Raw genomic sequence first — 56,844 nt, 5'->3', positions numbered from 1 at the left:
CGGGCGTTGCCGTAGTAGCGCTGCTCGATCGGGGTGGTGCCGCGCTCCAGGAAGCTCTTGCCCTTGACCCCCTGCGGGAAGGCCTTGGACACCGCGCGCAGGCCCTTCTGCACGCCGTCGGGCAGGCTGTTGACCGCGTTGAGCGACAGCGGCTCCCGGTAGATCGTGTAGCCGCCGAAGAACTCGTCCGCGCCCTCGCCGGAGAGCACCACGGTGACGTGCTCGGCGGCCTTCTTCGCCACGAAGTAGAGCGGCACCAGCGCCGGGTCGGCGACCGGGTCGTCCAGGTGCCAGACGATCTTCGGCAGCGCCTCGATCATGTCCTGCGGCCCGATCTTGGTCGGGATCGTGGTCACGTCGAGGTGCCGGGCCGACTCCTGGGCCACGTCGATCTCGGAGTAGCCGGGCACGTCGTAGCCGACGGTGAAGGTGAGGATGTTCGGGTTGAACTCGCGGGCCAGCGCCACCACCGCGGTGGAGTCGATGCCGCTGGACAGGAACGAGCCGACCGGCACGTCCGAGCGCATGTGCATCCGTACGCTCTCGCGCAGCGTCTCCCGGATGTCGTGGTAGAGCCGCTGCTCGTCGGAGACCGGGGCCGGCCGGAACACCGGGCGGTACCAGCGGCGCACCTCGATCCGGCCACCCGGGGTCCAGGTCAGGTACTCCCCCGACCCGATCCGGCTGATCCCCTTGTGCAGCGTGCCCGGCTCCGGCACGTACTGGAGGGTCAGGTAGTGGCTCAGGTTGGCGGTGTCGATGCCCGCGTCGCCCTGGTACGCCGAGTGCGCGAACGGCAGCAGCGCCTTCTTCTCCGAGGCGAGGTAGAGGCCGTCCTGCGTCTGGAGGTAGTGCAGCGGCTTGATGCCGAAGTAGTCCCGCGCGCCGAAGGCCCGCCGCTCCTGCCGGTCCCAGATCACGAACGCGAACATGCCGCGCAGCTTGGTGAGCACCTGCTCACCCCAGTAGTGGTAGCCGGCGACGATCACCTCGCCGTCGCCGTTGGTGGCGAACTGTGCGCCGTAGTCGCGGATCAGCTCCTCACGCAGTTCGATGTAGTTGTAGATCTCGCCGTTGAAGGTGAGCAGGTAACGCCCGCCCGCGTAGGGCAGGGGCTCGTGGCTCAGGGCCACGTCGATGATCGCCAGGCGCTTGTGCGCGAACACGCCGTCCGCGTACCGGCCGGACGCGTCGCCGACCACCTCGACCCCTGTCTCGTCCGGGCCACGGTGGTGCAGGCACTCCAGTGCGCCGGCGATGTTGTCGCGGTGGGCGGCGGCGTCGCCGCGCGCGCTGAAGAAGGCCAGGAGTCCGCACATGGCCGCCATCTTTCCACGCGCCGGAAGCCACCGTCGCGGCACCGCAGGCACCTCCCGCTGCCGTGCGCGCGGTACCGTCGGGACCAGCGACGAGGCTCAGGGAGGGGCGGATCATGGCCGAGGAGCGGACCCGGCAGGGCAAGGCGGCGGACGGCACGGAGTCGCACGACCCGGATTTCCCGGAGGCGTTCCTGTCGTTCATGCGGCAGGGCTGGCGGGACACCGAACTGCCGGTCACCCCGCGCCCGGAGGCGCCCAACCACGCCAAGCGGCGGGCCGCGCTGGCCGAGGCCTTCCCGGGCGAGACGCTGGTCATTCCCACCGGCAACGAGAAGGTACGCGCCAACGACACCGACCACCGGTTCCGGCCGGGCAGCGACTTCGCGTACCTGACCGGCGACCTGGAGCCGGACAGTGTCCTCGTGCTGCGGCCGGGCGGCGAGCCCACGCTGTTCATGCGGCCCCGGTCGTCCCGGGCGACCGACGAGTTCTTCCGCAGCCGCCACGGTGAGCTGTGGGTGGGCCGCCGGCCGACGCTGCGGGAGAAGTCCACCGAGCTGGGCCTGCGGACGGCCGACCTGGGTGAGCTGGACGCGGCGCTGGCCGAGCTGGCGCCGGGGCGTACCCGGGTGCTTCGCGGTTTCGACGCCCGGGTGGACGCGGCCGTGCGTCCCTACGACGGCGCACGCGCCGAGGGGCAGCCCGGCCGCGACCGGGAGCTGGCGATCGCGATCTCCGAGCTGAAGCTGGTCAAGGACGAGTGGGAGATCGCGCAGCTCCAGGAGGCGTGCGACGCCACGGTGCGCGGCTTCGAGGACGTGGCACGGGCCCTGCCCGCCGACCGCGGGGTCTCGGAGCGGCTGCTGGAGGGCGTCTTCGCGCTGCGCGCCCGGCACGACGGCAACGACGTCGGCTACGGCTCGATCGTCGGGGCCGGCGAGCACGCCACGATCCTGCACTGGGTGCACAACCACGGCGCCACCCGTCCGGGTGAGCTGCTGCTGATGGACATGGGCGTGGAGAACCGCAACCTCTACACCGCCGACGTGACCCGGGTGCTCCCGGTCGACGGCCGGTTCACGCCGTTGCAGCGTCAGGTCTACGACGCGGTGTACGCCGCGCAGCAGGCCGGCATCGAGATGTGCCGGCCCGGCGTGGCGTTCCGGGACGTGCACCTGGCCTCGATGCGGGTGCTGGCGGAGGCGCTGAAGGATCTCGGGCTGCTGCCGGTGAGCGTGGACGAGGCGATGGACCCGGCCTCCACCGTCTACCGGCGGTGGACGCTGCACGGCACCAGCCACATGCTCGGCATCGACGTGCACGACTGCGCCAACGCGCGCAAGGAGACCTACCGCGAGGGGCCGCTCGGCGAGGGGTACGTGCTCACCGTCGAGCCGGGGCTCTACTTCCAGCCGGAGGACGAGCTGGTCCCGGAGGAGCTGCGGGGCATCGGCGTGCGGATCGAGGACGACATCCTGGTCACCGCCGGCGGCCCGGTGAACCTGTCGGCCGGGCTGCCGCGCGCCTCCGCCGACGTGGAGACCTGGCTGGCCGAGCAGCGTGAGGCGGGCCCCCGCCTGCCCGGCTGATCCCCGCGGGCCGCAATCTCCGGCGGGCCCCACCACCGCGCCTCCACGGCAGGTGGTGGGGCCCCGCCGCTGTCTGGGCCGTTCCGGTCCGCTCACGTGGTTGGTCACGGACCGCCGATCGTGGGAGGAATGCGGGCTTTTTTCGGATACGTCTCCCTCGCGAGGAACCTTCTCATACGGTGCTGATCAGAGGCTACAACCGGTTTGTAGCTGGTCGCCCGGCCTGGGGCGGAGCGACCCGTTTGGGAAGAACCGAAGGGGCTCTCATGTCGAACGACGTAACCACACCCGACGGCGGCGCGCCGATGGCGCCCCCGCCGCGGACGAGCAGGCGGCGGGCGCTCTGGGTCGCCACCGGCGTGGCCGGGCTGACCGGCGTCGTCGGGCTGGCGGCGCTCGGCGGTCTCGCCGCCCGCGACGACAAGTCCGGCACTGACCCGGTGGCGGAGAACCACGCCGCCGCGCCGCAGAACGCCGGTGACGACTCCCGCGCCGAGGGCGGGAAGGGCGGCGAGAAGGGCGAGGACGGGTACGGCAAGGACGGCAAGGACCGTGGCCAGGAAGGCCGCGACCACGGCGAGTGGGGCAAGGACGACCACGGCAAGACCCGCGAGGTCCCCTGCGACGACGACGCCCTGGTCGACGCCCTCGACCTGGCCAACCGCGACCACGGCGGCACCCTGAAGCTCGCCGAGAACTGCACCTACGACCTCCGCGTCAAGGACCGCAAGTTCGGCTCCGCCCTGCCCGAGATCAAGCAGGACGTCACCATCAAGGGCAACGGCTCCACCATCAAGCGCGACGCCGAAGACACCTTCCGTATCTTCCGCGTCGTCGACGGCGGCGACCTCACCCTCAAGGACCTCACGGTCAAGGGCGGCAACGCCAACGAGTTCAAGTACGGCGGCGGCGCTCCCGGCGGCGGCCAGCCGCCGGCCGCCGCTCCGGCTGTCGCGGCCCCGGCCCCGGCTGTCGCGGCTCCGGCCGCGGCGACCACCGCCACCACCGCCACGCCCGTCGCCGACGGCATGAACGACGGCATGAACGGCGGCAAGGACGACGGCAAGGACGACGACAAGCGAGTCGAGGGTGACGGCGGCGCGCTGCTCGTCGAGCGCGGCGGCAGCGCACACCTGTCCAACGTCAAGCTCGTCAACAACAACGCCGAGGGCGACGGCGGCGCCATCGCCAACTACGGCCGCACCTGGCTCAAGGAGAGCAAGGTCGTCGACAACCACGCCCAGGGCGACGGCGGCGGCATCTACAACGAGGGCACCCTCAAGGTCGAGGAAACCCACGTCGACGACAACACCGCAGCCGGCAACGGCGGCGGCATCGCCAACGGCACCGGTGAGCACCACGACGGGCCGGTCGACCTCGCCTCGGCCGCGAAGGCCGGCAAGGGTGAGCACGGCAAGCACCACGCGGGCACCGTCGAGATCATCGGGGCGCACGAGGGTAAGGACGCCTCGCTGAGCACGCTGAGCCACAACCGGGCGGGTCACAACGGTGGTGGCCTGTTCAGCAGCGGCGGCTGGGTCACCGTCTCGTTCACCGCGATCGGCGGCAACGTCGCCTGCGGCAACGGTGGCGGCGTCTACGCCGAGAACACCGACCTGCTGCTGAAGAAGATCCACGTGGCCGGGAACCACGCCGACGGCGACGGCGGCGGCGTGGTGACGACCGGCGGGCGGGACTGGTCCGGGAACGGGGCCGAGAAGGACGGCCTCAAGGGGAGCGCCACGATCGCCGACAGCGCCGTCGTGGACAACACCGCCAACCGCTTCGGTGGCGGCATCTACAACGGCGAGTGGCTCGTCAAGATCGAGGACGGCTTCATCACCCGCGACCACGACAAGGACGACAACGCCACCCTCACCATCCGCGACACCGACATCAAGGGCAACACCGCCCTCAACGGCGGCGGCATCTTCAACAACAAGGCGAAGATCACCCTGACCAAGACCCACGTCACCAAGAACACCGCCACCGACTCCAGCAAGCTCCACCGGGTCGCCGGCGGCGTCCTCAACAACGAAGGACACGTCAAGCTCGACGACAAGTCCCTCATCAGCAACAACGACCCCACCAACTGCGCCAACACCGTCGAGGACTGCTTCAACTGACGGAACCACCACATAACCGGGGAGCCCTCCCCGCGCCACGGCGCGAGGAGGGCTCCCACCCCGGAGCAGCCCGGCTGGCCGTGGTGTCCCCCGGCGGGGCATCCGGACCGCACTGCGCCTGCCCATCCCACCCGCACCCTTATGCGGGTTTTTTTCGTGTATGGCCACGAGGCGAAGAAGGTTCTCATACGGTCATCTTCAGCAGCTACAACCGATTTGTAGCGAAGGCCGCCTCGCCAGGGCGAAGCGACCTTGTCAGGTACAAGGAGAGGGCAGAGAGCTCCGATGTCCAACTACCTTCGCAATAACGATGACGCCACCAGCAAGACCATCTCCCCGCTCCGGCGTCGCCGGATGTGGCTCGCCACCGGCGTCGTGGGCCTGACCGGAGCGGTCAGCCTCGCCGGTGTGGCCTACGCGACCACCGGGGTCACCGGTCCGCACCGGCTCGCCGACGTCAAGTGGTCGACCACGCAGCAGCTCAGCGACGGCGACCACGGCGACAAGGGCGAGTACGGCAAGGACGGGTACGGCAAGGACGGCGAGGACCGCGGCCAGGAAGGCCGCGACCACGGCGAGTGGGGCCCGGACAAGGGCGAGTGGGACAAGGACGGCAAGGACGACCACGGCAAGACCCGCGAGGTCCCCTGCGACGACGACGCCCTGGTCGACGCCCTCGACCTGGCCAACCGCGACCACGGCGGCACCTTGAAACTCGCCGAGAACTGCACCTACGACCTCCGCGTCAAGGACCGCAAGTTCGGCTCCGCCCTGCCCGAGATCAAGCAGGACGTCACCATCAAGGGCAACGGCTCCACCATCAAGCGCGACGCCGAAGACACCTTCCGTATCTTCCGCGTCGTCGACGGCGGCGACCTCACCCTCAAGGACCTCACGGTCAAGGGCGGCAACGCCAACGAGTTCAAGTACGGCGGTGGCGGCGCTCCCGGCGGCGGCGGGGCTCCCAGCGGCGGCCAGGCGCCGGCCGCCGCCCCGGCCGCCGCCCCGGCGGTAGCGGCCCCGGCCCCGGCCCCGGCTGCCGCCGCCCCGGCCCCGGCTGTCGCGGCTCCGGCCGCGGCGACCACCGCCACCACCGCCACGCCCGTCGCCGACGGCATGAACGGCGGCAAGGACGACGACAAGCGGGTCGAGGGTGACGGCGGCGCGCTCCTGGTCGAGCGCGGCGGCAGCGCGCACCTGTTCAACGTCAAGCTCGTCGACAACAACGCCGAGGGCGACGGCGGCGCCATCGCCAACTACGGCCGCACCTGGCTCAAGGAGAGCAAGGTCGTCGACAACCACGCCCAGGGCGACGGCGGCGGCGTCTACAACGAGGGCACCCTCAAGGTCGAAAAGACTCACGTCGACGACAACACCGCAGCCGGCAACGGCGGCGGCATCGCCAACGGCAGCGGCTTCTCCGGTTCCGGTGGGCACGGCCCGGCGGCGTCCGAAGCCCCGAAGGGCTACGACAAGAAGGACCACGACAAGAAGAAGGACAAGCACCACGACGCCGGCACGGTCGAGATCTACGGTTCCGACCACGGCAAGGACGGCGTCAAGTCCAGCCTGTCGGACAACCGCGCCGGCAAGAACGGTGGCGGCCTGTTCAGCAGCGGCGGCACCGTCACGGTGTCCTTCACCGCGATCACGGGCAACACCGCCTGCGAGAACGGTGGCGGCGTCTACGCCGAGAACACCGACCTGCTGCTCGAGAAGGTCCACGTCGCCAAGAACCACGCCGACGGCAACGGCGGCGGTGTCGTGGTCACCGGCGGCAAGCACTGGGGCTACCCGAACGACAAGGAGCACGCCAGCGCCACCATCGCCGACAGCAAGATCGTCGACAACACCGCCAACCGCTTCGGTGGCGGCATCTACAACGGCGAGTGGCTCGTCAAGATCGAGGACGGCTTCATCACCCGCGACCACGACAAGGACGACAACGCCACCCTCACCATCCGCGACACCGACATCAAGGGCAACACCGCCCTCAACGGCGGCGGCATCTTCAACAACAAGGCGAAGATCACCCTGACCAAGACCCACGTCACCAAGAACACCGCCACCGACTCCAGCAAGCTCCACCGGGTCGCCGGCGGCGTCCTCAACAACGAAGGACACGTCAAGCTCGACGACAAGTCCCTCATCAGCAACAACGACCCCACCAACTGCGCCAACACCGTCGAGGACTGCTTCAACTGACCTGACGGCCCGGGGTACACGACCGGCCCCCTGCCACGTGACGTGGCAGGGGGCCGGTCGGCCGTGTGGTCAGCTCTGGACGAACACCGCCACGCTGCGCGCGGGCACGGTGAACGTGCCCGCGGCCCGGTCGAACGACGCGGTACGCAGCGCCGGGTCGGCCGAGTTCCGCAGCACCGGATGCAGCGCCACGTCCGCCCCGCGCAGCCCGGTGACGGTCTGCTTCGCCGTCTCCGGCGTGGCGTTGAAGACGACTGTCACCGACTTCCACTTCCCGTCCAGCCCTCGCGCGTCGAGGGTCATGGTGAGCACGCCCGGGGTCTCCTTCGTCCCGGACAGCGGGAACGCCACCCGCTTCTGCACCTGCTCGGCGGTGTCGAGCCCGAACACCGGCGAGGACCGGCGGACGCGCAGCAGCTCCGCGTACCGGGCGTCGGCCAGCTCGATCGCCGCGCAGTCCGGCACCAGCGACGGATCGGCCAGCAGCGGCTTCGCGTACGACCACTTGTCCTTGTTGTCGGCCTCCGGCGGCAGGCCGGCACCGAACCCGTTGCCCTGGGCGCAGTCCCACCGGATCTGGTTGAACCAGTCACCGGAGTTGTACGAGTTGCGGTCCAGCGACTTCGAGCGCAGCCGCTCCGAGCCGGTGGTGACGAACCCGGCACCCTGCCCGAGCGCCGTGGTCGCCAGCGCGAGCACCTGCATCCGGGCCCGGTCCTGCGCCGAGGTCCCCTGCGGCAGCTTGTACGCCAGCGCGTCGTACAGGATCTCGTTGTCGTGCGCGTCGACGTAGGTGACCGCCTCGCCCGGCGCGGCGGTGTATCCGGCCGGGGCGCCGTTGTAGTCGACCTGCGCGCCGGTGACCCGCTTGCCGGTGGAGTCGGTGAACCGGTAGCCGCGCAGGTTCCCGGTCAGCCCCACCTTGATCAGGTCGTGCTGGTGCAGCAGCCGGGCCCGCTGCTCAGCGGCCGAACCGTTGACCTCGTCGCCGTTGGGGTCGGTGTAGAGGCCGGAGGCGAAGCCCTGCACCCGCGGGTTGGCGTCGAACGGGCCGCCGCCGCGCACCGCGTCGCGGAGCCGGTCGTTGAACGTGCCGACGCCGGTACCGGCCATGTTGGCCTGGGTGGCCTGCGTGAACCGGGCGTCGTCGGCGACCTCGCCGAAGTTCCAGCCCTCGCCGTACAGCAGGATCTTGCGACCGTCCACGCCGTCGCGGGCGAGCGTGAGCTTGTCCAGCGCGGCCCGTACGGCCAGGATGTTCGCCTTCGGGTGGTGGCCCATCAGGTCGAACCGGAAGCCGTCCACCTTGTACGCCTTGGCCCAGGTGACCAGCGAGTCCACCACGAGCTTGCCCATCATGGCGTGCTCCGGCGCGGTGTTGGCGCAGCAGGTGGAGTTGGCGACGGTCCCGTCCTCCAGGAGCCGGTGGTAGTAGCCCGGCACCACCTGGTCGAGCACCGACTTCGGGTCGGCTCCGGCGGCCGAGGTGTGGTTGTAGACCACGTCCATGACCACCCGCAGGCCGGCCTTGTTCACCCCGGCGACCATCTGGCGGAACTCGGTGGTGCGCTTCGCGCCGTTCGGGTCGACGGCGTACCCGCCCTCGGGCACCGTGTAGTGCAGCGGGTCGTACCCCCAGTTGTAGCCGTCGGTGCCGGCGACCGCCGCGACGCACTTCTGCTGCTCGTCGGAGTCCGGCGGCAGCGCGGCCAGGTCGCAGGCCGGCTGGGCCTGGTCGGCCCGCTTCTCCGGGATGGTGGCGAAGTCGAAGGCCGGCAGCAGGTGCAGGTGGTTGACCCCGGCGCCGCCGAGCGCCCGCAGGTGCTTCATGCCTGCCGTGTCCGGATCGGTGAACGCCAGGTAGGTGCCCCGCCGCTCGGCCGGGACCGTGGTGTCGGCGATGGAGAAGTCCCGCACCGACAGCTCGGAGATCTGGACCTTCGACGCCGGCGGGGCGGCCGGCTTGCGCAGGTTCGCCCAGCCGGCCGGCGCGAGCGCCGGGTCGGCCAGGTCGACGATCTGGCTGTGCGTGGAGTTCGGCGCGAGCGCCACCGAGTACGGGTCGGTCACCGACGCGGTGACCATCTTCTGCGTGGCCGGCTGCCACGCCTGCACCCGGTAGCGGTAGTAGCGGCCGTTCCACGCCTTCGTGCCGCGTACCGACCAGACGCCGGTGCGGTCGTCGCGGCGCATCGCCACGCTGGCCGGCTGGGCCGTGGGCGAGTCGAACAGCTCCAGCGACACGGTCCGCGCGGTCGGCGCCCACACCGCCAGGGTGGGCACCCGGCCGGCGAACGTCGGGCCGAGCTTCGCCCCGGTCGCGGCCGCGTAGACGTCGTCGAGCACGCCGGGGATCTGCACGCTGGTGGCGGCGAGCAGCGCGCCGTCGGCGTCCCGCTCGGTGACCACGAGCTGGCCGCGCAGCGCCGCCGGCACCTTGGCCAGGTCGGCGCGGTCGAGCGTGAAGGCGCGTGCGGCCCAGAGATGGGGGTACGCCTGCCGTTGCGCCTCGGTCAGCCCGTTGCGCTGCGCCCGCAGCCCGATGGTGGTGTACGTGCCGGTCAGCTCACCGTCGGCGAGGCCGATCCCGCCGGCCGGGGCGACGGCGAGCGCGTACCGCCTGCCGTCGGTCGGCCCGGTCGCCCACGCCACCGTGGACCTGTCGATCCACTGCGCCTTCTGCTTGGTCAGGTCGAGATCCTTGGCGGCGCCGGACGTGGTGGCCGGCAGCAGCCGCCCCTTCACGCCGGCCAGGAGCCACACCTCGCGTCCGGCGGTGGCGAAGTCGAGCCGCTGGTCCTCGGGATGATCCTTCTCGTCGCCGGAGTGAAGGATGTAGCTCAGCCCGCTCGCCCCGGCCGCGAGGGGCACCCGGAACACCGCGCCGTACGCGTCGATCTTCTCCGGCTTGAGCGGGGCGGCCCAGTCGGTCGGGGTGGCCGCGCCGTCCCACAGGTGCAGGCCCCAGCCGTCGTAGTTCCCGTCGGCCTTGCGCCAGTGGATCAGCGCCGTGTCCTGGGCGACGGGCGGGTCGGGCTCGCCGGTGGCGGCCTGCCGCGTCGGGTAGACCGCCGGGTCGCCCTGCTTGACCCAGACCTCGCCGGTGGCCGTCACGTCGATGGTGCGGTCGTTCGCGACGTCCTTGTTGCCGTCGCCGTCGATCACGAGGAAGCCGACTGTCTTCGCACCGGGCTTGAGCTTGACCCAGGCGAACCGGCCGTACGAGTCCTCACCGGCGAACGGCTGCCCGGCGGGCCATTCGGTCACGTACGCCGGGTCGATGTCGCCCCAGGCGTAGAGCCGCCAGTCGTCGTACCCGCCGGCCGGGCGCTGGTAGTGCACGATCGCCCAGTCGCGCGAGGCGCCCTGCGCGGGGGTGCCGACGGTGCCGGTGGCGCGGGCGGTGGCGGTGCGGCCCTTGCCGTCGCGGACCACCGCCTTGTACTCCACGCGGGTGCCGCCGGGCAGGCCGGTCAGGTCGTGGTGCACCGTGTACGGCGCGCGCTGCGCGCTGCCCAGCAGCGTCCACTTGCCGCCCGCGACCCGGGCGGCGAACGTGACCGTGGCGAGCGGGTCGCCGGTCACCTGGGCGGTGACGGCGGCCTTGCCGGGGACCGGGGTGTCGCCCGGCTCGGTGATCGTGATCTTCGGTGCCCCGGCCTGCGGGATCGCCCGGTCGGCCTTCAGCACCAGCGCCGACATCGCCGGCACGGTGACGCTCAGCTTGCCGTCCGCGCCGGCCGTCGCGCCCGCGGCGCCGCCGTACACGCCGGTGAAGCGGGCGCCGGCCGACCAGGTGTCCACCGTGACAGTCTGCGGCGTCGCGGCGTTGTTCACCGCCGCCACGTACTCGATCCGGTCGGACGGCAGGACGCGGGAGAACGCGAAGACGCCCGGCCCGTCGGCCGCGTACCGGGTCACCTGCACGCCGTCGCGCAGTGCCGGGTGCGCCGCCCGCAGCTTGCCCAGCTCGGCGACGGTCCGGTAGAGCGGGTGGCGGGTGTCGTACTGGTCGACGGCGTGGGTACGGGTGGTGCCGATCAGGTCGTCGTCGAGGTAGTCGGCGGTCCGCGAGGCGAACATGTCCTGCCGGGCGTCCTTGTCCCCGCCCGGGCCGGTGAAGCCCTGCTCGTCGCCGGAGTAGACGACCGGCTGGCCGCGGGTGAGGAACATGAGCTGGTGGGCGAGCCGGCTGCGGTTCAGCTGGGTGGCGTCGTCACCGCCGGCGGCGGCGACGAACGAGCCGATCCGGCCCATGTCGTGGTTGCCCAGGAACGTGGTGAGCCGGTTGGCGTTCGTGTCCCGCGCGGAGTACAGGTCGTCCTTGGCGTAGACGTCGGCGAGCGCCTTGGCCGAGCCGTCGGCGGCGGCGTAACCGCGTGCCGCCTCCTGGAACGAGAAGTCGAGCGTGGCGGGCAGCCCGCCCTGCCGCACGTAGGTGGACTGGATCTCCTGCTCGGCGCTGTAGACCTCGCCGAACATGAAGAAGTCCTTCTTGCCGGCCTCGGCCGCCGCGGCGTCGATGCCGCGGGCGAACTGCGGCCAGAAGTCGAGGTTGGCGTGCTTGACCGTGTCGAGGCGGAACCCGTCCACGCCGGTCTTGCCGATCCACTGGGCGTAGATGTCGGTCATGCCGCGGACCACCTCGGGACGCTCGGTCCACAGGTCGTCGAGGCCGAAGAAGTCGCCGTACTCGCTGTTCTCGCCGGCGAAGGTGGAGTCACCGCGGTTGTGGTACATGGTCGGGTCGTTGAGCCACGCCGGTACCTTGACCTTCGCGTCGGCCGGGGTCGCGAACACCGGGGTGTACGGGAACGACTTCTCGTTGACCGCGGGGAACTTCCGGGTGCCGTCGGCGTAGTTGCGGTCCTCGAAGGGGCGTCCCTGCGCGTCGCGGTAGGGGGCGGTCTTCTTGTCCACGTAGCCGTACTTGTCCTCGGCGTACCGGATGACGTCGGCGGTGTGGTTGACGATGATGTCGAGGTAGACCTTGATGCCCCGCCGGTGGGCCAGGTCGACCAGCTTCTTCAGCTCGGCGTTCGTGCCGAAGTGCGGGTCGACCTGGGTGAAGTCGGTGATCCAGTAGCCGTGGTAGCCGGCCGAGACGTCCGCGCCGGTGCCCTGCACCGGCCGGTTCTTGAAGATCGGCGCGAGCCAGATGGCGGTGGTGCCGAGACCCTGGATGTAGTCCATCCGGTCGATCAGGCCCTTGAGGTCGCCACCGTGGTAGAAGCCCTTGTCGGCCGGGTCGAGGCCGGTGGTGAGCCGGCCGCCGGTCAGGCCGCCGGTGTCGTTGCGCTTGTCGCCGTTGGCGAACCGGTCCGGCAGGACGAAGTAGAACTGCTCCGCCTTCTTGGTGCTGGTGGCGGCCTTGAGCAGCGCGTCGGGGGACGGCTCGTGGTTCCACTGCGGAGCGTTGCCGGCGGCCAGGACGTCGGGGGTGGCGGCCGGGCCGGTGGTGTCGGCGCCGAGCTGGTGGAGGGCCACCGGCACGCCGACGAGAGTGAGTACGAGGGAGGTGACCAGGGCGAGCAGCGCCTTGGGGGATATCGGCGGCGGTTTCATCGACGGCCTTTCTCTGGTCGCTGATTCGCCCGCACGCTAGCCCTTGCCGAAACATTCTGCAATACCTTGCAAACCATGCCGCAACAAAGCAGTTACCTTGCAAGAGGCGCCGACGTCGGCCCCTACCGGGGGCCGGATCTAGCGTTCGGCGCAGGGCGTGCCGTCGACCGTGCAGCTCACCGGCCGGGTGCCGGCCCGCTCGATGTGGAACCGCACCGGCAGGGACTGCCCGGGGGCCAGGTCGAACCCGCTGCGGTAGGTGAACACACCGTCGTCGAAGCGGAACACACCCTGCTCGGCGCCCTCGACCCAGGCGGTGACCAGCCGGCCACCCGGGAACACCGCGCGCACCGTCCAGCCCCGCGGCGTACGCGCGGTGTTGACGAGCAGCACCTCACCGATGAAGCCGCCGTCGAAGGCGTTCGGCACGCTGTACCGGCCGGTCACCGCCGACGGCGGTGCGGAAGGCGGCGGCGGGGGCGGCACCGGCCGGGCCGCGCCCCGGGGGCTGGGGGTCGGCGCGGCCGGAGTCGGCCGGGCGGGCAGCACCGTGGACCGGGGCGACAGACCCGGCACCACCGCGGCGGTGGCGGAGACCGGCGACGGACCGGTGGCGGTGACCGCCGTGGACGTCAGCGGAACGTTCGGCAGCGACATCACCGGATCCGCCGGACCGGCAGCCGGGAACGTAGTGCGGCCCCGCACCGAACCGAGCGCCACCACCAGCAGGACCACCATCACGACCACGCCCGTGGCGACGAGGATCCAGGGGGACGAGGTCATGGCGGCCCCGGGCTGCGGGCCGGGACGACGCGTGCGGGACATGGTCCTCCTGTCGGGGTCCGGGCCAGCGTAGCCACCCGGAGCAGGTCGCGGCGAGCGCCGGGGATCGGGGCCTGCCGCACGGCGCGGACACCTGATACCTTGCACGCCGATCAATGACCACAATGGCTCGTCGAGCCGGTAGGACGGTTGGCCAGTGACTGAGTGGCAGGGCGACATCCGGCGGGCGTCCACGGCGGACGCCGCCGTCGTGACCGCGATCCTCGCCGAGGCGTTCATGCGTGATCCGGTGAGCGGCTGGGTCTTCCCGGCCGACGACCACCGCGCCCGGGTCCATCCCGCCTTCTTCGGTCCGTTCGTCGCGCTGGCGCTGCGCACCGGTGAGGTGCACGTCGCCGGCGACGGCCTGGGCGCCACGCTCTGGCTGCCCACCGGCGACGGTCACGACGCCGACGAGGGCGACGAGTTCGACGAGATGGAGGCCGCGATCGGCGCGGAGGCCATGAAGCGGTTCGGCGTGCTGGACGAGATGATGAGCGCCCGGCACCCGGGCGAGCCGCACTGGTACCTGCCCTTCATCGGGGTGCACCCGGACCATCACGGCAAGGGCGTCGGCTCGGCGCTGCTGCGTAACAAGCTGGCCGAGCTGGATCAGGCCGGCACCGCGGCGTACCTGGAGGCCAGTTCGCCGCGCAACGCCGCGCTCTACGAGCGGCTCGGATTCCGGCGCCGTCCGGTCACGCTGGACCTCCCGGAGGGCCCCAGCCTCTACCCGATGTGGCGCGACCCGGCCTGACCGGTGCCGTCCCGCCCCGCGTCGGCCCGGGGCGGGACGTCATCGCCGTATCGTCGTGGTGGTGACGTCGAGCGCGCCCACGACGGCGGCGAGCAGCCCTTCGAGCTGAGCCGGCAGGAACCGGCGGCAGTCGCGCATCCGCGTGGCCACCTGCGGGTCGAAGATGTGCGCGGCCAGCCCGACCGCCTCGGCGAGGGTCGCCAGCAGCAGCGTGCCCGGGTCCAGTTCGGCCGGGGACGAGTGCATCAGCATCGCGGTCAGCCGCACCCGCGGTGAGGCCGCCTGGTTCGGGTCGACGGCCGGCCAGCGCACCGCCCGGCCGATCAGCTTGCCCTGCTCACGGCGGAGCACGCCGGCGGTGACCAGCCGGGTGCCCACCCGCTCGTTGATGTTGAGCTGGGTCCGCAGGTAGCGGATCCACAGCCGGGCCGGATGCGCCCCCTCGCGGCGCAGGATCTCGGTGATCAGCAGGTCGGTGAGCGGCTCCTGCCACAGCCGCGGATCGACAGCGGCGATCCCCCCTCCGTCGAGGGCGATCCGGCCCTCGAACATCAGCTCGGCGAGCGCGGCGCCGGCCAGCCCGCACTCCAGCCGGTCGACAGCGACGTGCGGCTTGCCGGTGAACTCGTCGTGTCCGATAAGGAACAGCGCATCCGCAAGCCGGTAAGTGGCCTGCGCCCCGGGGTAGGTCATGGTCCATCCTCGAACGGTGGCCGTGATCGTCGACACGGGACGGTACGGCATGACCACGCACAGCTCAATTCCGGCCGATCACGCGCACCCCGATCGATATCGAAGCGGGGTTGTCACGATCCGTGATCACCAATACCCTGCTTCAGGTTGTTCCGAAGTAGACACATCAATCCCCTCACCCCCTCCCCTGGAGAAGCCTTGTCCTCCGATCCGTTCTTCTCCGACGGTGGGCTGCGCCGCGGTCGTCTCGGCACCGCCCACCTCGTCTTCTTCACCGTCGCCGCGTCCGCCCCGTTGACCGTTCTCGGCGGTGGTGTCACCACCATGTACGCGGTCAGCGGCAACATCGGCGCAGCGCTCGGATACGTGCTCCTCGCCGCCGTGCTCGCCGTCTTCGCCACCGGCTACGCCGCGATGAGCCGGTACGTCGCCAACGCGGGCGCCTTCTACGCGTACATCGCCAACGGCCTCGGCCGGGCCGGCGGGGTGGCCGGCTCGGCGGTCGCGCTCGCGGCGTACAACGCGATCCAGATCGGTCTCTACGGCCTGCTCGGCGCGATCCTGGGCGACTTCATGGCCGCCAAGACCGGCATCGAGCTCGACTGGTGGGTCTGGGCGCTGCTGGCCTGGGTCTTCATCGGCGCGCTCGGCGTCCTGCGCATCGACCTCAACGCCACTGTGCTCGCCGTCCTGCTCATCCTCGAGTGCGTGGCCGTGCTGATCTTCGACCTGGTCGCCTTCGCCAACCCGGACGGCGGCACCGTCACCACCGCCGGCATCAGCCCCGGCCACCTGTTCGGCGCCGGCTTCGGCGCGGTGCTCGCGTTCACCATCGCCTCCTTCACCGGCTTCGAGAGCGGCGCCATCTACAGCGAGGAGGTCAAGGACCCGCGGCGCACGGTGGCCCGGGCCACCTACATCGCGGTGGCGTTCACCGGCCTGTTCTACGCCTTCTCGGCCTGGGCGCTGACCGTGCTCACCGGTCCGGAGAACGCCCCGGCGGCCAGTGCCGAGGCGGGGCCCGGCATCATCTTCGGCGCGCTCGACCAGTACACCGCCGCGGTCGTCGCCGACATCGCCAACGTCCTGTTCATCACCAGCGTGCTGGCCGCCCTGCTGTCGTTCCACAACGGCGTGGCGCGTTACCTGTTCGCGCTGGGCCGGGAGCGGGTGCTGCCGGGCTTCCTCGGCGCCACCTCCAGCCGCAGCGGGGCACCGGTCGCGGGCTCGCTGGTGCAGAGCGTCCTCGCCGTGGTGGTGTTCCTGGCGTTCGCGATGACCGGCCGTGACCCGGTCATCGACCTGTTCACCTGGCTGTCCGGCGCCGCGGCGGTGGGTGTCGTGCTGCTGATGACGCTCACCTCGGCCTCCGTGGTGGGCTTCTTCCGGGGCCGTCCCGGCCCGGAGAGCGCATGGCAGCGGGTGATCGCCCCGGCGCTCGGCACGGTCCTGCTCACCGCCGTGCTGGTGGTGCTGCTGTTCAACTTCGACGCGCTGCTCGCCCCCGACACCGCGAGCTACCTGAAGTGGCTGCTGCCGGCGATCCCGGTGGCGGCGGGCGTGGTCGGCCTGATCTGGGGCGCGATTCTGCGTGCCAGCCGGCCGGATACGTACCGCCGGATCGGCCAGGTCACCGAGGAGGGCCTGCACGAGCCCGGCCTGCACCCGGCCCCCGAGGCCGACCGCTGGGCCGGCGCCCACCACCGCTGACGCCCGTCGGTGCGGCGGCCGGCCCGCGCGGCCGGCCGCCCCACCACCACGATCAGGCGGTACGGATGACGGTGCAGATCACCGGGCCGTCCTCGGTGGTGCGCAGCAGGTAGCGGTAGCGCTCGCCGGGCACCGCGCCGCCCTGGCTGTCCAGGAACTCCCAGCGCACCGCCACCTCGGTGAGCAGTGCCGAGATCTGCTGCACGTCCTCGATCTGCGCGTTCGCGGCGACGAGTTCCCGCTCCTGGTAGTCCGGCGCGGCGCCGACGAAACTGAGCGCCACCGCCGCGGGTGAGGTGAACGAGAAGCTGTAGGTGTCGGCGACCACCAGCCCGGGCAGGGCGTAGCAGCCGGCGATGGCCGGCACGTCGGCCGTGGTCAGCGCCACGCCGTACCGGTCGAAGAAGTCGGTGAGCGTGTCGAGGTCGGTGGAAGCCGTCACGACGCTCCTCATTACCGGCCCGCGCCGGTGGCAAACCTGGTCAACGCGGCGGGATCCGCACCTCGATCTCGGCGCCGAGGTGCGCGCCGCCGCACAGCGCCAGGTCGTCGCCGCTCCAGAACCGCCCCGGGTCGTACCAGTTGGGCCGCCGCCCCTCGGGTAGCAGGCCCATCGCCTCATAGGTCACCGCCACCACCTCGGCGCAGTACGCCGTCTCCAGAGCTGCGGCGTTCTCGCTGCTGGTGCCGCCGGTTCTGCTCGTGTCGCCGGTCTCGCGCCTGTCGCCTCCGTCGCCGGCCTCGCCCCGGTTGCCGATCTCGCCGCTGTCGCCCCTGTCGCCGGCCTCGCCCCGGTTGCCGATCTCGCCCAGGAGGCCGCCGAGGCTCAGGCGGCGCGGGTGCGGCAGCCGGCCCCGGGCCCACCGCCAGGCGAGTTGCGCGGTGGACGGGAACGGCGTCCCGTCCAGGCGAGCCACGGTACGCAGCACCGCCTCCTCCATCGCCGTGTCGGCCGGTGGTTCGAGCTGGCGCAGCCAGCCCCGCTGGCCGTACCGGTTGGCCCAGACGCAGACCGCGTCCCGCAGGTCGTGCAACTGCACGCCGCGCTGGTGGGTGCCGGTCCACATGTCCGGCAGCGAACGGCCCAGCTCGGCGTGCCACATCAGCGGCGGCATGTCGTCGAGCACCACGGCCATGCCGACGTGGTTCACCGGGCTGTTCGTGGTGAGCTGGATGGCCCGGTCGGGCACGCTGCGTCCGTGGAACACCCACAGATCGCCGGTGCGGGTCAGCTCCACGGCCTCGTCCAGGCTGATGCTCATGGAGGACTACCCTATGCGGATGCGGCAACGGATGCGGTGGTGGAAGGTACTCGGTCTCGCGGGTCTCGCCGGCGTCGCGGCGACCGGAGTGGTAGTGGCGCGGGCCGAGCGGCGGCGCCGGGCGTACACCCCGGAGGAGATCCGGGACCGGCTGCGCGAGCGGCACGCCAAGGCCTCGTCGTCGTCCTGACCGGACGGTAGCGGGCGGCGGGTTCTCCTACCATCGCAATGATGGGAACCGTTTTCTGGGAGAGCCCGTTCGTCCTCGATCCCCCGCCGGCCGCCGTGGAGCGGCACGGCGATGTCGACCTGCACGTGCCCACCGGCGACGGCCGGCACCCGGCGGTCGTCGTCGTGCACGGCGTGCCGGGGCCGCCCGAAGCTCCCGACGCGCGGGACTGGCCGCTCTACCGGGGCTACGGCGCGCTGCTCGCCGAGGCGGGTGTGCTGGCCGCGATCCCCCGGCTCACCGTGGCGAGCCCGGACGACCTGTACGGGGTCGCCGCCCGGGTGACCGCCGCCGCCGAACTGCTCCGCGCCGACCCGAGAGTCGACGCCGACCGGCTCGGCCTGTGGTTCTTCTCCGGTGCCGGCCTGCTGCTCGGCGACTGGCTCCGCGAACCGCCCGCTTGGCTGCGCGGCCTGGCCGCGACCTATCCGCTGCTGGCGCCGCTGCCCGGATGGCCCCCGGTGGATCCGCGCTTCCGCCCGGTGGACGCCCTCGACCTGCCCGCTGATCAGGACGCCGCCGCTCCGTCCGGCACGGCCTCCCCCGACGAGGCCGGCGTTGCCCCTACTCGACGGGACGCGACCTCTCCCGACGGCACGAACGTCGACGCCGCGCAGGCGGAGGGCGCGGCGCGGCCGACGCTCGTGCTGACCCGGGCGGGGCGGGAGCGGCCCGAGGTCGCCCCCACCGTCGAGGCGTTCACGGTGGTCGCGCGGCGGCGCGGCATCCCGCTGTGCGTGGTGGACGTGCCGAACGGGCAGCACGGATTCGACGCGCTGGACCACACCGAGGAGTCCCGCGCCGCCGTCCGCACCGCCCGCGACACCCTGCTCACCCTGCTCACCGCTCCCTGACCGCCGGACCACCACCCGCCGGGCTCTCGACGCCCCGCAACGCAGCTCACCAAGACCCCCATCCGCACAGCGCCATCCTCACCGCCCGTCCCACTTCCCAGGATCAATGTCCCGCAAGGCGGAAAGCACACAAGATCTTGGTAGGAAACGGCCCCTATGAGGGCCGTTTCCTACCAAGATCGCGCCCGACCCGGGGTGACCGGCACCGGGTCGCCCCAGGAACACCACAGCACCCCAACCCACCACCCCGCTGCGTCGATCATGAAGTTAGCCGCGACAAATCGGGCACCGACCACCGCCAACTTCATGATCGCCGGGACGGGCAGTGCGCGGCAGCGCGGGCACCCCACCTACCCGGTCCGGCGGTTCACCGCGCCTGCCCTGCCCCGCCGCCGCTTGCCCGCCCGCCGCCCGTCCCGCCCGACCTGCCCCGCCTGCCCGGCCCACTCCGGTCCACCACGCCCTGCCCCGCCCACCCCATCCGCGTCGGTGATCAAGGAGTTTGTGTCACCGCGGGAGCCGCCACAGGACACAAACTCCTTGATCACCGGGCGGGGGCGGGCCGGAGCGGGAGCGGGCCGGAGCGGGAGCGGGCCGGGGCGGGGGCGGGCCAGCGCGGGGGGCGAGCCGGCGCGGGGGAAGGCGCTGTGGGGATCTGGACGGGGATGTCCTGGGTGCGCTGGACTGGGCCGTCCGCCTTCGGGCGGGTGTGGCGTGCGTCGTCAGCGGTCGGCTGCGGGGACCGGGGTGGGCTGGTCGGGGGCCTCCGACGGGTGCAGGCGCTTGGCGCGGCGGCGCAGCCACGCGGTGCTGACCACGCCGGCCAGCACAGCCAGCACCAGCCCGGCCCAGGAGATGTCCTTGAGCCAGTGCTCGGCGGCCTGCCCGAGATAGAACAGCAGGTAGGTGGTGCCGAACGCCCACACCAGCCCGCCCGCGGCGTTCGCGACCAGGAACCGGCGGTACGGCACGCGCAGCGCCCCGGCGAGCGGCCCGGCGAGGATGCGCAGCAGCGCGACGAACCGCCCGAAGAACACCGCCCAGACGCCGTGCCGGGCGAAGCTCAGCTCGGCTCGGGCCAGGTGTGCCGGGCCGAGGTGTTTCGGGAAGCGCCGGCCGAGCCGTTCCAGCAGGGGGCGGCCACCGCGGCGGCCCACGGCGTACCCGATGGAGTCGCCGATGATGGCTCCGGTCGCCGCGGCGGCGGCCACCCACTCGGGCCCGACGGCGCCGGTGGCGGCGAGCAGGGCGGCGCTGACCAGCACGATCTCGCCGGGCAGCGGGATGCCCATGCTCTCCACGCCGATCACCCCGCCCACGAGCAGGCAGATCAGGGCCGGCGGGAGCGCGGCGAGCCAGTGCTGTACGTCGACCACACGACCCTACCCGCGGCCGGTCAGCCCGCGGGGGCCAGGAATTCCAGCCGGTTGCCGTGCGGGTCGTACGTGTGGAACCGCCGCATGCCGGGAATCTCGTCGTCGCCCCAGGTCACGGCGTGTCCGGCGGCGTCCAGGCGGGCGGCCAGCTCATCCAGGTCGGGGCGCAGCAGCGCCGGGTGGGCCTTGCGGGCGGGCCGGAAGTCGTCCTCGACGCCCAGGTGCAGCTCGATGTCGTACCCGGTGAACCAGCAACCACCGCGGGCCGCGAGGGCCGGGGGTTTGGGCTTCTCGGTGAGGCCGAGCAGGCCGGCGTAGAAGGAGCGGGACGCGTCCTCGGAGCCGCGGGGGCAGGCGAGCAGGACGTGATGGATCATGGGGCCACCTCCTCGTCCCGCAGCGTGGCACGAGGTTGCGTGAATAGCAAGACGGACGTACGGTTTTGTAGAGACCGACGCAGGTAAGTGTTGCCTAAGCACGGCAGCGCCCCGGTCGGTGCGACAAACTGCTCAGGACTACTCACGGTCGCTGGTGTGAAGGAGTACGACGTGGCGAGCCTCGACACCTTCGGTGCGAAGACCCAGCTACGCGTCGGAGACGCGAGCTACGAGATTTTCAGGATCGACAAGGTGGAGGGCCACGAGCGGCTGCCCTACAGCTTGAAGATCCTGCTGGAGAACCTGCTGCGGACCGAGGACGGCGCGAACATCACCGCCGACCACATCCAGCAGCTCGGCGCGTGGGACGCCACCGCCGACCCGAGCGTGGAGATCCAGTTCACCCCGGCCCGGGTGCTGATGCAGGACTTCACCGGCGTGCCCTGCGTGGTCGACCTGGCCACCATGCGCGAGGCGGTCCGCGACCTGGGCGGCGACGCCACCAAGGTCAACCCGCTGGCCCCGGCCGAGCTGGTCATCGACCACTCGGTCATCGCCGACCTGTTCGGCCGCGAGGACGCGTTCGAGCGCAACGTCGAGCTGGAGTACGAGCGCAACAAGGAGCGCTACCAGTTCCTGCGCTGGGGCCAGACCGCGTTCAACGAGTTCAAGGTCGTCCCGCCGGGCACCGGCATCGTGCACCAGGTCAACATCGAGTACCTGGCTCGTACGATCATGGAGCGCAACGGCCAGGCCTACCCGGACACGGTCGTCGGCACCGACTCGCACACCACCATGGTCAACGGCCTGGGCGTGCTGGGCTGGGGCGTCGGCGGCATCGAGGCCGAGGCCGCGATGCTCGGCCAGCCGGTCAGCATGCTGATCCCCCGCGTGGTCGGCTTCAAGCTCTCCGGTGAGATGCCGGCCGGCACCACCGCCACCGACCTGGTGCTGACCATCACCGAGATGCTGCGCAAGCACGGCGTGGTCGGCAAGTTCGTCGAGTTCTACGGCCCGGGCGTGAGCGCGGTGCCGCTGGCCAACCGCGCCACCATCGGCAACATGTCGCCGGAGTACGGCTCGACCGTGGCGATCTTCCCGATCGACGCCGAGACCGTCCGCTACCTGGAGCTGACCGGCCGCGACGCGTCCCAGGTGGCGCTGGTCGAGGCGTACGCCAAGGAGCAGGGCCTCTGGCACGACCCGGAGCGCGAGCCGGAGTACTCCGAGCGCCTGGAGCTGGACCTCGGCACCATCGAGCCGTCGCTGGCCGGCCCGAAGCGCCCGCAGGACCGGGTGCCGCTGGGCAGCGCCAAGACGCTGTTCCGCGCGGCGCTGACCGACTACGTCGCCGACAACCAGACCGGCACCGACGCCGACCCCCGCGGCGGCGTCCGCAGCAACCCGCCGTACGGGGTGGAGGGCCGCGCCGACGAGGCGAGCGCCGAGTCCTTCCCGGCCAGCGACTCCCCGGCCAACGGGGTCAGCGACCCGGCGGACGCGCCGCGTGACCTGGAGACCGCCGCCGTGGGCGCGGGCGGCCGGGCCACCAACCCGGTACGCGTGACCGGCGCCGACGGCGTCGAGTACGAGCTGGACCACGGCGCCGTGGTGATCGCGGCGATCACCTCCTGCACCAACACCTCGAACCCGCAGGTCATGATCGGCGCCGCGCTGCTGGCCCGCAACGCGGTGGAGAAGGGCCTGGCCCGCAAGCCGTGGGTGAAGACCACCCTGGCGCCGGGCTCGAAGGTCGTCATGGACTACTACGACCGCGCCGGCCTCACGCCGTACCTGGAGAAGCTCGGCTTCAACCTGGTCGGCTACGGCTGCACCACCTGCATCGGCAACTCCGGCCCGCTGCCGGAGGAGGTCTCCGCGGCCGTCAACGAGGGCGACCTGGCCGTCGTCTCGGTGCTGTCCGGCAACCGCAACTTCGAGGGCCGGATCAACCCGGACGTCAAGATGAACTACCTGGCGTCCCCGCCGCTGGTGGTCGCGTACGCGCTCGCCGGCACCATGGACATCGACCTGGCCAACGAGCCGATCGGTGAGGACGCCCAGGGCAACCCGGTGTACCTGCGGGAGATCTGGCCGAACACCGCCGAGATCCAGGACGTCATCGCCTCCGCGATCGGCGCGACCGGCTTCAGCGCCGCGTACGCCGACGTGTTCGCCGGTGACGAACGCTGGCAGTCGCTGCCGACCCCGACCGGTGACACGTTCTCCTGGGACGGCGAGTCGACCTACGTGCGCAAGCCCCCGTACTTCGAGGGCATGCAGCAGGAGCCGACCCCGGTGCAGGACATCGCCGACGCGCGGGTGCTGGCCAAGCTGGGCGACTCGGTGACCACCGACCACATCTCCCCGGCCGGCTCGATCAAGGCGGACTCCCCCGCCGGAAAGTACCTGGCCGAGCACGGCGTGGCCCGGCACGAGTTCAACTCGTACGGCTCCCGCCGGGGCAACCACGAGGTGATGATCCGGGGCACGTTCGCCAACATCCGGCTGCGCAACCAGCTCGTCCCGGGCGTCGAGGGCGGCTTCACGGTCAACCACCTGACCGGCGAGCAGACCTCGATCTACGACGCCTCGATGGCCTACCAGGAGGCGGGCGTCCCGCTGGTCATCCTGGCCGGCAAGGAGTACGGCTCCGGCTCGTCGCGTGACTGGGCGGCCAAGGGCACCATGCTGCTGGGCGTGAAGGCGGTCATCGCCGAGTCGTACGAGCGGATCCACCGCTCGAACCTGATCGGCATGGGCGTGCTGCCGCTGCAGTTCCCGGGCGGCGAGACCGCCGAGTCGCTGGGCCTGACCGGCACCGAGACGTTCTCGATCAGCGGCGTCACCGCGCTGAACGACGGCGACACCCCGCGCACGGTGAAGGTCACCACCGACACCGGCGTGGAGTTCGACGCCGTGGTCCGCATCGACACCCCGGGTGAGGCGGACTACTACCGGCACGGCGGCATCCTGCAGTACGTGCTGCGCCGCATGATCGCCAGCTGAGGTCGCGTGTAAGGAAGGGCCCCTTTTTAACAGCTCGCTGTTAAAAAGGGGCCCTTCCTCTACCGCAGGCGTTAATAAGGGGCCCTTCCTTACCTGCTCAGCGCAGCCGGAGCCTGAGCGGCGCCCGGTGGCGCAAGAGCACCCGCAGCGGCGGCAACGGCGGTGACTGCGTCGAGGTCGCCGGCAACCTGCCCGGCGTGGTCGGCGTCCGCGACTCGAAGGATCCGGCCGGGCCGGTGCTCACCTTCACCCCGGCCGCGTGGACCCGGTTCCTGGCGTCGACCCGCCACTGAGCCCGGTCACGCGCTCGACGCTCGGCCCGAACCGCTGCGCGCCCCGCCGTGAGGGCGTGTCGTCGGGCTGAAAGGGCGGCCCTTTCGCGCATCCCACTCATTGCGAAAATTGCAATTCGAGGAAATCCCTCCCGATCGCACATCCGACACTGCAAACAATCGACGTCCATCATTCGTTGACATGCGCCGAAGCCCGTCGATACGTTGCCGACATCGCGATGAACCACGGGGGCGCTCCAGTTTCGATCCGGGAATCGAACACTGGGAAGGATTTCATGAAGACGACGATCAGACTTCTGGCCCTGCCGGCCCTGATCCTGCCGGCGATCCTCGCCGGCACTCCGGCGCTGGCCGACACCGGCACCACCGCAGGCACTGCCGCTCCGGCCGCGGTGACGTCGATCGAGCGCAAGGCGGGGTCGTCCTCGCAGGCCAGGGCCTACTGGACGGCCGAGCGCATGGCGGCGGCCACCCCGGCCGACGAGGTGGAGAAGTCCGCCGGCCCGGTCACCCAGAGTCCTGCGGCGGAGCGGGTGCGGCGCTTCGCGGAGGCGGTGGCGCCGAAGGACGGCAGCGGCTTCGGCGCCCAGCTGAACGAGTCGATCACGGTGGGGAAGATCTTCTACACCAGTTCGACCGACGGTCTGGGCCACTACTGCTCCGCGAGCGTGGTGAACAGCCCGGCGCGCAACATGGTCTTCACGGCCGCGCACTGCGTGCACGACGGGCCGGGCCGGACCTGGCACACCGCGAACTGGATGTTCGTGCCGTCGTACCGCAACGGCGCGCAGCCGTACGGCACCTGGGACTGGTCCACGCTCGCGGTGCCGAGCGGCTGGATCAGCACCCGCGAGCGGCAGTACGACGTGGCGGTCGCGCTCGTCTACGGCAGCCGGTCGATCGTGGACGCGGTCGGCGCCAACGGGCTGCTCACCGGCGGTGGCCGCGCCTACCACTACGACATCTTCGGCTACCCGAGCAACAAGGACAGCGGCGAGATCCAGTGGGTCTGCTCGGGCACGTCGCGGGACGCGGGCAGCAACCGGATCGAGATGAACTGCGGCTTCGGGGGCGGTTCGAGCGGCGGTCCGTGGTACTACAGCTACGACAACACCACCAGGCGTGGTGACGTGCACGGGGTGATGAGTTACTCGAGCGGCTCGAACACGAACGGCTCGCCGTACTTCTCCGCCGCTGTGGTGGGGACGCTCTACAACACGTACGCGAACGACACCTGGTGAACGACGGTCCGCCTGGTGTGCCGCCCGGCGCACCAGGCGGACCGGCATCAGGCGGACCGGCACCCGGCCCGCCGGCCCGGAGGAGGCGACATGTCATACCGTGTGCTGCTCGGCGCGGCCGCCGTCGCGGCGCTCGCCGTGGCCGCGGCCGTCGTGGTCGTCGCGGCGCGCGACGGCGGCTCGGCGCGGCCCGCGCCCGGCCCGGTGGTCGCGACGCACAATCCGAGCCCGGGCGCCACCGACCCGTCCGAATACTGGACCAGGGAGCGAATGCGGGACGCGATCGGCGACTGATTCACCGAATTGCGTTTCACCGAATTCGCGCACCGGGCGCAGATATTCTTCCGCGGCGCAATTCCCGTTGCGGTCAGCCGGCGGCGTTCTCCAGCACGGTCTTGAGCCGGGCCAGATCCGCCTCGACGAGCGCGGTGTCCCGGTCGAAGTCCGCGTCGCTCATGCCGGGCATCCGCCGCAGGCTGAACACCACCTCGGTGGCGTCGCCGTCGGCGGTGGCGCGAAGCGGCACGTACACCGTCTCGCCCGACGGCGTCAGCACCTCGTGGTCGAGCACGCCGTACTCGTTGGCCGGGGCGAACGTCAGCCGCGCCCGCCCTTCGGGCGTGTCCACGTACCAGTGGCCGTCGACGAAGACGACCGAGCCGCCGAGGCCCGGGGCCCAGCGGGGCAGGTTCGCCGGGTCGGCGGCGAAGGCGTAGACCTCCGCGACCGGACGGTCGATGTGGACGCTGAGGTGCCGGGACTCCGTGGCCATGCGCCGATGATGGCACGGCTGCCGGACGCTCGGGTTTACGTGCTGCTCGCCGTCACCTGAGCCGCCGGAAACCGGCGCGCGGCGTCGCGCGGGCGCCGGTAGCGTGCCGGCGTGGGACTCGACGCGTTCGTGTACTGCCGGTGCTGGCAGGACGGCCTGGCCACGCCGTGCCCGATCGGGCCGGTCGGCTACGACGAGGACGGCTGGCTCGCGCTGGTGCAGACCGGCGCGTACGACGGCGCTGCCGACAACGCCTTCTACGCCTGGATGACCGGGGACGCCTGCCCGCACCGGCACATGGAGCTGCTCAGCGAGGGCGTGTCCAACTGGGCCGGCGTACGTCTGTTCCAGCAGGCACTGCGGGCGGCCGGCGAGCACCGTTTCCCGGCGCTCGCCGCCGCGCTGCCGGACGTCAACGGCGGCTCGCTGCCGGCCGACCGGGCGGCGGTCGCGCTCGCCGAGCTGGACGCGTTCGCGCAGACCGCCCGGATCACCGACGAGGTGGAGCTGATCGACGAGGCGACCGGCCGGGTGCTGACGCAGTACGTGGAGGTCTACCGCGGCGTGTTCATGTTCGGCCCGGGCTTCCAGGCGGGCGTCGATCCGGACGGCTTCTTCGTCCTCGACCGCGCCGACCCGCCGGTCACGCTGTTCCGGGCCGTCCGGTTCGGCCAGCGGCCGCTGCCCGGCGACCGGGTGGAGTTCACCGCCGGCGGAACACGGACGGTGGTGGCGATGCGGCCGGTGGGCGAGCACGGCGAGCCGCCGCCCGAACGGCTCGCGGTACGGACCCGGAGCCGGTCGGGCGGCGACTTCGCCTACATCGTGGAGCCGCTGCGCCGGCTGTGCGCGGCGTCGGTGGCGACCGGCAACCCGGTCATGTGGTGCTGACGGGCCGGCGTCACCACGGGATCACGCCCGCGTCCTCGAAGTAGCCGCCGGTCGGCCCGTCGCCGGGCAGCGTCGCCAGCCGGATCGCGACCGCCGCGCCCTGCTGCGGGGTCCGCACGCCCCGGAAGCCGTTGAGGTCGGTCGCGGTGAAACCGGGACAGGCGGCGTTGATCAGGATGTCCGTGTCGGCCAGCGCCCGCGCGTACTGGATCGTCACCGCGTTGAGCATGCTCTTCGACGGCGAGTACGCCACGGACAGCGGGCCGGTCTGATCCTCGCCTGTGGAGGCGCTCTGCCGGGTCAGCGAGCCGACGCCGCTGGACATGTTGACGATCCGCGGCGACGCCGAGCGGCGCAGCAACGGCAGCATCGCCTCGGTCACCCGGACCACCCCGATCACGTTCACCTCGACTGCGGCCCGGATGGTCGCGAGGTCCACGTCACCCGGGTGCTGCGGCCCGCCACCGGTCACGCCCGCGTTGTTGACCAGCACGTCCAGGCCGCCGGCCTCCGTCTCCAGCAGCCGGGCGGCGGCGGTCACGCTCGCGTCGTCGGTCACGTCCAGCGGTACGCCGAACGCGTCCACCCCACCCGCGCGCAGCTTCGCGACCGCCTCGGCAAGCCGCTGCTCGTCCCGGGCGCCGACGCCCACCCGCCAGCCCAGCGCGCCCAGGCCCGCCGCGATCTCGTACCCGATGCCCTTGTTCGCGCCGGTCACCAGCGCGATCGTCCGTTCGCTCATGGTCTCGATCCTGTCCGCGCCGCGTGCGGGCCTCCAACACCGCCTCGGTAGCGACCGATACCCGGCAGGTATCGATCCGGCGGTACGGTGGCGGGATGGAGACGCGGGAGCTTCGCTACTTCGTCGCGGTCGCCGAGGAACTGCACTTCGGTCACGCCGCGCGACGCCTGGGCATCGCCCAGCCGCCGCTGTCGCGGGCGATCCGCCAGCTCGAACGGCGCCTCGGCGTGACCCTGCTGGAACGCGACAGCCGCCGCGTCGCGCTCACCGCAGCCGGTGCGGTGCTGCTACGCGAGGGCCGGGCCGCCCTGGACGCCGTGGACGCCGCCGCCCGCCGTACCCACCGCGCCGGTCAGGCCATGAACGGCGGCCCCGGGCTGGTGCTGGCGACGAAGGCGGGCGCGTCGAGCGAGCTGCTGCCGAAACTGCTCGACGCGTACGCGGCCGAACCGGACGCGGTCCCCGTCGAGGTGCTGCTGTGCGGCATCGGGGAACAGGAACGGCTGCTGCGCGACGGGCGGGCCGACGTGGCGCTGCTGCACCTGCCGTTCGACTCGACCACCGGGCTGGACACCGAGGAACTGGTCACCGAGCAGCAGGTGGCGGTCCTGCCGGCCGGACATCCGCTGGCCCGGCGGCCGCACCTGCGGATGGCCGAGGTGGAGACGCTGCCCGGCCTGCCGATACCGCGCTGGCCCCGGGCCGACGGGTCGTATCCGGACGGTCCGGGCCCCGAGGTCCGCGACCACGCCCAGTTGTTCCAGCTCATCGCGCTGGGCCGCACCGCGGTGGTGCTGCCGGAGTCAGTCCGGACGCTGCTGCTCGCCGACTTGACAGCCGTGCCGGTGCCGGACGCGCCGGCGGTGACCACAGTGATCGCGTGGCCGCCGCACAGCCGGTCCCGGGCCCTCGCCGCCCTGATCCGGACCGCCACCCGCCTGTAGGGACCGCCCTACGACAGGTCCTTGCGCATCTGCTGGGTGACCACCCGGTAGCCGGACGTCTCGTACAGCTTGCGCGCCGTCTCGTTGGCGCCGAAGACGTTCAGCTCCAGCGCCTGGGCGCCCCGCTCCCGGGCCGCCCGCTCCCCGGCCGCGAGCAGCGCCCGACCGAGGCCCCGGCCCCGGTGCCCGGTGGCCACCTCGATGTCGTAGAGGAACGCGCAGCCGGCGACTCCGCGCGGGTGGGTCAGGCCGATCCACAGCCAGCCGACCGGTGAGCCGTCGGCAAGCTCGCCGACCAGGAACAGCATGCCGGGCGTGGCCATGCCCTGCGGCAGGAAGCCGGCGGTGGCCTCCCGGGCCCGGTCGAGCGCCTCCTCGGGCGTCCAGTTGCCGGCCGTGACGTGCTCCCGCGCGTACCCGGCGGCCAGCTCGTCCTGCCAGCGGCCGAACTCGTCCGGGGTCATCGCCCGGACGGTCACCTCGGTCATCGCCACTCCCCCGTCGATGTGTGACCGCTCAGTCCTCGGCGGCGCGGCGGCGCGCCTCCCGCAGCTTCATGGCGTGCTCCAGCAGCGTGATCAGCACCTCCTTGGCCGACTCCCGCTTGCGCGCGTCGCACAGCACCACCGGTACGCCCGGGTCCAGGTCGAGCGCGGCCTGCACCTCGTCCAGACGGAACTGCTTGGCCCCCTCGAAGCAGTTCACCGCCACCACGAAGGGCGTGCCGCGCCCCTCGAAGTAGTCGATCGACGGGAAGCAGTCGGCCAGCCGGCGGGTGTCGGCGAGCACCACCGCACCGAGCGCGCCGAGCGCCAGCTCGTCCCAGACGAACCAGAACCGGTCCTGCCCGGGCGTGCCGAACAGGTAGAGCACCAGGTCGTCGCTGATGGTGATGCGGCCGAAGTCCATCGCCACGGTGGTGGTCGACTTCTCCTCGATACCGGACAGGTCGTCGATGCCGATCCCGGTCTCGGTCAGCACCTCCTCGGTGCGCAGCGGCCGGGTCTCGCTGACCGCGCCGACCATCGTGGTCTTGCCGACGCCGAACCCGCCCGCGATCAGGATCTTGATCGCGGTGGGCAGCGGTGCGGCGCCCGCCGGCCGCTCAGAGCGCCCGTAGTCCATTGATAACCGCCTCGAAAACGTGCTCGTCGGGAAGGCCGGCGGTGGTCGCGCGCGGCTCGCGTACCTGTACCAGGCTGCGGGCGGCCAGGTCTCCGAGGAGGACCCGGACCGTGCCCACCGGCAGGTCGAGATGGGCGGCGATCTCGGCCACGGAGAGGATCCGCTGGCAGAGGCCGACGATCGCCACGTGCTCCGGGCCCAGCCCGGACTCCGACCCGACATCTGTGCGGGTCGAGGTGACCAGCGAGATCAGGTCGAACGTGCCGGTGACCGGGCGGGCCCGGCCCCCGGTCACCGCGTATGGGCGCACCACCGGGCCGGCGTGGTCGTCCACCCACTCCTGCTCCGCGGAGTCCCCCCGGCCGGTCATCGTGCCGCGTTCTCGCCGAGGGGCTGTTCCCGGGTCGGTGACGCGACGAACCGGCCGACCCGGGTGACGAGCATGGCCATCTCGTACGCGATCAGGCCGACGTCCGCGTCCTCCGAGGCCAGCACCGCCAGGCAGGCGTTGCGCCCGGCCGCTGTGACGAACAGGAAGGAGGACTGCATCTCGATGATGGTCTGCTGAACGTGCCCGCCACCGAACCGCTTGCCCGCGCCACGGGCCAGGCTCTGGATGCCCGCCGCCATGGCCGCCAGGTGCTCGCCGTCGTCCCGGCTCAATCCGCGGGACGAGGCCATCAACAGTCCGTCGGTGGAGAGCGCCACGGCGTGCTCCGCCTGCTTGACCCGGCCGACCAGGTCATCCAGCAGCCACGTCAGATCCGCGCTCGAAGCCGTCTTCTGCGCCACTCGTCGTCCTCATCTTCCCGGCTGGTGTGCCGTCAACTTCCGGTTTCCGTCGCGTCGACGTCCCGGTCAGGTAACCTGCTCGTCCGCGTCGGCCGGCCCACCGCCGGCCCCCTGCGCTCCGCCGAGCAGGCGCGCGGCATCGGTACGGCCGCGTCGCGTACCGCTCTGGTAGGAACTCATCATCCGGCGCACCTGCTCCGGTGCACGCGCCGTGTCGTCGGCGGCGTCGTCGTCCGCCCCGGTCTGGTCGTGCCGCAGTTCCGGCACGAGGCTGGCCTGGCGTACCCGGACCGGCAGTCCCGCGTCGGTGACCGGCGCGGTCTCCGGCTCCGTCGCCGGCGAAGCCTCTGCTTCGTCCGTCGTGGCGGGCCGACGCTCCACCACTGCCAGCTCCGTGGTGGGCCCCGCCACCGCGGGCTGCCGCCTGCGGGTACGCGCGGGCAGCCCGGAGGGGGTCAGCCGGGTCGCCTGCGTCGCCGGCTCCGGCGCCTGCGGGGCGGGTTCGGCCGGCTGGTCCGGTTCGGCGCCGCCGTCCGGGCCGGACGGGGTCGCCGGCCCGTCGCCGTCGCCGGCCGGCGCGCTCCGCGCCGGGTCCGCCGCGGGCGCCGCCGGCAGGGCCGTCCCGGGGGCGGGCAGGGCGTCGGACGCGTCCGCGCGGTCGGCGGTGATCAGTTCACGCGGGATCAGCACCACTGCCGTCGTCCCGCCGTACGCGGACTCCTTGAGCTGCACCTTGACGCCGTGCCGCTCGGTGAGCCGGCTGACCACGAACAGGCCGAGCCGGGCGGCGTCGGCCAGGTTCAGCTCGGACCGGTCGACGATGCGCGCGTTGGCGGCGGCCAGCTCGTCGGCGCTCATGCCGAGGCCGCGGTCCTCGATCTCGATGGCGAAGCCGTTGGCCACGAGCTGGCCGCGGACCTCCACTGTGGTCTGCGGCGGCGAGAAGGAGAGTCCGTTCTCGATCAGCTCGGCCAGCAGGTGGATCACGTCACCGACGGCGCGGCCGGTGAGCGACACCTCGCCGAGCGGGCGCACGGTGACCCGGGTGTAGTCCTCGACCTCGGCGACCGCGCCGCGGACCACGTCGACCATGGGGACGTTGCGCCGCCAGGCCCGGCCCGGCGTCGAGCCGGAGAGCACGATCAGGTTCTCCGCGTTGCGCCGCATCCGGGTGGCCAGGTGGTCGACCCGGAACAGATCCTCCAGCTCCTCGGCGTCGTGCTCCCGCCGTTCCATCGCGTCCAGCAGCGTCAGCTGCCGGTGCACGAGCGCCTGGGTGCGCCGGGCCAGGCTGAGGAACACGTCGCGTACGCTGCGGCGCAGTTCGGCCTGCTCGACGGCGGTGCGGACGGCGGTCTCCTGGACGACGTTGAACGCCTTGCCCACCTGGCCGATCTCGTCGTCGCCGAACTGCAACGGTGGCGCCTCGCGGGCGACGTCCACCTCCTCGCCACGGCCCAGCCGTTCCACCACGCTCGGCAGCCGTTCGTGGGCCAGCTTGAAGGCGGCCTCGCGCAGCCGTTCGAGCTGGCGGACGAGCGCACGTGCCGTGGTGACCGAGACGACCACGGAGGCGATGACGGCGATCAGGCCGAGACCGGCGGCGAGCACCAGCCGCACGATGACGCCGATCGCGACCGGCATGGCCCGGGAGACGATGTCCTCACCGCCGGCGAGGATCACCTCGCGCAGGTCGGCCATCGCCTTCTCGGCGGCGGCCTGCCACGCCGCGGCGGTCACCGGCGGGCGCACCTCGGCGCCCTTGGCCGCGAGCACCTGGTCCTGGAGCGTGCGGAGCTGCTGGAACGCGTCGCCCTCGACCATCCGGTCGAAGCGGGCGCGGTCGCTCGGGGCGAGCTCCCGGGCGGTGCGGTCGGCGAGGAACCACTGCGCGCCGACAAGACGGGCGAACGCGGTCTGCTCGCCGACGGTGATCCGGTTGGCCGCGATGGCGCCGGTGAGCAGCGCGTCCTGTTGGGACAGCAGTTCCCGGGACCGGTTGAGGTCGATGAGCGCGGCGGTGTCCTTGGCGATCTCGTCGTCGTCGAGGCCGCCGAGGGCGTCGAAGACCGCGAAGATCCCGTCGACCGCCTCGTCGTACGCGATCAGCGTGGTGGTCCGGTCGATGGTCTTGCGGCTGACGTCGGCGCGTACCTGACCGAGCTGGTCCAGCTCGGTCTTCAGCTCGTCGAGCCGGCTCATCAGGTCCTCGCTGGCCGGCACCTCGGTGCGCCAGTCCCGCACCGAGCGCCACAGCGCGCCGGCGGTCTCGTCGGTACGCGCGCGCTGGGCCTCCAGCTCCTGCAACCGGCCCGGGTCGGACTCGCCGAGGTAGCGCAGCGACAGCCGGCGTTCGGCCTGCAACTCCTGCAGCAGCGGGTCGCTCGGCTCGAAGACGCGCGCGTTGAGCGCCTGCACGCCGAGCAGGTTGAATCCGTCCCGTACGGTCACCCACGCGGCGAACGCCCAGAGCGCGGTCAGCGACGCCAGCAGCGCGATGATCTTCGTACGGAGATTCGTACTGCGGGAACCCATCACACCGTCCTGGCCCGGTCTTCGGTCGGTCCGAAATCCGATCGACTCCGGCGCACGCTAGCAGCCGTCGTGAACCTCATTCAAGCGATCCTGATCATGGTAGGTGCGGCCCCGGTCCGGGTCGCCCCGGCGCGGCCGGAGGCCGCCAGCACCGCGGCGCGCACGATCCGCGTCGGGCGGTACAGGTCCTTGTCGTGCCATAGTGCCGGTTCGCCGTCGCATCCGTCCAGCTCGGACAGTCGACGGCGTCCCCGCGCCAGCGCCGGCGTGATCCGGGGGTCGCCGGGCCGGCCCGCGTCGGCCAGGGCGAGCACCGCGTACGCGGTCTCCTCGGCGGTGCCGTCCCACCGTCCCCAGGAGCCGTCCGGGCGCTGCGTGTCCAGCAGCCAGGCCACCCCGCGCTCGACCGCGGCGCGCGCCGCGCCGTCCGGCGCGTGGTCGGCGAGCGCCAGCAGCACCGCGTAGGTGGCGTAGTACGGCGAGGCGTGCCAGCGGTCCTCCCACCGCCCGTCCGGCTCCTGCCGGTCCAGCAGCCACTCGGTGATCCGGCGCCGGGCGCCGGTGACGCCGGGCGCGCTCGGCTGCTCGCCGAGCGCGTCGAGCACGTGCGCGTTCGTGGTCAGCGACGCGCCGTCCTCCCCCGGCCAGGTGCAGAAGTGCGCTCCGGTGTCGAATCCGGCCAGCGGCGCGACGCCCGGCGCGCGGCCCAGCCGGGCCAGCGCGTAGAGCGTGACCGCTGTGGTGTCGGCGTCGGCGGGCAGGCCGGGCGCGGTGGCCGCGCCGGACGGTCCGACCGCGGCGCGCAGCTCGGTCAGCACCGGCTCGGGCGCGCCGACCGGTACGCCGGCCCGGACCAGGATGCCGAGCACCCAGGCGCGTTCGAACACGGTGATCGGGCTCGCGCAGGGCACCGGGCCGGGCCGGGCGACAGCGTTCAGGTAGTCCAGCGCGGGTCCGGGCTCCGGGCCGCCCAGCCAGGCGGCGGTGGCGGCGGGTGAGGCGCCGACCGCGCCGCTGGCCGAGGGACGCACCCCGGGCGCGCGGTACGCCAGCTCGCCCGCCACCTCCAGCGCGTGCGCCAGCTTCTCCGGTACCGGCCTTCCGGTGGCGAGCAGTCCGCGTACCCGGGTCAGCCGGGCCGGGTCGAGACCGGCCGGCAGCGGCAGGCGGGCCCGGCCGGCCCACTCGGCCAGCCCGGGAGGCGGCCCGGCCGGCCCGTCGAGGTGCCGGTCCACCGCCGTCAGCAGCGCCGGCACGATCAGGTCGGTGGCCGGCAGGTCCGGCGGGGCGCCGGCACGCAGCGCGCCGGTCAGGTACGCCAGTCCCCGGTGCGCGGCGGCTGCGGGCGCGGCGGCCGGCCCGTCGCGGTGCAGCACGGCCAGCAGCGCCTCGACCGCGCTCAGCGTCGGCACCAGCGCGTATCCGCCGGCGCCGCCCCAGCCGCCGTCCGGACGCTGCCGGTCCAGCAGCCAGGCCACGCGCCGGTCGTGGCCGTCGAGCCAGGGCGCGAGCGCGACCAGCCGCCCGGTCTCGTAGACCGACGGCGACGTCTGCCCCTCCGGTTCGCCGCCGAGCCCGGTGATCAGGTCGTGCGTGGTCCCGGACCGGGTGGCGGGCACCGGTCGGGCGGTGAGCGTCACCGCACGCCCCAGAAGTCGGTGTTCCGGTAGAAGCCGGTGGTGAAGCCGAGCTGCCGGGACAGGAAGCCGGCCTCCCGCGGCACCTCGCCGGCCAGCTTCGCCAGCAGGACGCGGCAGTGGTCGACCTGCTCGGCGAAACGCCGTTCGACCTCGGCCGGGTCGTCCACCAGCAGCAGCGCGTTGAGGTCGCCGGACTCGGCGTCGCGGCGGTGGGTGCCGAGGTCGTTGACCAGGCGCAGGGCCCGCTGGACCTCGTCGCTGACCTCGATCAGCCGCTCCAGCGTGACGGCGTCGGACACCGATCCGGTGTGGATCCAGTGCGCCACGTTCACCACGGTGGCGGCGAGGTTGTCGGCGTTGGCCAGGTAGACGGCGAGCGTGGGGCGGCCGGTGCGCCGCCAGTCCCACTCGCGGGCCATCGCGTCGAGCGTGCGTGCCATCGCGTCCCGCCAGTGGCCGCGCAGCGCCGGGTAGGCGGGCGCGGCGGCGACGTCGTCGCGCAGCTCGGCGAGGAACCGGCCCAGCGGGTCGCCGGACTCGCCGCCGTCGAGCACGTCCAGGCAGACGCCGGTGATCCGGTCGACCTCGGCCCGGCTGGTGGCCTGATGGTCGACCGCCCAGTCCACGGCGAAGCCCCAGAGCACGGCGCGGTTGGTCACGGCGAGTTCGGCGGCGGTGTGCCAGGGCGCGCTGAACGCCATCGCCTGCGCGATGCTGCTGAACAGCGTCGCGTCGAACGGGTCGCCGGGGAACAGCTCGGGGTGCGCGGCGGCGGCCCTGCGCAGGCCGCGCTGGCCCTGCGCGGCGAGCGCGCAGACCCGGCCCTGCTCCGCGGCGACGGCAAGCGGATCGGGTGCCGGCCCGTCGGTCATGCCCGCTCCGTCCGCCCGGCGGCGACGAGCGTCAGCTCGACCCGCTCGCGCGGCCGCAGCGCCGCGGCCAGCCGCAACCCGGGTACGCCGGGGCGGTGCAGCCGGAACCGGTAGCGGCTGAGCATGGTGGCGAGGATGAGCTGGGCCTCCAGATAGAACAGGTACATGCCGAGGCACTGGTGCGGCCCGCCGCCGAACGGGAAGTGGGCGTACCGGTGCCGGGCGCGGACCCGCTCGGGGCGGAACCGCTCCGGGTCGAACTCGTCCGGGCGGTCCCAGAACTGGCGCATCCGCTGGGTGATCAGCGGGCTGACCGCCATCGTGGCGCCGGGCTCGATCGGCACGCCGTCGATGACGTCCCCGGCGACCGCGCGGCGCGGGATGATCCACCCGATCGGGTAGAGCCTCAGCAGCTCGTCCAGCACCATCCGGGTGTACGTGAGACGGCTCAGGTGCTCGCGGCGTACCGGCTCGCCGCCGACCACCTCGTCGATCTCGGCGTAGAGCCGCCCGGCCACCTCGGGGTGCTGGTCCAGGTGCGGCCAGGCCCAGGTCAGCACGTTGATGGTGGTCTCCGTGGTGGCGGCGAACATCGCCACCGTGTCGTTGCGGACCTGCCGCTCGTCGAGTTGCCGCCCGTCGTCGGTGCGGGCCTGCCAGAGCGTCGAGATGACGTCGTCGCCCTGGTCGGCGGACTCCCGGGTCTCGCGGACGATCGGCACCAGCACGTCGTCGACGACGCGTACGGCGCGGGCGAACGTGCGGTCCCCCGGCATCGGCAGGGACAGCGGCGCGAACGGCACGATGATCCGGGGGATGACGGCGGTGGCGATCCGGTCCTGCGCCTCGATCACGCGCATCGCGTCCGGCACCGAGATCCGGTCGGCGAAGAGCACCTTCATGATCGCCCGGCTGACGATGCGCGCCTGCTCCACGCCGATGTCGACCGGCTGCCCGGCGCGGGCCGGCTCGTCCAGTTCCCCGACGGCGTCGCGGATCGCGTCGGCCATCCCGTCGACCAGCGCCTCCACCCGCTTGGCGGTGAACATCGGCTGGAGCATCCGCCGGCTGGCCGACCAGATCTGCCCCTCGCCGAGGATCCCCTCGCCGAACAGCCGCTTGACGGGGCGCCAGAACAGCCCGTCACCGGCCCGCTCGTAGTTGTCCGCGCGGTCACGCAGGACGTGCTGCACGTGCCTGGGGTGGGTGACCAGGTACGGCCGGAACGAGCCGAGGTTGAGCCGGACCAGTTCGCCTTCGGTACGGTTACCGATGTCGATGAGGGCCCGGGCGGGGTCGCGGAGCACCGCCGGCAGGATCTGCCGCAGCGGCACGGTCCGGGGTCGGCCGGTGGGCCTCGGTGTGTCCGTTGGTTCGGGCACCTGAACGCTCCCTCGGTTGACTCAGGGTCGCGACTCCGTATCGACCCGTGACGTTGCTCGCGAGCATGCCATCCTGAGCGGCAGATCAAAAGGCAGGTCGGAGGATATTTCACGTAACAACAATCTCTTTGTCGAGAATGGAGCCCGTGGGATATGCGTCACGCGCGTACACAGTGGCCGTTGCGGAGCGCGAGCGACGCTCACCTATCCACGGACGGCGGCGGAACGCGGGCGCGGACCCGTCCGCTGTGCCAAGCTTCGGGCATGGACGACAAGACCATCCTCAGCCGGATCTCGGAACTCGTCGACGAGGAGCACCGGCTGCGCGCCGGCGCGCAGCAGAACGAGGCCGGCACCGACGACGAGGCGCGGGAGCGGCTACGCGCGCTGGAGGAGTCCCTGGACCAGTGCTGGGACCTGCTGCGCCGCCGCCGTGCGGCCCGCCAGGCGCACGGCGACCCGGAGGCCCAGGGCGAGCGCCCGGTGCCGGAGGTCGAGCGCTACCTCCAGTGACCCGGACCGGACCGGCGTCCCGGGCGGTCTCCCGCCCGGGACGCCCGCCCGTCGGTCAGCGGATGCCCGCCTCCCGCAGCAGCGCCTCGGTCAGCGCCGCCGGGTCGGTCACCGTCGCGGGCATCCCGCGGGCGGTGAACCAGGCGGCCACCACCCGCACGTCGCGGGCCAGGAAATCGGCCCCCTGCGGGTTGGCCACCACGTCGACCACCTGCGGCAGGTCGATCATCACCAGCCGGCCCGCGTGCACCAGCAGGTTGTACGGGGACAGGTCGCCGTGTGCGTACCCGGCCCGGGCGAGCACTGCCAGTGCCTCGACGAGCTGGTCCCACAGGTCGCGCAGCTCGTCGTCGCCGGGCCGGACCTGGGCCAGCCGCGGCGCGGCCTCCCCCGCCTCGGCGTCGCCGACGAACTCCAGCATCAACTCGGTGCTGAGCAGCTGCACCGGATAGGGCACCGCGATCCGCCCGGAGGCGGCCCCGATCTCCCAGAGCTGGGACAACGCGGCGAACTCGGCCGCCGCCCACTGCCCGGCGATCATCTGCCGGCCGAACGCGGTGCGGCCGGTCATCGCCCGCATCTCCCGGGACCGGCGTACCCGGCGGCCCTCCAGGTAACCGGCGTCGCGGTGGAAGAGCCGGTGCTGGGCGTCGCGGTAGCGCTTGACCGCCAGCAGGCACCCGCGGTCGGTGCCCGGCACGGCCCGGCGGACCAGGTGGACGTCCGCCTCCTTGCCGGTCTTGAGCACCCCGAGCTCGGTGTCCCGGGCGGCCAGTTCGGTGACCAGCCAGTCCGGATGCGGCTCGGGTCCGTGGACGGCCTGGTCCCAGGAGGACCAGGCGTCCTCCGCCTCGGGCTCGGCGTCCGGGTCGGTGAGGGTCGGCGGGGTGTGCCGCCCCCGCTTCAGGAAGTCGGGTTCGTCGTCGTCGAAGCGGCTCTTGCCGCGGCCACGGCGCTGCGGCGCCGGGAAGTCGTGATCGCGCACGGGTGGATCTGTCCTTCGATCGAGGCTGGTGGAGGCAGGTGGAACGACCCTGCGAAAACGGCCATGACCGACCTCCTCTCCTCGACCGGGCACACCCCGGCTGCGCACTCGCGCGGCACCATGCTCGTGCCCCGCCCTGGGCTGGTCAAACGGATTTTCCGAGCGGCCGCCGGGCCGCCGCGTCGCCGGGCCTCCGCAGCCGTGTCGCCGCGCCGTCGCGGCCTTGTCGTTGCGCCGTCGCGGCCTTGTCGTTGCGCTGTCGTCGCGGGCGGTCAGCCGGCCAGTACGGCCGCGACGGCCGCGATCAGACCGTCCTCGATCCGGGTGGGCGCGAACCGCGGGTCGGACCAGCGGCGTCCCCGGTGCAGCCAGACGCTGGGCAGGCCCACCGCTGTCGCGCCGCCGATGTCCGCCTCCGGGCTGTCGCCGACCACCCACGCGCCGCGCAGCGGCATCCGGGCCCGCTGGGCGGCGAGCGCGAAGATCCTCGGGTTGGGCTTGCTGACGCCCGCCTCCTCGGAGATCACCCAGTCGGCGACGTACCGGTCCAGGCCGGTCTTGCGGATCTTGGCGTCCTGTTGACGGGACGCGCCGTTGGTGACCACCACCGGCACCCAGCCGGCGTCGGCCGCGATCCGCAGCGCGCAGGCCACCAGCGGGTCGAGGCGCGTGTGGGCCACGACCCCGTCGTGCAGCTCGTCGACCAGGTCGATCGAGGGGATGCGCAACGCGTACCGGTCGCGGATCGCATCGGCCACGTCCCACCTGTTGGTCAGCCCGTCCGCGTCCACGGACACCAACCAGTCGAGGTCGGCCGGGGGCGCGCCGATGCCGTCCAGGAAGCGTTCTCCCCAGGCGCGGAACGGCCCGTCGCGGTCCAGCAGGGTGTTGTCCAGATCGAGCAGGAGCAACGGCACCTGGGCACCCTACGGGACGGGCCCGAGCACCGACAGGGCCGAGGGCCCCGCCACGGCGATCAGGCGACGAGGACGGCCCGGTCCGCCCCGGCGTCGAGCGGACGGTCCAGCAGCATCGTGTGCGCCGCGCGGGTCGCGGCCAGCGCGTCCGGGTCCAGCGTCGCCACCAGCACGTCCTCGCCGGTGTCGGCGCCCCGGGCCAGCGGCCGGCCCTCCGGGTCGTACACCGCCGCACCGCCGTTGAACCGCCAGGGATCGGTGCCGCCGACCGAGTTGGCGAACACCACGTACATCGTGTTGTCCAGTGCACGCGCGGCGTAGTAGAGGTCGCGGCGGTGCGCCGAGCCGGCCAGGTAGCCGCTCGGGCAGAGGTAGCCGTGCGCGCCGTCGGCGGCGGCGGCCCGCGCGTGCTCCGGGAAACAGCCGTCGTAGCAGACGCCCAGACCCAGCCGCCACGTGTCGACCACGAGTGTTGCGCCCCGGCGGCCGGCGTCGAACAGCTCCCGCTCGCCGCTCCAGAGCTGCTGCTTGTCGTACGCGGCGGTGACCGTGCCGGCCGGGTCCACGACGAGGGAGGAGATGGTGCGCCGCCGGTCGGGGTGGCGGACGGCGGCGCCGATCACCACGGCGGCGCCCGCGTCGGCGGCGGCGGAGCGCAGCGGGTCCAGCCGGGCGTCGGTGACCCGGCCGTCCACGTCGGCGGCCACGTCCGTGGCGTCCGGGTCGGCCCCGAGCGTCGGCGGGTGGTACGCCGGCAGGAACAGCTCGGGCAGCACCACGACGCGGGCGCCCTCGGCCCGCGCGACGAGGCGGGCGGCGGCACCGGCGTTGCCGGCGACGTCGCCGGGGACGGGCTGGGCCTGGACGGCGGCGACGGTGAGCGGGCGCGCGGGAAGGGCGGTCACGCGCCGATCCTAACCACCCGGCGACGAGCAGACGATCATCCGAATTCGCATCTCAAGCCGTACGTACGGTTTGCATCGGCCGGTTCCACCTGCGACGATCCGTTGGTGCCCAGAGTAAGTCAGGACCAGCTCGACGCGCGCCGCCAGGAGATCCTCGCGGCGGCGCGGGCGTGTTTCGCCCGGCACGGCTACGAGGGCGCCACCGTGCGGCGGCTGGAGGAGGCCACCGGCCTGTCCCGTGGCGCGATCTTCCACCACTTCCGGGACAAGGACTCCCTCTTCCTCGCCGTGGCCGAGGACGACGCCGCCGCCATGGTGGAGACGGTCGCCCGCAACGGTCTCGTGCAGGTGATGCGCGACCTGCTGGCCCGGGCCGTCTCGCCGGACACCACCGGCTGGCTCGGCAGCCAGCTGGAGGTCTCCCGCCGGCTGCGCACCGACCCCGCCTTCGCCAAGCGCTGGGCGGAGCGTTCCGAGGCCATCGCCGAGGCCACCCGGGAGCGCCTGCTGCGCCAGCGCGAAGCCGGCGTGCTCCGCGACGACGTGCCGATCGACGTGCTGGCCCAGTTCCTGGAGCTGGCCTACGACGGGCTGGTGCTGCACCTGGCGATGGGCCGGCCGGCCGGCGACCTGGCCCGGGTGCTCGACCTGGTCGAGGAGGCCGTCCGCCGGCACTGAAACCGGCGCCGGTCTCGGTCCGGTAACTACGCCGCTCCAGGAGATCGACTCTGGCGCGCCTGCTCCACAATGAGCCGCGACCCCTCCTCGCGACAGGAGCAGACGATGATCCCCTCCGACACCTGGGGCATCCCCGGCCCCGTCTTCCTGCGCTGGTACCTCCTGATCGCCGTCGTCGTGGTCGTCGGCGCGATCGTCTACCGGCACCGCATGCTGGAGGGCGCGCCGGTGAGCGTTCACGGCCGGCTGGGGCCGCAGCAGGTCGCCTTCCTCAACGGTGGCGACCAGCTCGCCGTCTGGGCCGCGCTCGGCGGGCTGCGCCACGCGGGCGCGGTCGGCGTACGGCCGGACCGGCGGCTCACCACCGGCGGTCCGCTGCCGGCCGGGGCCACCCCGCTGGACCAGGCGGTGCACCACGCGGCGAGCCGGGGCCTGCACACCCGGGAGCTGGCCGCCGACGAGTGGGTCCGGCGGGCGGTCGCAGAGCTGCGCGACGACCTGGTACGCCGGGGCCTGGCCCTGGACCAGGAGCGGCGCCGGACGCTGCGGCGCGGTGCGCTGCTGGTCGGATTCCTGCTCGCCATCGGCATCGTGCGCGCGGTCTCCGGGCTGTTCAACGACCGGCCCATCGGCTGGCTGCTGCTCAGCCTGTTCCCGCTCGGCCTCGCGTTCGTGCTGCTCAACCGCGTGCCCTGGCGTACCCGGGCGGCCACCGCCGCGCTCGACGACATGCGCCGCCGGCACGCCTGGCTGCGACCGGAGGCCGCGCCCGCATACACCACGTACGGCCCGACTGAGGTGGCGCTGGGCGTGGCGCTGTTCGGCACCGCCACGCTCTGGACCATGGATCCGGGCTTCGCGGAGCAGGCCGAGATCCAGCGGCAGGCGCTGGGCAGCACCGGCGCCGCCGGCGGCGGCACCTCGTGCGGCGGCGGAGCAACCGCCGGTGGCGGCAGCTCGTGCGGCGGGGGCGGTGGCTGCGGCGGGGGCGGCGGGTGCGGCGGATGAGCCGCCCGTCCGGCGTCGGCATCGGCTGGCGCCCCGAGATCGCCGGTTTCGTCGCCGGCCTGCCGGGGCTGCGCTTCGTCGAGGTGGTCGCGGAGGCGGTCGCCCCGGCCGGGCCGCTCCCGGACGGGCTCGCCGAACTGCGCGAACGCGGCGTCGACGTCGTACCCCACGGGGTGCGGCTGTCCCTCGGCGGCGCCGAGCCGGTCGACCCGGCCCGGGTGGCGCACCTGGCCGGGGTGGCCGCGGCCCTGGACGCGCCACTGGTGAGCGAGCACATCGCGTTCGTGCGGGCCGGCGGTCTGGAGGCCGGTCACCTGCTGCCGCTGCCGCGCAGCCGCGAGGCGGTCGCCGCGGTGGTGGCGAACGTACGGCGGACGCAGGCGGAGCTGCCGGTGCCGCTGGCCCTGGAACCGATCGCGGCGCTGTTCGACTGGCCCGACGACGACCTGGACGAGGCGGACTTCCTCACCGAGATCCTCGACGCCACCGGCGCGCTGCTGCTGCTCGACGTGGCGAACGTGCACGCCAACGCCCGCAACCGCGGCGGCGACCCGGCCGCGCTGCTGGACCGGCTGCCGCTGGAGCGCATCGCCTACGTGCACGTCGCGGGCGGCGCCGAACACGGCGGCTTCTACCACGACACGCACACCGACCCGGTGCCCGCCGCCGTGCTGGACCTGGTCCGCGAGCTGTGCGCCCGGCGCCGGCCGCCCGCGCTGCTGCTGGAACGCGACGGGCACTACCCGCCCGCCGCCGAGCTGCGCGGCGAACTCGACGCGCTGGCCGCCGCGTCCGGCCACCCGGTGGTCACGTGAGCGGCGACCTGGCGGCCCGGCAGGCCGAGCTGGTCGCCGCGCTCGTCGCCGGTGGCCCGCTTCCGCCCGGCTTCGCCCCGGCCCCGGTCGAGGCGGCCCGCCGGGCGCTGCTGCGCAAACGGGCCGGCGACGTGGCCCGGCACTGGCCGCTGCTCGCCGCCGGCCTCGGGTCCGGCTGGCCGGCCACGTTCACCACGTGGGCCGACGGCCGTCCCGCGAACGGTTCGCTGCGCGACGGCTGGGATCTGGCCCGCGACCTGCGCGACCGGGACGCGCTGCCGCCGCTCGGCGCGGAGGAGCTGGCCGCACGCGAGGCCGCGAGCCGCTACGACGGCCGCCGCCCACCCCGGCCACGCCGGCTGCCGGCCCTCGCCCGGGCCGGCGGCGCCGTCGCGGTTCAGGTCGCCGGCCGGGTACGCCTGCTGCGGCCCGCCCCGCGCTGACAGGCACCCGCAAGTACGGCAGGATCGGTGCATGGATCTCGGACTCGCCGACCGGGTGTACGTGCTCACCGGCGCCTCCGGCGGCCTCGGCTTCGCCACCGCCGAACAACTCGTCGCCGACGGCGCCCGGGTGGTCATCTCCGCGCGTGCCCCGGAACGGGTGGCCGCCGCCATCGAGGCGCTCGGTGACCCGCAGCGGGCGATCGGGCTGACCGCCGACCTCACCGACCCCGCCACGCCGGAGCGGCTCGTCACCGCCGCCCGCGAACACTTCGGTCGCCTCGACGGCGCGCTGATCTCGGTCGGCGGCCCGCCGCCCGGCACCGCCGCCACCGTCACCGACGAGCAGTGGCGCGAGTCGTTCGAGACGGTCTTCCTGGGCAGCGTCCGGCTCGCCCGCACGGTGGCCGGGGCGCTCAGCGACGGCGGCGCGATCGGGCTGGTGCTGTCCACCTCGGTACGCGGACCGCTGCCCGGCCTCGGCATCTCCAACGGCCTGCGTCCGGGCCTGGCCGGCGTGGCGAAGGACATGGCCGACGAGTTCGGCCCGCGCGGCGTACGCGTGGTCAGCCTGCTGCCGGGACGGATCATGACCGACCGCAACCGGGAACTGCTGGCCGGCTCCGGCGACCCCGAGCGGGCCCGCGCGCAGGCCGAGGCGGCGATCCCGCTCGGGCGCATCGGCGACCCGGCGGAGTTCGGCAAGGTGGCCGCGTTCCTGCTCTCCCCCGCCGCCGGGTACGTCACCGGGATCACCGTTCCGGTCGACGGCGGCGCGCTGCGCGGGCTGTGACGGTGGGTGCGGTGGCCGGGCTACCCGCGGCGGCGGCTGCGGTGAGCCGGCTTTCCGCGGCGGCTGCGGTGAACGGGCGTCCCGCGGCGGCGGCTGCGGTGAGCTGGGTGCGGGTGGCCGCGCCCGCGGCGGGCCGGTCACGCGGGACGGTGGGGCGGTGAGCGATCGACGGCGGCCGGGCGGTGGGCGGCCCGAGGCCGCGCCCGGACCGGGCACGCCCGCCCGCCGCCACCCCCGGCCCAGCCGGGAGCAGCTCGCCGCGGCGGCCGACCGGCTGCTGCCCGACGTGATCGCGCCCGGCCTGGACGTGCTGTTCGTCGGCATCAACCCGGGCCTGTGGTCGGCGGCCACCGGCTGGCACTTCGCCCGCCCGGGCAACCGGTTCTGGCCCGCCCTGCACCGGGGCGGCTTCACGCCGCGCCTGCTGCACCCCAGCGAACAGGACACGCTTCCGGCGCTGGGCCTCGGCATCACCAACATGGTGGCCCGGGCCAGCGCCCGCGCCGACGAACTCACCGCCGACGAACTCGTCGCCGGAGCGGCCACGCTCACCGCGAAAATCGAGCGTTACCGGCCGCGCTGGGTGGCGGTGGTCGGGGTGACCGCGTACCGGATCGGGTTCGCCCGGCCGAAGGCCGGTTTCGGGCCGCAGCCGGAGACGCTCGCGGCGGCCCGGCTCTGGGTGCTGCCCAACCCGAGCGGCCTGAACGCCCACTTCACCCCGGAGACGCTCGGTGCCGCGTTCGCCGAGCTGCGCGCCGAGGTCGTCGCGGGTTAGGACTTCGGTCCTCCGGCACCGGCCGGCCCGGCGCCGGTCCGCTAGTTGGCCGCGGCCGGGGGCATCGCCTCGTGGGCGACGTAGGTGCCCAACGGCACCGTGGTCACCACCGGCTCGGGCTGCTCGGCGTCGGCGTGGGGTGCCGGCGAGCCGGTGACCGCGAACTGGGTGCGGTACAGCTCGGCGTACAGGCCGCCGACGGCCACCAGCTCGTCGTGCCGGCCGCGCTCCACGATCCGGCCCTCGTCGAGCACGAGGATCTGGTCGGCGTCGCGCACTGTGGAGAGCCGGTGCGCGATGACCAGCGCGGTACGCCCGGTCAGCGCCACCGACAACGCCCGCTGCACCGCCGCCTCGCTCTCCGAGTCCAGGTGCGCGGTGGCCTCGTCGAGGATCACGATCGACGGGGCCTTGAGCAGCAGCCGGGCGATGGCGATGCGCTGCTTCTCGCCGCCGGAGAAGCGGTAGCCCCGCTCGCCGACCGTCGTGTCGAGCCCGTCCGGCAGCGCCCGGACCAGGTCGGCGACCTGCGCGCCGGCCAGCGCCGCCCAGATCTCGTCGTCGGTGGCGTCCGGCTTGGCGTAGCGCAGGTTCTCCCGGATCGTCTCGTGGAACAGGTGCGAGTCCTGGGTGACCACGCCGATCTCGTCGCGGAGCGAGGCGAGCGTCGCGTCCCGTACGTCGACGCCGCCGACCAGCACCTGACCGTCGCTGACGTCGTAGATCCGGGAGATCAGCATGGACAGCGTCGACTTGCCCGCGCCGGAGGGGCCGACCAGGGCCACCATCTGCCCCGGCTCGACGGCGAACGTGACGCCCTTGAGCACCGGCTCGTTGACCGTCCGGTCGAGGGTCGAGACCTCCTCCAGGGAGGCGAGCGACACCTCGGCGGCGCTCGGGTAGCGGAAGCGCACGTCGCGGAACTCGACCCGGCCGTTGCCGCGCGGCACCGGCACCGCGCCGGGCTTCTCGGCGATGGACGGGCGCAGGTCGAGCACCTCGAAGACGCGGTCGAAGGAGACGAGCGCGCTCATCACGTCGACCCGGACGTTGGACAGCGCGGTCAGCGGGCCGTAGAGGCGGGTCAGCAGCAGCGCCAGCTTGACGACGGTGCCGGCGCTGACCGCCCCGGTGACCGCCAGCCAGCCGCCGACGCCGTACGTCAGCGCCTGGGCCAGCGACGCGACGAGCAGCATCGCGACGAAGAACGTCCGCGAGTACATCGCGGACTGGATGCCGATGTCGCGCACCCGCTCGGCCCGGCGGGCGAACCGGTCGGCCTCCACCTCCGGCGCGCCGAACAGCTTGACCAGGAGCGCGCCCGCGACGCCGAACCGTTCGGTCATCGTCGCGTTCATCTTGGCGTCGAGGTTGTACGACTCGCGGGTGATCTCGGCCAGTCGCCGGCCGACCCGGCGGGCCGGGATGATGAAGATCGGCAGCAGCACCAGCGCCAGCACGGTGATCTGCCAGGACAGCACGAGCATCGCACCGGCGGTGAGCACGAGCTGGATGACGTTGCTGACCACGCCGGACAGCGTCGAGGTGAACGCCCGCTGGGCGCCCAGCACGTCGTTGTTGAGCCGGCTGACCAGGGCGCCGGTCTGGGTGCGGGTGAAGAACTGCAACGGCATCCGCTGGACGTGGTCGTACACCCGGGTGCGCAGGTCGAGGATGATGCCCTCGCCGATGCGGGCCGAATACCACCGCTGGACCAGGGAGAACAGCGCGTCGGCCACGGCGAGCGCGGCGATGATCAGGGCGAGCCGGACCACTGTCGAGCGGGCGTCGGGGCCGCCACCGGCGATCGCGTCGATGACCTCGCCGGCGAGCAGCGGCGTGGCCACGCCGATCACCGCGGCGACGACCACGGTGATCAGGAAGACGACGATGTCGCGCCGGTAGGGCCGGGCGAACGCGACGATCCGCCGGGCGGTGCCGCGCTTGAGCTCGTGGGCGGAGACCTCGTCGCGGTTACGCAGCGACCGGAGCATGCTCCAGCCGCCCATGCCACCGCCGGCCATCGGTTGGGACACTCGTCACCTCCGGGTCGTCGGGGCAGCATGAACCGTCGGAGTCCATTCTCCCGACGCCTGTGACAACCTCGCGAGTAACCCAGATCTTCCCGAACGGTCCTTACGAAATCGCCGTCCCGGCTATTCGCCCCGCCCGGCCAGATCCCGGATCCGCCGGGTCTGCGCCTCCCGCTCGGCGCGCTGCTGCTCGGCGTGCGAGCGCACGGCCGCGCCCGCGAGCAGCGCCTTGATCTCGATGATCGCGTCCCGGTTGTTCGCGAGCAGCCCGGCGGACAGATCACGCACCGCGGCGTCCAGCTCGTCGTTCGGCACCACGAGCGTGGCCAGGCCGATCCGGTCCGCCTCGGTGGCGTCCATCCGCCGGCCGGTGGCGCAGATCTCCAGCGCCCGGGAGTAACCGACCAGCTCGACCAGGCGGCGCGTGCCGGCCAGGTCGGGAACCAGACCGAGGGTCACCTCGGCCATCGAGAGCTTGGCGTCGGCGGCGAGCACCCGCAGGTCGCAGGCCAGCGCGAGCTGGAAGCCGGCGCCGATGGCGTGGCCCTGCACCGCGGCGATCGACACCACGTCCGGCCGGTGCAGCCAGGTGAAGCCGCCCTGGTACCCGGCGATCCGGTCGGCACACTCCGCCTCCGGCAGCGTGGCCAGCTCGGCGAAGGAGCCCGGCCCGGTCGCACCGGCGACCGCCAGGTCCAGGCCCGCGGAGAAGGCGCGCCCCTCTCCGCGTACGACGACGACGCGGACGTCGCCGGGCAGGTCGCGGGAGAAGTCGCTCATCGCCCGCCACATGGCCGGGGTCTGCGCGTTGAGCACGTCGGGCCGGCACAACGTCACCGTCGCGACCGGCCCGTCGCAGTCGAAGCGCACTCCGGTCGTCTCGGCGGTCACCGGACGCCCCGGAACGCGCTGATGGACGACGCTGGGGGGCGGGTCACGCCTTCTTCCGGCGCCGGGCGCCGCCGCGCTGCCGCAGCTGCACCCCGGACTCGGTGAGCACACGGTGGATGAACCCGTAGGAACGGCCCGTCGAGGCCGCCAGAGCACGGATGCTCTCACCCCCGGTGTACCGCTTTACCAGGTCTTTGGCGAGCGTCTGACGCTCGGCCCCGACGATCCGGCGACCCTTCTCAGTGCTGGTGGCTGTGCCGGTGGCTGCCATGCTGATTCCTCACGTCCCAGACTGTGCGGTTCGGATACGGTCCCACCTATTAGACCGCCTCGGACGATCATGCGCCAGATATCAACTATTCGCCAACCGACACGCTACGCAATGTCAACTTCCCGATAGAGTGATCCTTCCGACCGGCTGATCCGTACCGCCCGGCCCGTACCCTGCCCGGGTGACCGAACCGATCACCGCCGTGGCCGCCGCGGCCGGCGTGTTCGCCGCCACCAACCTCGACGACGTCGTCGTGCTCACCGTGCTCTTTGTGGCCGCCCGGCGGACCGGGCGTCCCCGGCCCTGGCAGATCGTCGCCGGGCAGTACGCGGGCATCGGCGCGCTCGTCGCGGTCGCCGTGGTGGCCGCCGCCGGGCTGCTCGTGGTGCCGGACCCGTGGCCCGGCCTGCTCGGGCTGCTACCGATCGCGCTCGGCGTCCGCGCGCTGCTGACCCGGCGCGACGACGGCGAACCGCCGGCGGTGGTCGGCAGCCTGCTCGGCGTCGCCGGGGTGACGATCGCGAACGGCGCGGACAACATCGCCGTCTACGTGCCGGTGTTCCGCGCCCTCGACCCGGCCACCGGCCTGATCTGGCTACTGGTGTTCGCCGTGCTGGTGGCCGTGTGGTGCGCGGTCGCCGCAGCGCTCGGCGGTCACCCCCGGGTGGTGGCGCTGGTCGGCCGCGCCGGCCACTGGCTGGTCCCGGCGATCTTCATCGTCATCGGCGCGACCATCCTGCTCGCCTCCGGCGTCCTCCCCCACCTGGCCGCCCTCCTGACCTGACCGCCCCACCCCCGCCCTCGCCTGGCCCCGGCCCGGCTCACCCCGTCGATCATGAAGTTGGCGGCGGTGTGGATCTCCACAAGTGCCGCCAACTTCATGATCGACGGGGACAGGGCCGACGGGCGGGTCAGGCCAGCTCGACCAGCTCCAGGAGGTCGTCGGACCAGGCGTCCTCGTCGCCGTCGGGCAGCAGGATGGCGCGGTCCGGCTTGAGCGCGGTGACCGCGCCCGGGTCGTGGGTGACCAGCACGATCGCGCCGGGGTAGCGGGCGATGGCGTCGAGCACCTGCTCACGGCTGACCGGGTCGAGGTTGTTCGTCGGCTCGTCGAGCAGCAGCACGTTGGCGCCCGAGCAGACCAGGGTGGCCAGCGCCAGCCGGGTCTTCTCGCCGCCGGAGAGCACACCGGCCGGCTTGTCCACGTCCTCCCCGGAGAACAGGAACGCGCCGAGGATCTTGCGCAGGTCGGTGTCGGTCTGGTCGGACGCGGCGCTGCGCATGTGCTCCAGGATCGTCCGGTCCACGTCGAGCGTCTCGTGCTCCTGGGCGTAGTAGCCCAGCCGCAGCCCGTGCCCGGGGCGCACCTCGCCGGTGTCCGGCTCCAGCAGCCCGCCGAGCATCCGCAGCAGAGTGGTCTTGCCGGCGCCGTTGAGGCCGAGGATGGCCACCCGGGAGCCGCGGTCCACCGCCACGTCGACGTCGGTGAAGATCTCCAGCGACCCGTACGACTTGGACAGGCCAGTCGCGGTCAGCGGCGTCTTGCCGCACGGCGCGGGGCTCGGGAACCGTACCTTGGCGACCTTGTCCGCGACGCGGACCTCGTCCAGGCCGGAGAGCAGGCGCTCGGCGCGCCGGGCCATGTTCTGCGCGGCGACGGTCTTGGTGGCCTTGGCCCGCATCTTGTCCGCCTGCGCCATCAGCGCGCCGGCCTTCTTCTCGGCGTTGGCCCGCTCCCGGCGGCGGCGCCGCTCGTCGGTCTCCCGCGCCTCCAGGTACGCCTTCCAGCCCAGGTTGTACGTGTCGACCACGGACCGGGTGGCGTCCAGGAACCAGACCTTGTTGACCACGGCCTCCAGCAGCGAGGCGTCGTGGGAGATCACGATCAGGCCGCCCTTGTGGTTGGCGAGGAAGCCGCGCAGCCAGGTGATCGAGTCGGCGTCGAGGTGGTTCGTGGGCTCGTCGAGCAGCAGGATGCCGCCGCCGTTCTCGCCGGCGTCGCGGAACAGGATCCGGGCCAGCTCGATGCGGCGGCGCTGACCGCCGGAGAGCGTGCCGATGGTCTGCGCCAGGGCGCGGTCGGGCAGGCCGAGGTTGGCGCAGATCCGGGCCGCCTCGGCCTCGGCCGCGTAGCCGCCGAGCGAGGCGAACTGGTCCTCCAGCGCGCCGTAGCGGCGGACCAGCCGCTCGTCGTCGGCGCCCTCGGCGAGCTTGTTCTCCAGCTCCTTCATCTGCGCCATGAGCACGTCCAGGCCACGGGCGGAGAGCACCCGGTCCCGGCCGGTGACGTCCAGGTCACCGGTACGCGGATCCTGCGGCAGGTAGCCGATGGCGCTGCGCCGGTCGATCTGGCCGCCGTACGGCTGGCCCTCCCCGGCGAGCACCTTGAGTGTGGTGGTCTTGCCGGCGCCGTTGCGGCCGACCAGGCCGATCCGGTCCCCCGGCTGCACCCGCAGGGTGGTGTCGGACAGCAGGATCCGGGAACCGGCGCGCAGTTCCAGGCCGGTGGCAGTGATCATTTCGGAGTACTCGCTCTCGGGTCCGGAAGGGCTGACTCAGGGCACGCGAAAGCGCCGGCGGGTGGTGATTTCCCGTCGGCGCGGGGCCGTTCAGCCTTCGCAGCGCAGCACGGGAGCAAGTGTACCGGGCTCCGCGGACCCCTTCCGCCGGATTACCGCGCAAGATCATCGGGTACGGAAACCGCCGTCCGGACCCGGTCCGGTACCGCAACCACCACAAACGGACACATCGGTGATCGGGGTCAACATGGAGCTGAACGAGAACGCGCGGGTCGACACCAGCCAGGTGGACGACCGGCGAGGGTCCGGCGGAGGCGGCGGGATGGGCATTCCGATCCCGATCGGCGGCGGCCGCGGCGGGATCGTGGGCATCATCATCGCCGTGCTCGTCGCCCTGGTGGGCGGCGGGTTCGGCCTCAACGCCGCCACCAACGGCGGCGGTTCCGAGCAGGGCGACAACACCTCGCTGGAGCAGAAGTGCTCGGCGCAGGACGCGCTGAAGCAGCTCGACTGCCGCAACGCGCTCTACGTCAACTCGATCCAGGCGTACTGGCGTACCGCCATGCCGGAGGCGTTCGGCGAGCAGTACCGGCCGTCGAAGACGGTGTTCTTCAGCCAGAACGTGAGCACCGCCTGCGGCGCGGCCGACTCGGGTGTGGGCCCGTTCTACTGCCCGGCCGACGACCTGGTCTACATCGACCTCAGCTTCTACAAGCTGCTCGCCGACCAGCTCGGCGCCGAGGGCGAGTTCGCGCAGCCGTACGTGCTGGCCCACGAGTACGGCCACCACGTGCAGGACCTGCTCGGCACGGAGGCGCAGATGCGCCGTCAGCAGCAGCGCGACCCGCAGAGCGCGAACGCGCTCTCGGTGAAGCTGGAACTCCAGGCCGACTGCTACGCCGGCGCCTGGGCGAAGAACGCCACCGGCACGGCCGACGACAAGGGCCAGAAGATCTTCACCAGCATCACCGAGCAGGACATCTCGCAGGCCATCGACACCGCCGAGAAGATCGGCGACGACGCGATCCAGCAGCGGTCCGGCCGGCCGGTGAACCCGGACGAGTTCACCCACGGCAGCTCGGAGCAGCGCAAGCAGTGGTTCACCAAGGGCTTCACCACCGGCGACCCGAAGTCGTGCGACACCTTCGGTTCGGGGGCCTGAGCCGCTTGGCGCATCGGCCCGCACCGCTGACCTCGTCGGCGGTGCGGGCCGATGTCGTTCGTCCGGCCGGTCAGGCCGGCAGGGTCACCCGACCCGGGGCGGACCGGTTGACCGTCGTCCCGTCGCCCAGCTGACCACCGCTGTTGTCACCCCAGCACCACAGGCCGCCGTCGGTACGGATCGCGCAGCCGTGGTCGGTGACCGCGAGGCCGCCGGTCCAGGTGGTGGCCGTGCCGGCCTGGGCGGGCGCGGACCGGTGGGTGGTGCTGCCGTCGCCCACCTGTCCGGCCGAGTTCCTGCCCCAGCACCACAGGCTGCCGTCGGTACGCGACGCGCAGGACGTGTCGCTGCTTGCGGCGATCCGGCTCCACGTGGTGACGGTGCCGATCTGCACCGGCGCGGTCCGGTACGTGCCGCTCACGCCGAGCTGCCCGTATCCGTTCTCACCCCAGCACCACAGCGCGCCGGAGCGGACCCCGCAGGTGTGCGCGTACCCGGCCGCGACGCCGGTCCAGCCGGTCGCGGTGCCGACCTGCGCGGGCGCCGTCTGAGGGGCCAGGTTGCCCAGCCCGAGCTGACCGTCCGAGCTGGACCCCCAGCACCAGAGCGTGCCGCCGGTGCGGACGCCGCAGGTGTGCCCGAAGCCGGTCGAGACGCTCACCCAGTCGGTCGCCGTGCCGACCTGCAACGGGGTGTTCGCGACGTAGGGCGAGGCGCCGACGCCCAGCTGTGTGGTCCGGTTGAAGCCCCAGCACCAGAGCGTGCCGTCGGTCCTGATCGCGCAGGTGTGCGAGGGGCCGGCGTCGACCCTGGCCCAGGTGGTCGCGGTGCCGACCTGCACCGGGGCGCTGCGGCTGGTGGTGGTCCCGTCGCCGAGCTGGCCCCGGAAGTTCGAGCCCCAGCACCACAGCGTCCCGTCCGTGCGTACCGCGCAGGTGTGCCCGGAGCCGGCGTCGACACCGGTCCAGGTGGCGGTGCCGACCCGCGCCGGGGCGCTGCGGTTCGTGGTGGTCCCGTCGCCGAGCTGGCCGCCGTAGTTCGAGCCCCAGCACCACAGTCCCCCGTCGGTGCTGATCGCGCAGGTGTGCGCGCCGCCCGCGGTGACGCTGGTGACGGTGGGCACGGCGAGCGCGGCGCGCTCGACCGTCCCGGCGGCCGCATTCGCCGGGCCGGCCGTCAGTGTCGCGGTGAGCACGAGGCTTCCGGCGCTCATCGCCGCCGCCGCGACGAGGAGCCTCGTCGCACGGCGCCACCGGGCCCGCAGCCGGCCGTCCTGATATCCGCTCATGAAGTTGTTCTCTCCCAACGATGTCGGCGCGTGATGGCGGAGGCGAAGCGGGCCCTGCGGGTCGCCCGGAGACCCGCCGCTTCGTGACACCGACCTTATGCATCGAGTCGGTTCGATGCATCATCGAGGAGCGGGATTGAGCCGTCTTGAGGTGATCTTTCCTGTTCAGCGAACCAGGATGTGGACCGCCCGGGCGGCGGCGACGGCGGCCACCAGCACCGCGTGCCGGGGCTCCGGCACGTCGAGCAGGCGCGGTGCGCGCAGCTCCGCGAGCGGGGCCAGCCGCCGGTCGGCCAGCACCGTGTCCACCGCACGCCGGTCGCCGCCGCCCACCAGCGCCGCCAGCGTGCCCGCCTCCGGCAACAGCAGGCGTACGGCCAGCTCGGCCGCGTCGCCCAGCGCGGCCTTCGCCTGGTTGTCGCGCCGCCGGGCGAACCGCTGCTGGGACCAGCCGCCCGCCGCGGTACGCCCCTGCACGTACCGGGTGTCCACCTTGGAGACGACCAGATCGGTGCCGTCGGCGACACCGACCGCGACCGCGCCCTTGCGGGCCAGAAGCAGACCGAGCCGGCGGGCCGCGCCGGCGGCGGCGACGAATCCGGGTACGTCAGCCGACGGGCTCGCGCCGGGCGGGGTGTGCAGCTCGGCGGTGGCGCCGTCCGGGGCGGTGAGCAGCAGCCCGTACTCCTGGACGGTCGTGGCCGGCGGGCCGTGCCGGGCGGTGAAGCCCTCGACCCAGCGGGCGACGCGGCCGGGGTCGACCTCGACCCACCGGCCACCCCCGGCGGCGGGTCGGCTGCTCATGGCCCGACGGTACGCCATCGATGGACCCGCTGACGCAACGCGGGAGGACACCGTGACCGGTGCCCTCCCGCGACTACCGGGTGGATCAGTGGACGGTGAGGTTGCCGCCCTTCAGCTTGACCTCGGCGGTCGCGCCGCCCGTCCAGTCGGACGAGAAGAGTAGGGAGCCGCCCTTCCACAGGGTCACCCCGACCGTGTCGTTCCTGCCGGGGGCGCCCCGGTCGGTCACCGTCACCGCCAGGGTCAGGCCGGAGGCCACCGGCTTGCCCTTGCTGTCGTACAGGGCGGCCTGGTAGCGCACCTGGGCGACCTTGCCCGCCGAGGTGATGCCGAGCGCGTCGACGGCGCCGGCCCTGATCGTGTACGACTTCCCGCCGGAGCGGAACTCGACCTCGGCCTTGCCCGTGGCGGGCTTGTTCGCCTTGCCCGGCTTCGCGTTCAGCTCCACCTCGACCGTGGAGTTCACGTCGGCCGGGTAGGTGCCCGCCGAGCGGGTGGCGGTGAACTCGCCGCCGCCGGTGAGGAACGCGCCGTCGGAGACGGCGACCCTCACCTGGGCGGTGGTGCTGCCCGTGTAGTTGCCGCCCACGGTCGCGGTGACCGTGTGCGTGCCCTTCGGCAGGGTGGCCGTGCACGCCGCGGACGCGGTCGTGGTGGCCGTGCCGAGCAGGTCGAGCACGCCGGTGCAGAGCGTCACGCCACCGGAGGTGAAGGTGACTGTGGCGGTACGGATGTCACCGGCTGTGGTGTCCGTCGCCCCGGGCAGCACCGAGCCGTCCCGGACCACGGCCCGCAGCAGCGCCTGGCCGGACGCGCCGCCGGTCGCGGTGTTCACGAGCGTGTCACCGGCCCAGTTGACGGCCGCGTCCTCGGCGGCGACGGTGACGGTGAACGAGGTGCTGCCGGTCAGCCCGGAGCCGTCGGACACGGTCACGGTGACCGGGTAGTCGCCGGGGGCCGCCGTGGTGGTGCCGGCGACCGTCCAGGTGCGCGACCCGGGCCGGGCGTCGGTCGCGGACGTGCTCGTGACGGCCAGGGACAGGCCGGCGGGGAGCCCGGTGGCGGCCGCGGTCAGGTCCGCGCCGGCGGTGTCGCCGTCGGTCGCGGCGACGGTGACGGCCGGCGAGAGCGCGTCGCTGTACTGGACCTGTACGCCGCCGTCCGGGGCGGTGCTGGTGACGGCCGGGGCGGACCGGATGGTGAAGTCGGCGTCGTTGACGTCGAAGAAGACGTTGCCGACCGCCTCGATCTTGATCCGGGCCTTCCCGGTCGCCACGTTCGGCAGCGTCACCGTCGCGGTGCCGGTGTTGGCGGTCTGCTCGGCCAGCACGTACGGGAAGGTCCGGCCGCCGTCGGCGGACAGCGAGATCTTCACCTGGGCGGCGTTCACCGGCGCCCCGTCGGTGCCGGCGACGTCCCACGTCACGGTCTGGGCCGAGCCGCCGTCCAGGACGGCGGCGGTGGCCTGCGAGGTCACCAGGAACGGACCCGCGTCCGGCGCCAGCACCACGGCGACGTCGGCGCTGCCGACGCCGCCGCCACCCAGCCGCCCGTCCCGGGCGGTGAGCTTGAAGTGCAGGGTCCGGTCACCCGCGATGCCGACCCAGTCGCGGGTGGGCAGGAACTCCGAGTAGCAGTCGACCAGTTCGGCCGGCACGTTCGAGGCGCCACCGGTGGCCGGCGGCGCAGGCGGGGCCGGGCACGCGCCGGTGGCGGCGTTGGTGTTGCCGGCCAGGATCTGCGCCATGTCCGGGAAGACCCGGGTCGAGTCGGTGGTGACCGAGTTCAGACCCGGCGAGTGGTACTTCAGCGTGTCGGTGGGCGACACGATCGCCGCCTCGCCGAACACCCGGAACAGCGGACCGTTGACCTTCGTGTTGTTCGTCAGCGCGGTGCCGGTCGTGGCGCCCCTGTCGTTCTGCTCCCACAGGTACGTCACCGTGTCGCCGTCGGCGTCGGTGGCGCTGCCGGTCAGCGCGAACGGCGTACGCACCGGGATGGTGACGGTGTCCGGGACGGTGACCACCGGGGCGTGGTTGGTGGTCTCCTCGACCAGCCAGCCGCCGTTGTCGATGTCGCCGCCCTTGGCCGTCTCGCCGACGAAACCGGAGGCGTCGGAGGCGCCGGTCAGCTCCAGCGACGCCACGTTGGTGGTGGCCAGCGTGCCGCCGAAGGTCACCTGGAAGCCGTTGTCGTTGAGCGTGCCGCTGCCACCGAAGGCGGCCACTGTGACCGTCGCGCCGGCCGGCCAGCCGGCGATGCCCTCGATGGCGGCCTTGATGCCGGCGGTGGTGTAGTTGACGCCCCGCACGATCGGCGCCGAGTCGCTGCCCGCGTAGCGGACGGTGAACGAGTCACCGTCGGCGTCGAACCCGTACAGCGAGACGTTCTGCACCTCGTTGATCGCCGGGCGGTTCGAGCTGACGTAGTTGGTGATCTCGGTGTAGCTGCGGTGCGACCAGTACGGGTCGCTGTGCGGCTGGAGGTTGTCCTGCTGGCAGATGCCCGCGTACGCCATGATCGATGAACCGCTGCCCGGCTCGTACGAGTTGGCCGCGCTGCGGTTGCCGCCCGAGCAGTTGTACTGCGTGCCGTTGAAGGTGTGGTTGCCGGCGAACTGGTGACCGATCTCGTGCGAGACGTAGTCGACCGCGTAGAAGTCGCCGACCGGCGTCGGCAGGCCGGTGCAGCCCTGCGCCTTGCCGTTGCCGCCGATCACGCCGAGGCTCGCCACGCCGCCGCCGTTGACGCCCAGGCCGACGTGGCCCACGTCGTAGTTGCTCGCGCCGACCAGCTGGCCGAGCACGATCCGGTTACGGCTGAGCGTGCCGCCGCCGCAGGAGGTGAGCTGTGCCGGCGTGAAGCAGGCCGCCGCGCCGCACGGGCCGTTCGGCTCGGTGGCCAGCGCCGGCGTGTTCA

50 protein-coding genes (2 of these 50 only partly in view) are annotated in these 56,844 nt (G+C 72.8%); 22 read left to right on the top strand and 28 right to left on the bottom strand.

Features of this window, described 5'->3' with window-relative positions; translation table 11 throughout:
- Nucleotides 1-1,319: the 5' portion of an asparagine synthase (glutamine-hydrolyzing) gene (asnB, locus tag ABIH81_RS18045; RefSeq protein WP_349876068.1), read on the bottom strand. The gene continues 643 nt to the left of window position 1, outside the view; the window shows 1,319 of its 1,962 coding nt (coding positions 1-1,319); it begins with the start codon at nt 1,317-1,319; its stop codon lies beyond the left edge, outside the window.
- A 113-nt stretch (nt 1,320-1,432) separates the two neighbouring features.
- Here asnB and ABIH81_RS18040 point away from each other — a divergent pair, with 113 nt between their 5' ends.
- The 3 genes from ABIH81_RS18040 to ABIH81_RS18030 all read left to right on the top strand — a co-directional run bounded on the left by ABIH81_RS18040 (nt 1,433) and on the right by ABIH81_RS18030 (nt 7,239).
- On the top strand, nt 1,433-2,908 hold the full coding sequence (locus tag ABIH81_RS18040; RefSeq protein WP_349876067.1) for an aminopeptidase P family protein: 1,476 nt from the start codon (nt 1,433-1,435) through the stop codon (nt 2,906-2,908).
- Nucleotides 2,909-3,174: 266 nt separating this feature from the next.
- Nucleotides 3,175-5,034: a hypothetical protein gene (locus ABIH81_RS18035; protein WP_349876066.1), complete on the top strand. Its 1,860-nt coding sequence runs from the start codon at nt 3,175-3,177 to the stop codon at nt 5,032-5,034.
- A gap of 285 nt (nt 5,035-5,319) precedes the next feature.
- A complete protein-coding gene (locus tag ABIH81_RS18030; RefSeq protein ID WP_349876065.1) occupies nt 5,320-7,239 on the top strand; it encodes a hypothetical protein in 1,920 nt (639 codons plus the stop codon).
- 69 nt (nt 7,240-7,308) lie between these two features.
- On the opposite strand, the gene pulA is transcribed toward ABIH81_RS18030, so the two are convergent.
- Together pulA and ABIH81_RS18020 are read right to left on the bottom strand one after the other, a co-directional pair.
- Nucleotides 7,309-12,804 carry a pullulanase-type alpha-1,6-glucosidase gene (pulA, locus tag ABIH81_RS18025; protein ID WP_349876064.1) on the bottom strand — a complete coding sequence of 1,832 codons (5,496 nt, stop codon included), beginning with the start codon at nt 12,802-12,804 and terminating at the stop codon, nt 7,309-7,311.
- Nucleotides 12,805-12,942: 138 nt separating this feature from the next.
- The gene (locus tag ABIH81_RS18020) at nt 12,943-13,629 is read right to left on the bottom strand and encodes a cellulose binding domain-containing protein (protein WP_349876063.1); all 687 of its coding nucleotides are present in this window, start codon (nt 13,627-13,629) and stop codon (nt 12,943-12,945) included.
- Between the two features lie 154 nt (nt 13,630-13,783).
- Between ABIH81_RS18020 and ABIH81_RS18015 the strand changes: the two genes are divergently transcribed.
- A complete protein-coding gene (locus ABIH81_RS18015) occupies nt 13,784-14,383 on the top strand; it encodes a GNAT family N-acetyltransferase (RefSeq protein ID WP_349876062.1) in 600 nt (199 codons plus the stop codon).
- 39 nt (nt 14,384-14,422) lie between these two features.
- On the opposite strand, the gene ABIH81_RS18010 is transcribed toward ABIH81_RS18015, so the two are convergent.
- Complete coding sequence (locus tag ABIH81_RS18010) at nt 14,423-15,076, bottom strand: GPP34 family phosphoprotein (protein ID WP_349876061.1); 654 nt, start codon at nt 15,074-15,076, stop codon at nt 14,423-14,425.
- A gap of 198 nt (nt 15,077-15,274) precedes the next feature.
- Between ABIH81_RS18010 and ABIH81_RS18005 the strand changes: the two genes are divergently transcribed.
- Entirely contained in the window at nt 15,275-16,786 is a 1,512-nt protein-coding gene (locus ABIH81_RS18005) for an APC family permease (RefSeq protein ID WP_349876060.1), read from the top strand.
- A gap of 52 nt (nt 16,787-16,838) precedes the next feature.
- Here the strand turns inward: ABIH81_RS18005 and ABIH81_RS18000 are convergent, their stop codons facing one another.
- On the bottom strand, nt 16,839-17,228 hold the full coding sequence (locus ABIH81_RS18000; protein WP_030274248.1) for a hypothetical protein: 390 nt from the start codon (nt 17,226-17,228) through the stop codon (nt 16,839-16,841).
- Between the two features lie 40 nt (nt 17,229-17,268).
- Nucleotides 17,269-18,048 carry a hypothetical protein gene (locus ABIH81_RS17995; RefSeq protein WP_349876059.1) on the bottom strand — a complete coding sequence of 260 codons (780 nt, stop codon included), beginning with the start codon at nt 18,046-18,048 and terminating at the stop codon, nt 17,269-17,271.
- Here ABIH81_RS17995 and ABIH81_RS17990 point away from each other — a divergent pair.
- Both ABIH81_RS17990 and ABIH81_RS17985 read left to right on the top strand, forming a co-directional pair.
- Nucleotides 18,047-18,238: a hypothetical protein gene (locus ABIH81_RS17990; RefSeq protein ID WP_139135452.1), complete on the top strand. Its 192-nt coding sequence runs from the start codon at nt 18,047-18,049 to the stop codon at nt 18,236-18,238. The genes ABIH81_RS17995 and ABIH81_RS17990 overlap by 2 nt on opposite strands.
- Before the next feature lie 41 nt (nt 18,239-18,279).
- Nucleotides 18,280-19,131 carry a hypothetical protein gene (locus ABIH81_RS17985; RefSeq protein WP_349876058.1) on the top strand — a complete coding sequence of 284 codons (852 nt, stop codon included), beginning with the start codon at nt 18,280-18,282 and terminating at the stop codon, nt 19,129-19,131.
- A 722-nt stretch (nt 19,132-19,853) separates the two neighbouring features.
- Here ABIH81_RS17985 and ABIH81_RS17980 read toward each other — a convergent pair.
- Nucleotides 19,854-20,507, bottom strand: coding sequence for a DedA family protein (locus ABIH81_RS17980; RefSeq protein WP_349876057.1), 654 nt, complete (start codon nt 20,505-20,507; stop codon nt 19,854-19,856).
- 20 nt (nt 20,508-20,527) lie between these two features.
- The gene (locus tag ABIH81_RS17975) at nt 20,528-20,884 is read right to left on the bottom strand and encodes a VOC family protein (RefSeq protein WP_349876056.1); all 357 of its coding nucleotides are present in this window, start codon (nt 20,882-20,884) and stop codon (nt 20,528-20,530) included.
- Nucleotides 20,885-21,040: 156 nt separating this feature from the next.
- Here ABIH81_RS17975 and ABIH81_RS17970 point away from each other — a divergent pair, with 156 nt between their 5' ends.
- The 4 genes from ABIH81_RS17970 to ABIH81_RS17955 all read left to right on the top strand — a co-directional run bounded on the left by ABIH81_RS17970 (nt 21,041) and on the right by ABIH81_RS17955 (nt 25,721).
- Nucleotides 21,041-23,893, top strand: coding sequence for an aconitate hydratase (locus tag ABIH81_RS17970; protein ID WP_349876055.1), 2,853 nt, complete (start codon nt 21,041-21,043; stop codon nt 23,891-23,893).
- A 113-nt stretch (nt 23,894-24,006) separates the two neighbouring features.
- On the top strand, nt 24,007-24,186 hold the full coding sequence (locus ABIH81_RS17965) for a DUF397 domain-containing protein (protein WP_349881143.1): 180 nt from the start codon (nt 24,007-24,009) through the stop codon (nt 24,184-24,186).
- Nucleotides 24,187-24,461: 275 nt separating this feature from the next.
- Nucleotides 24,462-25,427: a hypothetical protein gene (locus ABIH81_RS17960; RefSeq protein WP_349876054.1), complete on the top strand. Its 966-nt coding sequence runs from the start codon at nt 24,462-24,464 to the stop codon at nt 25,425-25,427.
- A gap of 90 nt (nt 25,428-25,517) precedes the next feature.
- Nucleotides 25,518-25,721: a hypothetical protein gene (locus tag ABIH81_RS17955; protein WP_349876053.1), complete on the top strand. Its 204-nt coding sequence runs from the start codon at nt 25,518-25,520 to the stop codon at nt 25,719-25,721.
- Between the two features lie 73 nt (nt 25,722-25,794).
- Here the strand turns inward: ABIH81_RS17955 and ABIH81_RS17950 are convergent, their stop codons facing one another.
- A complete protein-coding gene (locus ABIH81_RS17950; protein WP_349876052.1) occupies nt 25,795-26,199 on the bottom strand; it encodes an SRPBCC family protein in 405 nt (134 codons plus the stop codon).
- A 111-nt stretch (nt 26,200-26,310) separates the two neighbouring features.
- On the opposite strand from ABIH81_RS17950, the gene ABIH81_RS17945 reads away from it, so the two are divergent.
- Nucleotides 26,311-27,090 carry a hypothetical protein gene (locus tag ABIH81_RS17945; RefSeq protein WP_349876051.1) on the top strand — a complete coding sequence of 260 codons (780 nt, stop codon included), beginning with the start codon at nt 26,311-26,313 and terminating at the stop codon, nt 27,088-27,090.
- 10 nt (nt 27,091-27,100) lie between these two features.
- On the opposite strand, the gene ABIH81_RS17940 is transcribed toward ABIH81_RS17945, so the two are convergent.
- The gene (locus ABIH81_RS17940) at nt 27,101-27,832 is read right to left on the bottom strand and encodes an SDR family oxidoreductase (protein ID WP_349876050.1); all 732 of its coding nucleotides are present in this window, start codon (nt 27,830-27,832) and stop codon (nt 27,101-27,103) included.
- Between the two features lie 95 nt (nt 27,833-27,927).
- On the opposite strand from ABIH81_RS17940, the gene ABIH81_RS17935 reads away from it, so the two are divergent.
- Nucleotides 27,928-28,776 carry a LysR family transcriptional regulator gene (locus ABIH81_RS17935; protein ID WP_349876049.1) on the top strand — a complete coding sequence of 283 codons (849 nt, stop codon included), beginning with the start codon at nt 27,928-27,930 and terminating at the stop codon, nt 28,774-28,776.
- 8 nt (nt 28,777-28,784) lie between these two features.
- Here ABIH81_RS17935 and ABIH81_RS17930 read toward each other — a convergent pair whose 3' ends face one another.
- From ABIH81_RS17930 to ABIH81_RS17895, 8 genes are all read right to left on the bottom strand, one after another.
- Nucleotides 28,785-29,264 carry a GNAT family N-acetyltransferase gene (locus ABIH81_RS17930; protein WP_349876048.1) on the bottom strand — a complete coding sequence of 160 codons (480 nt, stop codon included), beginning with the start codon at nt 29,262-29,264 and terminating at the stop codon, nt 28,785-28,787.
- Between the two features lie 28 nt (nt 29,265-29,292).
- Nucleotides 29,293-29,901, bottom strand: coding sequence for an ATP/GTP-binding protein (locus ABIH81_RS17925; RefSeq protein ID WP_302907856.1), 609 nt, complete (start codon nt 29,899-29,901; stop codon nt 29,293-29,295).
- Nucleotides 29,882-30,271, bottom strand: a complete 390-nt coding sequence (locus ABIH81_RS17920; protein WP_013287416.1) for a DUF742 domain-containing protein — start codon at nt 30,269-30,271, stop codon at nt 29,882-29,884. Before ABIH81_RS17920 ends, ABIH81_RS17925 begins: the two co-directional genes overlap by 20 nt.
- The gene (locus ABIH81_RS17915) at nt 30,268-30,693 is read right to left on the bottom strand and encodes a roadblock/LC7 domain-containing protein (RefSeq protein ID WP_013287417.1); all 426 of its coding nucleotides are present in this window, start codon (nt 30,691-30,693) and stop codon (nt 30,268-30,270) included. Before ABIH81_RS17915 ends, ABIH81_RS17920 begins: the two co-directional genes overlap by 4 nt.
- Before the next feature lie 66 nt (nt 30,694-30,759).
- Nucleotides 30,760-33,228 carry a nitrate- and nitrite sensing domain-containing protein gene (locus tag ABIH81_RS17910; protein ID WP_349876047.1) on the bottom strand — a complete coding sequence of 823 codons (2,469 nt, stop codon included), beginning with the start codon at nt 33,226-33,228 and terminating at the stop codon, nt 30,760-30,762.
- Between the two features lie 80 nt (nt 33,229-33,308).
- Nucleotides 33,309-34,868, bottom strand: a complete 1,560-nt coding sequence (locus tag ABIH81_RS17905) for a prenyltransferase/squalene oxidase repeat-containing protein (RefSeq protein ID WP_349876046.1) — start codon at nt 34,866-34,868, stop codon at nt 33,309-33,311.
- Nucleotides 34,865-35,740 (bottom strand): terpene synthase family protein, encoded by an 876-nt coding sequence (locus tag ABIH81_RS17900; RefSeq protein ID WP_349876045.1) that lies wholly within the window; start codon nt 35,738-35,740, stop codon nt 34,865-34,867. The genes ABIH81_RS17905 and ABIH81_RS17900 overlap by 4 nt, the downstream gene beginning before the upstream one ends.
- Nucleotides 35,737-37,074: a cytochrome P450 gene (locus ABIH81_RS17895; RefSeq protein ID WP_349881142.1), complete on the bottom strand. Its 1,338-nt coding sequence runs from the start codon at nt 37,072-37,074 to the stop codon at nt 35,737-35,739. The genes ABIH81_RS17900 and ABIH81_RS17895 overlap by 4 nt, the downstream gene beginning before the upstream one ends.
- A 312-nt stretch (nt 37,075-37,386) precedes the next feature.
- Here ABIH81_RS17895 and ABIH81_RS17890 point away from each other — a divergent pair, with 312 nt between their 5' ends.
- Nucleotides 37,387-37,635, top strand: coding sequence for a DUF2630 family protein (locus ABIH81_RS17890; RefSeq protein ID WP_349876044.1), 249 nt, complete (start codon nt 37,387-37,389; stop codon nt 37,633-37,635).
- Nucleotides 37,636-37,690: 55 nt separating this feature from the next.
- Here the strand turns inward: ABIH81_RS17890 and ABIH81_RS17885 are convergent, their stop codons facing one another.
- The 3 genes from ABIH81_RS17885 to ABIH81_RS17875 all read right to left on the bottom strand — a co-directional run bounded on the left by ABIH81_RS17885 (nt 37,691) and on the right by ABIH81_RS17875 (nt 40,442).
- Nucleotides 37,691-38,620: an RIO1 family regulatory kinase/ATPase gene (locus tag ABIH81_RS17885; RefSeq protein ID WP_349876043.1), complete on the bottom strand. Its 930-nt coding sequence runs from the start codon at nt 38,618-38,620 to the stop codon at nt 37,691-37,693.
- A 272-nt stretch (nt 38,621-38,892) separates the two neighbouring features.
- On the bottom strand, nt 38,893-39,537 hold the full coding sequence (locus ABIH81_RS17880) for an HAD-IA family hydrolase (RefSeq protein WP_349876042.1): 645 nt from the start codon (nt 39,535-39,537) through the stop codon (nt 38,893-38,895).
- A gap of 59 nt (nt 39,538-39,596) precedes the next feature.
- Nucleotides 39,597-40,442, bottom strand: a complete 846-nt coding sequence (locus ABIH81_RS17875; RefSeq protein ID WP_349876041.1) for a carbon-nitrogen hydrolase family protein — start codon at nt 40,440-40,442, stop codon at nt 39,597-39,599.
- A 105-nt stretch (nt 40,443-40,547) separates the two neighbouring features.
- On the opposite strand from ABIH81_RS17875, the gene ABIH81_RS17870 reads away from it, so the two are divergent.
- The 6 genes from ABIH81_RS17870 (at nt 40,548) to mug (ending at nt 44,957) form a co-directional block, all read left to right on the top strand.
- Complete coding sequence (locus ABIH81_RS17870; RefSeq protein WP_349876040.1) at nt 40,548-41,120, top strand: helix-turn-helix domain-containing protein; 573 nt, start codon at nt 40,548-40,550, stop codon at nt 41,118-41,120.
- A 105-nt stretch (nt 41,121-41,225) separates the two neighbouring features.
- Nucleotides 41,226-42,128 carry a TIGR04222 domain-containing membrane protein gene (locus ABIH81_RS17865; RefSeq protein ID WP_349876039.1) on the top strand — a complete coding sequence of 301 codons (903 nt, stop codon included), beginning with the start codon at nt 41,226-41,228 and terminating at the stop codon, nt 42,126-42,128.
- On the top strand, nt 42,125-42,943 hold the full coding sequence (locus ABIH81_RS17860) for a DUF692 domain-containing protein (protein ID WP_349876038.1): 819 nt from the start codon (nt 42,125-42,127) through the stop codon (nt 42,941-42,943). Before ABIH81_RS17865 ends, ABIH81_RS17860 begins: the two co-directional genes overlap by 4 nt.
- Nucleotides 42,940-43,386 carry a hypothetical protein gene (locus ABIH81_RS17855; protein WP_349876037.1) on the top strand — a complete coding sequence of 149 codons (447 nt, stop codon included), beginning with the start codon at nt 42,940-42,942 and terminating at the stop codon, nt 43,384-43,386. Before ABIH81_RS17860 ends, ABIH81_RS17855 begins: the two co-directional genes overlap by 4 nt.
- Nucleotides 43,387-43,417: 31 nt before the next feature.
- Complete coding sequence (locus ABIH81_RS17850) at nt 43,418-44,179, top strand: SDR family oxidoreductase (RefSeq protein WP_349876036.1); 762 nt, start codon at nt 43,418-43,420, stop codon at nt 44,177-44,179.
- Between the two features lie 157 nt (nt 44,180-44,336).
- The gene (gene mug, locus ABIH81_RS17845; RefSeq protein ID WP_349876035.1) at nt 44,337-44,957 is read left to right on the top strand and encodes a G/U mismatch-specific DNA glycosylase; all 621 of its coding nucleotides are present in this window, start codon (nt 44,337-44,339) and stop codon (nt 44,955-44,957) included.
- 41 nt (nt 44,958-44,998) lie between these two features.
- Here the strand turns inward: mug and ABIH81_RS17840 are convergent, their stop codons facing one another.
- From ABIH81_RS17840 to ABIH81_RS17830, 3 genes are all read right to left on the bottom strand, one after another.
- A complete protein-coding gene (locus ABIH81_RS17840; protein WP_349881141.1) occupies nt 44,999-46,981 on the bottom strand; it encodes an ABC transporter ATP-binding protein in 1,983 nt (660 codons plus the stop codon).
- 132 nt (nt 46,982-47,113) lie between these two features.
- Nucleotides 47,114-47,881 carry an enoyl-CoA hydratase/isomerase family protein gene (locus ABIH81_RS17835; protein ID WP_349876034.1) on the bottom strand — a complete coding sequence of 256 codons (768 nt, stop codon included), beginning with the start codon at nt 47,879-47,881 and terminating at the stop codon, nt 47,114-47,116.
- A 43-nt stretch (nt 47,882-47,924) separates the two neighbouring features.
- A complete protein-coding gene (locus ABIH81_RS17830; protein WP_007072022.1) occupies nt 47,925-48,152 on the bottom strand; it encodes a helix-turn-helix domain-containing protein in 228 nt (75 codons plus the stop codon).
- 181 nt (nt 48,153-48,333) lie between these two features.
- Between ABIH81_RS17830 and ABIH81_RS17825 the strand changes: the two genes are divergently transcribed.
- Entirely contained in the window at nt 48,334-48,936 is a 603-nt protein-coding gene (locus ABIH81_RS17825; RefSeq protein ID WP_349876033.1) for a cadmium resistance transporter, read from the top strand.
- Between the two features lie 127 nt (nt 48,937-49,063).
- On the opposite strand, the gene ABIH81_RS17820 is transcribed toward ABIH81_RS17825, so the two are convergent.
- Nucleotides 49,064-50,671 carry an ABC-F family ATP-binding cassette domain-containing protein gene (locus tag ABIH81_RS17820; RefSeq protein WP_349876032.1) on the bottom strand — a complete coding sequence of 536 codons (1,608 nt, stop codon included), beginning with the start codon at nt 50,669-50,671 and terminating at the stop codon, nt 49,064-49,066.
- Between the two features lie 247 nt (nt 50,672-50,918).
- On the opposite strand from ABIH81_RS17820, the gene ABIH81_RS17815 reads away from it, so the two are divergent.
- Nucleotides 50,919-51,833 (top strand): neutral zinc metallopeptidase, encoded by a 915-nt coding sequence (locus ABIH81_RS17815; protein WP_013287436.1) that lies wholly within the window; start codon nt 50,919-50,921, stop codon nt 51,831-51,833.
- Between the two features lie 70 nt (nt 51,834-51,903).
- Here ABIH81_RS17815 and ABIH81_RS17810 read toward each other — a convergent pair whose 3' ends face one another.
- From ABIH81_RS17810 to ABIH81_RS17800, 3 genes are all read right to left on the bottom strand, one after another.
- Entirely contained in the window at nt 51,904-53,121 is a 1,218-nt protein-coding gene (locus ABIH81_RS17810) for a hypothetical protein (RefSeq protein ID WP_349876031.1), read from the bottom strand.
- 165 nt (nt 53,122-53,286) lie between these two features.
- On the bottom strand, nt 53,287-53,925 hold the full coding sequence (locus tag ABIH81_RS17805; RefSeq protein ID WP_349876030.1) for an acVLRF1 family peptidyl-tRNA hydrolase: 639 nt from the start codon (nt 53,923-53,925) through the stop codon (nt 53,287-53,289).
- 85 nt (nt 53,926-54,010) lie between these two features.
- Nucleotides 54,011-56,844, bottom strand: the 3' portion of a protein-coding gene (locus tag ABIH81_RS17800) for a M12 family metallo-peptidase (protein ID WP_349876029.1). It continues 871 nt past the right edge of the window; 2,834 of the gene's 3,705 nt are visible here — the last part of the coding sequence; the start codon falls outside the window, past its right edge; its stop codon occupies nt 54,011-54,013.

Source organism: Micromonospora sp. HUAS YX12, assembly GCF_040215685.1.
Taxonomy (GTDB): domain Bacteria; phylum Actinomycetota; class Actinomycetes; order Mycobacteriales; family Micromonosporaceae; genus Micromonospora; species Micromonospora tulbaghiae.
Note: the sequence above shows the minus strand (reverse complement) of the source record. Positions and strands in the feature narration are given on the sequence as shown.

Bases quoted from the DNA above. Each gene is read 5' to 3' on its own strand.
- pulA (WP_349876064.1), bottom strand. From the start codon at position 12,804: ATGAAACCGCCGCCGATATCCCCCAAGGCGCTGCTCGCCCTGGTCACC.
- ABIH81_RS17930 (WP_349876048.1), bottom strand. From the start codon at position 29,264: ATGACCGAGGTGACCGTCCGGGCGATGACCCCGGACGAGTTCGGCCGC.
- ABIH81_RS17815 (WP_013287436.1), top strand. From the start codon at position 50,919: ATGGAGCTGAACGAGAACGCGCGGGTCGACACCAGCCAGGTGGACGAC.
- ABIH81_RS17995 (WP_349876059.1), bottom strand. From the start codon at position 18,048: ATGAGCATCAGCCTGGACGAGGCCGTGGAGCTGACCCGCACCGGCGAT.
- ABIH81_RS17860 (WP_349876038.1), top strand. From the start codon at position 42,125: ATGAGCCGCCCGTCCGGCGTCGGCATCGGCTGGCGCCCCGAGATCGCC.
- ABIH81_RS17830 (WP_007072022.1), bottom strand. From the start codon at position 48,152: ATGGCAGCCACCGGCACAGCCACCAGCACTGAGAAGGGTCGCCGGATC.
- ABIH81_RS17950 (WP_349876052.1), bottom strand. From the start codon at position 26,199: ATGGCCACGGAGTCCCGGCACCTCAGCGTCCACATCGACCGTCCGGTC.
- ABIH81_RS17960 (WP_349876054.1), top strand. From the start codon at position 24,462: ATGAAGACGACGATCAGACTTCTGGCCCTGCCGGCCCTGATCCTGCCG.
- ABIH81_RS18010 (WP_349876061.1), bottom strand. From the start codon at position 15,076: ATGACCTACCCCGGGGCGCAGGCCACTTACCGGCTTGCGGATGCGCTG.
- ABIH81_RS17940 (WP_349876050.1), bottom strand. From the start codon at position 27,832: ATGAGCGAACGGACGATCGCGCTGGTGACCGGCGCGAACAAGGGCATC.
- ABIH81_RS17840 (WP_349881141.1), bottom strand. From the start codon at position 46,981: ATGGCCGGCGGTGGCATGGGCGGCTGGAGCATGCTCCGGTCGCTGCGT.
- ABIH81_RS17865 (WP_349876039.1), top strand. From the start codon at position 41,226: ATGATCCCCTCCGACACCTGGGGCATCCCCGGCCCCGTCTTCCTGCGC.
- ABIH81_RS17935 (WP_349876049.1), top strand. From the start codon at position 27,928: ATGGAGACGCGGGAGCTTCGCTACTTCGTCGCGGTCGCCGAGGAACTG.
- ABIH81_RS17810 (WP_349876031.1), bottom strand. From the start codon at position 53,121: ATGAGCGGATATCAGGACGGCCGGCTGCGGGCCCGGTGGCGCCGTGCG.
- ABIH81_RS17955 (WP_349876053.1), top strand. From the start codon at position 25,518: ATGTCATACCGTGTGCTGCTCGGCGCGGCCGCCGTCGCGGCGCTCGCC.
- ABIH81_RS17990 (WP_139135452.1), top strand. From the start codon at position 18,047: ATGGAGGACTACCCTATGCGGATGCGGCAACGGATGCGGTGGTGGAAG.
- ABIH81_RS17910 (WP_349876047.1), bottom strand. From the start codon at position 33,228: ATGGGTTCCCGCAGTACGAATCTCCGTACGAAGATCATCGCGCTGCTG.
- ABIH81_RS17850 (WP_349876036.1), top strand. From the start codon at position 43,418: ATGGATCTCGGACTCGCCGACCGGGTGTACGTGCTCACCGGCGCCTCC.
- ABIH81_RS17925 (WP_302907856.1), bottom strand. From the start codon at position 29,901: ATGGACTACGGGCGCTCTGAGCGGCCGGCGGGCGCCGCACCGCTGCCC.
- ABIH81_RS18040 (WP_349876067.1), top strand. From the start codon at position 1,433: ATGGCCGAGGAGCGGACCCGGCAGGGCAAGGCGGCGGACGGCACGGAG.
- ABIH81_RS18035 (WP_349876066.1), top strand. From the start codon at position 3,175: ATGTCGAACGACGTAACCACACCCGACGGCGGCGCGCCGATGGCGCCC.
- ABIH81_RS17890 (WP_349876044.1), top strand. From the start codon at position 37,387: ATGGACGACAAGACCATCCTCAGCCGGATCTCGGAACTCGTCGACGAG.
- ABIH81_RS17920 (WP_013287416.1), bottom strand. From the start codon at position 30,271: ATGACCGGCCGGGGGGACTCCGCGGAGCAGGAGTGGGTGGACGACCAC.
- ABIH81_RS17820 (WP_349876032.1), bottom strand. From the start codon at position 50,671: ATGATCACTGCCACCGGCCTGGAACTGCGCGCCGGTTCCCGGATCCTG.
- ABIH81_RS17975 (WP_349876056.1), bottom strand. From the start codon at position 20,884: ATGATCCATCACGTCCTGCTCGCCTGCCCCCGCGGCTCCGAGGACGCG.
- ABIH81_RS17805 (WP_349876030.1), bottom strand. From the start codon at position 53,925: ATGAGCAGCCGACCCGCCGCCGGGGGTGGCCGGTGGGTCGAGGTCGAC.
- ABIH81_RS17900 (WP_349876045.1), bottom strand. From the start codon at position 35,740: ATGACCGACGGGCCGGCACCCGATCCGCTTGCCGTCGCCGCGGAGCAG.
- ABIH81_RS18020 (WP_349876063.1), bottom strand. From the start codon at position 13,629: ATGTCCCGCACGCGTCGTCCCGGCCCGCAGCCCGGGGCCGCCATGACC.
- ABIH81_RS17985 (WP_349876058.1), top strand. From the start codon at position 18,280: ATGGGAACCGTTTTCTGGGAGAGCCCGTTCGTCCTCGATCCCCCGCCG.
- ABIH81_RS18030 (WP_349876065.1), top strand. From the start codon at position 5,320: ATGTCCAACTACCTTCGCAATAACGATGACGCCACCAGCAAGACCATC.